The organism is Halomarina pelagica (assembly GCF_024228315.1).
In the GTDB taxonomy this organism is placed as follows: Archaea; Halobacteriota; Halobacteria; order Halobacteriales; family Haloarculaceae; genus Halomarina; species Halomarina pelagica.
Window position 1 is genome coordinate 1,549,458 of record NZ_CP100454.1, and the last position, 57,325, is coordinate 1,606,782.

At 70.4% G+C, this 57,325-nt stretch carries 53 protein-coding genes (2 of these 53 only partly in view); 29 read left to right on the plus strand and 24 right to left on the minus strand.

The window, feature by feature from the left end; translation table 11 throughout:
• The 3 genes in view from NKI68_RS08050 to NKI68_RS08060 are tightly spaced (each overlapping or abutting the next) and all read right to left on the minus strand, a layout consistent with a single transcriptional unit that may run on beyond the window.
• On the minus strand, positions 1–49 hold the 5' portion of the coding sequence (locus tag NKI68_RS08050; RefSeq protein WP_254546199.1) for a DUF58 domain-containing protein. It extends 1,226 nt beyond the left edge of the window; the window shows 49 of its 1,275 coding nt (coding positions 1–49); its start codon is at positions 47–49; the stop codon falls past the left edge of the window.
• On the minus strand, positions 50–607 hold the full coding sequence (locus NKI68_RS08055) for a DUF7269 family protein (RefSeq protein WP_254546200.1): 558 nt from the start codon (positions 605–607) through the stop codon (positions 50–52). It abuts the gene before it with no gap.
• Entirely contained in the window at positions 608–1,513 is a 906-nt protein-coding gene (locus NKI68_RS08060) for a DUF4129 domain-containing protein (RefSeq protein WP_254546201.1), read from the minus strand.
• 235 nt (positions 1,514–1,748) lie between these two features.
• Between NKI68_RS08060 and NKI68_RS08065 the strand changes: the two genes are divergently transcribed.
• Positions 1,749–2,414 (plus strand): metallophosphoesterase family protein, encoded by a 666-nt coding sequence (locus NKI68_RS08065; protein WP_254546202.1) that lies wholly within the window; start codon positions 1,749–1,751, stop codon positions 2,412–2,414.
• Between the two features lie 121 nt (positions 2,415–2,535).
• Here the strand turns inward: NKI68_RS08065 and NKI68_RS08070 are convergent, their stop codons facing one another.
• Positions 2,536–2,829, minus strand: coding sequence for a hypothetical protein (locus NKI68_RS08070; protein ID WP_254546203.1), 294 nt, complete (start codon positions 2,827–2,829; stop codon positions 2,536–2,538).
• A gap of 211 nt (positions 2,830–3,040) precedes the next feature.
• On the opposite strand from NKI68_RS08070, the gene NKI68_RS08075 reads away from it, so the two are divergent.
• Complete coding sequence (locus NKI68_RS08075) at positions 3,041–4,525, plus strand: helix-turn-helix transcriptional regulator (protein ID WP_254546204.1); 1,485 nt, start codon at positions 3,041–3,043, stop codon at positions 4,523–4,525.
• Positions 4,526–4,540: 15 nt separating this feature from the next.
• On the opposite strand, the gene NKI68_RS08080 is transcribed toward NKI68_RS08075, so the two are convergent.
• From NKI68_RS08080 to NKI68_RS08090, 3 genes are all read right to left on the minus strand, one after another.
• Positions 4,541–5,158 (minus strand): DedA family protein, encoded by a 618-nt coding sequence (locus tag NKI68_RS08080; protein WP_254546205.1) that lies wholly within the window; start codon positions 5,156–5,158, stop codon positions 4,541–4,543.
• A 61-nt stretch (positions 5,159–5,219) separates the two neighbouring features.
• Positions 5,220–6,005, minus strand: coding sequence for an ABC transporter permease subunit (locus NKI68_RS08085; RefSeq protein ID WP_254546206.1), 786 nt, complete (start codon positions 6,003–6,005; stop codon positions 5,220–5,222).
• Positions 6,002–6,910 (minus strand): ABC transporter ATP-binding protein, encoded by a 909-nt coding sequence (locus NKI68_RS08090; RefSeq protein ID WP_254546207.1) that lies wholly within the window; start codon positions 6,908–6,910, stop codon positions 6,002–6,004. The genes NKI68_RS08085 and NKI68_RS08090 overlap by 4 nt, the downstream gene beginning before the upstream one ends.
• A 346-nt stretch (positions 6,911–7,256) precedes the next feature.
• Between NKI68_RS08090 and acs the strand changes: the two genes are divergently transcribed.
• From acs to NKI68_RS08120, 6 genes are all read left to right on the plus strand, one after another.
• On the plus strand, positions 7,257–9,221 hold the full coding sequence (gene acs / locus NKI68_RS08095) for an acetate--CoA ligase (RefSeq protein WP_254546208.1): 1,965 nt from the start codon (positions 7,257–7,259) through the stop codon (positions 9,219–9,221).
• A 179-nt stretch (positions 9,222–9,400) separates the two neighbouring features.
• Entirely contained in the window at positions 9,401–11,122 is a 1,722-nt protein-coding gene (locus NKI68_RS08100) for a bacterio-opsin activator domain-containing protein (RefSeq protein WP_254546209.1), read from the plus strand.
• Positions 11,123–11,448: 326 nt separating this feature from the next.
• Positions 11,449–11,895, plus strand: coding sequence for a DUF4212 domain-containing protein (locus tag NKI68_RS08105; protein WP_254546210.1), 447 nt, complete (start codon positions 11,449–11,451; stop codon positions 11,893–11,895).
• Positions 11,892–13,577, plus strand: a complete 1,686-nt coding sequence (locus NKI68_RS08110) for a sodium:solute symporter family transporter (protein WP_254546211.1) — start codon at positions 11,892–11,894, stop codon at positions 13,575–13,577. The genes NKI68_RS08105 and NKI68_RS08110 overlap by 4 nt, the downstream gene beginning before the upstream one ends.
• A gap of 2 nt (positions 13,578–13,579) precedes the next feature.
• On the plus strand, positions 13,580–14,044 hold the full coding sequence (locus tag NKI68_RS08115) for a universal stress protein (RefSeq protein ID WP_254546212.1): 465 nt from the start codon (positions 13,580–13,582) through the stop codon (positions 14,042–14,044).
• A 22-nt stretch (positions 14,045–14,066) separates the two neighbouring features.
• Entirely contained in the window at positions 14,067–14,279 is a 213-nt protein-coding gene (locus NKI68_RS08120; RefSeq protein ID WP_254546213.1) for a DUF8119 family protein, read from the plus strand.
• Positions 14,280–14,341: 62 nt separating this feature from the next.
• Here NKI68_RS08120 and NKI68_RS08125 read toward each other — a convergent pair whose 3' ends face one another.
• Positions 14,342–14,986, minus strand: a complete 645-nt coding sequence (locus NKI68_RS08125) for a phosphoesterase (RefSeq protein ID WP_254546214.1) — start codon at positions 14,984–14,986, stop codon at positions 14,342–14,344.
• A 100-nt stretch (positions 14,987–15,086) separates the two neighbouring features.
• Here NKI68_RS08125 and NKI68_RS08130 point away from each other — a divergent pair, with 100 nt between their 5' ends.
• The 7 genes from NKI68_RS08130 to NKI68_RS08160 are packed head-to-tail and all read left to right on the plus strand — an operon-like array spanning position 15,087 to position 22,124.
• Positions 15,087–17,426: a type II/IV secretion system ATPase subunit gene (locus NKI68_RS08130; protein WP_254546215.1), complete on the plus strand. Its 2,340-nt coding sequence runs from the start codon at positions 15,087–15,089 to the stop codon at positions 17,424–17,426.
• On the plus strand, positions 17,413–19,293 hold the full coding sequence (locus NKI68_RS08135; protein WP_254546216.1) for a type II secretion system F family protein: 1,881 nt from the start codon (positions 17,413–17,415) through the stop codon (positions 19,291–19,293). The genes NKI68_RS08130 and NKI68_RS08135 overlap by 14 nt, the downstream gene beginning before the upstream one ends.
• On the plus strand, positions 19,290–20,036 hold the full coding sequence (locus NKI68_RS08140) for a DUF7289 family protein (RefSeq protein WP_254546217.1): 747 nt from the start codon (positions 19,290–19,292) through the stop codon (positions 20,034–20,036). Before NKI68_RS08135 ends, NKI68_RS08140 begins: the two co-directional genes overlap by 4 nt.
• A complete protein-coding gene (locus NKI68_RS08145; protein ID WP_254546218.1) occupies positions 20,029–20,526 on the plus strand; it encodes a DUF7266 family protein in 498 nt (165 codons plus the stop codon). The genes NKI68_RS08140 and NKI68_RS08145 overlap by 8 nt, the downstream gene beginning before the upstream one ends.
• A complete protein-coding gene (locus NKI68_RS08150) occupies positions 20,523–21,209 on the plus strand; it encodes a DUF7263 family protein (protein WP_254546219.1) in 687 nt (228 codons plus the stop codon). The genes NKI68_RS08145 and NKI68_RS08150 overlap by 4 nt, the downstream gene beginning before the upstream one ends.
• Positions 21,202–21,606, plus strand: coding sequence for a DUF7262 family protein (locus tag NKI68_RS08155; RefSeq protein WP_254546220.1), 405 nt, complete (start codon positions 21,202–21,204; stop codon positions 21,604–21,606). Before NKI68_RS08150 ends, NKI68_RS08155 begins: the two co-directional genes overlap by 8 nt.
• Positions 21,594–22,124, plus strand: a complete 531-nt coding sequence (locus NKI68_RS08160) for a DUF7261 family protein (RefSeq protein ID WP_254546221.1) — start codon at positions 21,594–21,596, stop codon at positions 22,122–22,124. Before NKI68_RS08155 ends, NKI68_RS08160 begins: the two co-directional genes overlap by 13 nt.
• A 91-nt stretch (positions 22,125–22,215) precedes the next feature.
• Here NKI68_RS08160 and NKI68_RS08165 read toward each other — a convergent pair whose 3' ends face one another.
• Both NKI68_RS08165 and NKI68_RS08170 read right to left on the minus strand, forming a co-directional pair.
• On the minus strand, positions 22,216–22,578 hold the full coding sequence (locus NKI68_RS08165; RefSeq protein ID WP_254546222.1) for a hypothetical protein: 363 nt from the start codon (positions 22,576–22,578) through the stop codon (positions 22,216–22,218).
• 323 nt (positions 22,579–22,901) lie between these two features.
• Positions 22,902–23,264 (minus strand): group I truncated hemoglobin, encoded by a 363-nt coding sequence (locus NKI68_RS08170; protein WP_254546223.1) that lies wholly within the window; start codon positions 23,262–23,264, stop codon positions 22,902–22,904.
• A gap of 229 nt (positions 23,265–23,493) precedes the next feature.
• On the opposite strand from NKI68_RS08170, the gene NKI68_RS08175 reads away from it, so the two are divergent.
• A complete protein-coding gene (locus NKI68_RS08175; RefSeq protein ID WP_254546224.1) occupies positions 23,494–24,657 on the plus strand; it encodes a hypothetical protein in 1,164 nt (387 codons plus the stop codon).
• Between the two features lie 63 nt (positions 24,658–24,720).
• Complete coding sequence (locus NKI68_RS08180) at positions 24,721–26,058, plus strand: hypothetical protein (RefSeq protein WP_254546225.1); 1,338 nt, start codon at positions 24,721–24,723, stop codon at positions 26,056–26,058.
• A gap of 63 nt (positions 26,059–26,121) precedes the next feature.
• Here the strand turns inward: NKI68_RS08180 and NKI68_RS08185 are convergent, their stop codons facing one another.
• The 4 genes from NKI68_RS08185 to NKI68_RS08200 form a co-directional block, all read right to left on the minus strand.
• Positions 26,122–27,363, minus strand: coding sequence for a cation:proton antiporter (locus NKI68_RS08185; protein ID WP_254546226.1), 1,242 nt, complete (start codon positions 27,361–27,363; stop codon positions 26,122–26,124).
• A 140-nt stretch (positions 27,364–27,503) separates the two neighbouring features.
• Complete coding sequence (locus NKI68_RS08190) at positions 27,504–29,753, minus strand: NADP-dependent malic enzyme (protein WP_254546227.1); 2,250 nt, start codon at positions 29,751–29,753, stop codon at positions 27,504–27,506.
• A gap of 116 nt (positions 29,754–29,869) precedes the next feature.
• Positions 29,870–30,316, minus strand: coding sequence for a universal stress protein (locus NKI68_RS08195; protein ID WP_254546228.1), 447 nt, complete (start codon positions 30,314–30,316; stop codon positions 29,870–29,872).
• A gap of 79 nt (positions 30,317–30,395) precedes the next feature.
• Entirely contained in the window at positions 30,396–31,205 is an 810-nt protein-coding gene (locus tag NKI68_RS08200; RefSeq protein WP_254546229.1) for a DUF8054 domain-containing protein, read from the minus strand.
• A gap of 117 nt (positions 31,206–31,322) precedes the next feature.
• Here NKI68_RS08200 and NKI68_RS08205 point away from each other — a divergent pair, with 117 nt between their 5' ends.
• The 8 genes from NKI68_RS08205 (at position 31,323) to NKI68_RS08240 (ending at position 39,484) form a co-directional block, all read left to right on the plus strand.
• Complete coding sequence (locus tag NKI68_RS08205) at positions 31,323–32,420, plus strand: TrmB family transcriptional regulator sugar-binding domain-containing protein (protein ID WP_254546230.1); 1,098 nt, start codon at positions 31,323–31,325, stop codon at positions 32,418–32,420.
• A gap of 96 nt (positions 32,421–32,516) precedes the next feature.
• Positions 32,517–33,983: an extracellular solute-binding protein gene (locus tag NKI68_RS08210; protein WP_254546231.1), complete on the plus strand. Its 1,467-nt coding sequence runs from the start codon at positions 32,517–32,519 to the stop codon at positions 33,981–33,983.
• 1 nt (position 33,984) lies between these two features.
• Positions 33,985–34,965 (plus strand): carbohydrate ABC transporter permease, encoded by a 981-nt coding sequence (locus NKI68_RS08215; protein ID WP_254546232.1) that lies wholly within the window; start codon positions 33,985–33,987, stop codon positions 34,963–34,965.
• A gap of 1 nt (position 34,966) precedes the next feature.
• Entirely contained in the window at positions 34,967–35,881 is a 915-nt protein-coding gene (locus tag NKI68_RS08220; protein ID WP_254546233.1) for a carbohydrate ABC transporter permease, read from the plus strand.
• 6 nt (positions 35,882–35,887) lie between these two features.
• On the plus strand, positions 35,888–37,030 hold the full coding sequence (locus NKI68_RS08225) for an ABC transporter ATP-binding protein (protein WP_254546234.1): 1,143 nt from the start codon (positions 35,888–35,890) through the stop codon (positions 37,028–37,030).
• Position 37,031: 1 nt separating this feature from the next.
• Entirely contained in the window at positions 37,032–37,226 is a 195-nt protein-coding gene (locus tag NKI68_RS08230; protein WP_254546235.1) for a DUF8005 family protein, read from the plus strand.
• Between the two features lie 65 nt (positions 37,227–37,291).
• Positions 37,292–38,404: a Gfo/Idh/MocA family protein gene (locus tag NKI68_RS08235; protein ID WP_254546236.1), complete on the plus strand. Its 1,113-nt coding sequence runs from the start codon at positions 37,292–37,294 to the stop codon at positions 38,402–38,404.
• Between the two features lie 111 nt (positions 38,405–38,515).
• Positions 38,516–39,484: a sugar phosphate isomerase/epimerase family protein gene (locus NKI68_RS08240; protein ID WP_254546237.1), complete on the plus strand. Its 969-nt coding sequence runs from the start codon at positions 38,516–38,518 to the stop codon at positions 39,482–39,484.
• A gap of 140 nt (positions 39,485–39,624) precedes the next feature.
• Here NKI68_RS08240 and NKI68_RS23785 read toward each other — a convergent pair whose 3' ends face one another.
• Positions 39,625–39,837: a hypothetical protein gene (locus NKI68_RS23785; RefSeq protein ID WP_368410939.1), complete on the minus strand. Its 213-nt coding sequence runs from the start codon at positions 39,835–39,837 to the stop codon at positions 39,625–39,627.
• Between the two features lie 99 nt (positions 39,838–39,936).
• On the opposite strand from NKI68_RS23785, the gene NKI68_RS08245 reads away from it, so the two are divergent.
• Genes NKI68_RS08245 through NKI68_RS08255 form a run of 3 tightly spaced genes read left to right on the plus strand, consistent with a single transcriptional unit; the run spans position 39,937 to position 42,483 of the window.
• Positions 39,937–40,248, plus strand: coding sequence for a hypothetical protein (locus NKI68_RS08245; protein WP_254546238.1), 312 nt, complete (start codon positions 39,937–39,939; stop codon positions 40,246–40,248).
• 4 nt (positions 40,249–40,252) lie between these two features.
• The gene (locus NKI68_RS08250; RefSeq protein ID WP_254546239.1) at positions 40,253–41,371 is read left to right on the plus strand and encodes a Gfo/Idh/MocA family protein; all 1,119 of its coding nucleotides are present in this window, start codon (positions 40,253–40,255) and stop codon (positions 41,369–41,371) included.
• Positions 41,368–42,483, plus strand: a complete 1,116-nt coding sequence (locus tag NKI68_RS08255) for a M24 family metallopeptidase (protein ID WP_254546240.1) — start codon at positions 41,368–41,370, stop codon at positions 42,481–42,483. Before NKI68_RS08250 ends, NKI68_RS08255 begins: the two co-directional genes overlap by 4 nt.
• Positions 42,484–42,509: 26 nt before the next feature.
• Here NKI68_RS08255 and NKI68_RS08260 read toward each other — a convergent pair whose 3' ends face one another.
• Positions 42,510–43,496 (minus strand): carbohydrate kinase family protein, encoded by a 987-nt coding sequence (locus tag NKI68_RS08260; protein WP_254546241.1) that lies wholly within the window; start codon positions 43,494–43,496, stop codon positions 42,510–42,512.
• Positions 43,497–43,639: 143 nt separating this feature from the next.
• Between NKI68_RS08260 and NKI68_RS08265 the strand changes: the two genes are divergently transcribed.
• A complete protein-coding gene (locus tag NKI68_RS08265; RefSeq protein ID WP_254546242.1) occupies positions 43,640–44,122 on the plus strand; it encodes a peroxiredoxin family protein in 483 nt (160 codons plus the stop codon).
• 25 nt (positions 44,123–44,147) lie between these two features.
• On the opposite strand, the gene thiM is transcribed toward NKI68_RS08265, so the two are convergent.
• From thiM to NKI68_RS08305, 8 genes are all read right to left on the minus strand, one after another.
• Positions 44,148–44,978 carry a hydroxyethylthiazole kinase gene (gene thiM, locus NKI68_RS08270; RefSeq protein ID WP_254546243.1) on the minus strand — a complete coding sequence of 277 codons (831 nt, stop codon included), beginning with the start codon at positions 44,976–44,978 and terminating at the stop codon, positions 44,148–44,150.
• Positions 44,975–45,628 carry a thiamine phosphate synthase gene (thiE, locus tag NKI68_RS08275; RefSeq protein ID WP_254546244.1) on the minus strand — a complete coding sequence of 218 codons (654 nt, stop codon included), beginning with the start codon at positions 45,626–45,628 and terminating at the stop codon, positions 44,975–44,977. The genes thiM and thiE overlap by 4 nt, the downstream gene beginning before the upstream one ends.
• Positions 45,629–45,731: 103 nt before the next feature.
• Complete coding sequence (locus tag NKI68_RS08280; RefSeq protein WP_254546245.1) at positions 45,732–47,429, minus strand: MBL fold metallo-hydrolase; 1,698 nt, start codon at positions 47,427–47,429, stop codon at positions 45,732–45,734.
• Positions 47,430–47,488: 59 nt separating this feature from the next.
• Positions 47,489–48,835, minus strand: a complete 1,347-nt coding sequence (locus NKI68_RS08285; RefSeq protein WP_254546246.1) for a hemolysin family protein — start codon at positions 48,833–48,835, stop codon at positions 47,489–47,491.
• A 268-nt stretch (positions 48,836–49,103) separates the two neighbouring features.
• A complete protein-coding gene (locus NKI68_RS08290) occupies positions 49,104–51,641 on the minus strand; it encodes a hypothetical protein (RefSeq protein ID WP_254546247.1) in 2,538 nt (845 codons plus the stop codon).
• A gap of 399 nt (positions 51,642–52,040) precedes the next feature.
• Positions 52,041–53,840 carry an SLC13 family permease gene (locus tag NKI68_RS08295; protein ID WP_254546505.1) on the minus strand — a complete coding sequence of 600 codons (1,800 nt, stop codon included), beginning with the start codon at positions 53,838–53,840 and terminating at the stop codon, positions 52,041–52,043.
• A gap of 213 nt (positions 53,841–54,053) precedes the next feature.
• Positions 54,054–55,112 (minus strand): DHH family phosphoesterase, encoded by a 1,059-nt coding sequence (locus tag NKI68_RS08300; protein WP_254546248.1) that lies wholly within the window; start codon positions 55,110–55,112, stop codon positions 54,054–54,056.
• A gap of 210 nt (positions 55,113–55,322) precedes the next feature.
• Positions 55,323–57,325: the 3' portion of an amino acid permease gene (locus tag NKI68_RS08305; RefSeq protein WP_254546249.1), read on the minus strand. Its footprint extends 391 nt past the window's final position; the window shows 2,003 of its 2,394 coding nt (coding positions 392–2,394); its start codon lies off the right edge, out of view — the gene reads right to left on this strand; the stop codon is at positions 55,323–55,325.

The window sequence follows — 57,325 nt, forward strand, 5'->3', positions numbered from 1 at the left end:
CGTTCAGCCCGCGCCAGTACTCCGTCCGGCGAGTGAGCGGGACGTCCATTCACCGCCCTCCCGCCGCCCGGCTATCGAGGGCGGCGACGGCGCGACGGGCCTGCCGGCGGAACGCCGGGTCGCTCGAGACGACGGCGCGGAGTCGCTCGCGGAGCGGCCGCCCGACGCGCCCCTCGTCGGCGAAGAACGCGGCCGCCAGCGGGTCGTCCGTCCACGAACCGGCCGCGAGTCGGGTGCGGGCCTCCTCGGGCGTGCAGCCGTCGTAGCGGGTGAGTACCTCGACGGCGGTCGCGTACAGGCGGTCGTACACCCGGTCGCGGTCGTGCATCGAACCGACGGTCGTGAAGGCGGTGACCGACGAGAGGTCGGCGTCGAACGATCCGCCGGGGACGGTCGCCGACCGCCGCCGTTCGGGGGCGGGGAGCGGCGGCGTCTCGGGCGTCCGCCGCCGCGCGCGGAGGCCGACGACGCCCGCGAGGACCGCGACCGCGCCGACGGCGAGGAGGAGCGCGTCGGGCGGCGAGAGACCGGCTCCGAACCGGGGGAGCGCGGCGACGACGAGACCGGCGAGGGCCAGGAGCGCCCCGAGGCGGGCGAGCGCGCGCATCTACCCGTCACCCCCGTAAGTGCGCTCGATGCGCCGGAGGGCGACGACGGCGCGCTCCTCGCGCGTCTCGTCGGCGTCGACGCCCCCGTACCGAACCGCCTCGAACAGGCCCGTCAGTTCGCGCACGTCCGCCGGATCCATCCCGGCGGCGACGGCCGCCGCCTCGAACTCCCCGGGCGTACTCGCGTCGGGGTTCGACACGTCGAGGTGATCGGTCATCTCCTTCCACGCCCGGAAGACGGCGTTCGAGAGGTCGGCGTCGGCGTCGATGCGATCCGCCGCGCGACCGGCCGCCGCGCCGACGGCCCGCACGTCCACGGGGTCGGACGGTTCGGGTTCCGCGGCGGGGTCGGGCGGCCCGCCGTCGCCGGTCGCCCGGACGACCACCGCGACGGCCCCGACGAGGACGACCGCGAGCAGGGCGAGCAGCGCCGGCGCGGGGCGGATCGCCGCGATCGGCAGCGAGGACTCGCCGCCCCCGTTCCCCCCGCCGGGGAACAGTCCCGGCCCGTTCCCGCCGAACAGACCGCTCCCGTTGCCCGCGTTCGACGCGTTCACCCCCGGGAGCGGCCCGCCGAACGGGAAGAGGGAGTAGACGACGAGGACGAGGAGCGCGACGACCGCCAGCGCGACGAGGGTCGTGACCACCGCCGACCGGCCCTCGCGGTAGAGCCAGCGGGCGACCGCGGCGAGTGCGACGACGACGAGCAGGCCGAGAAGGACCTCGAACAGGATCGACAGCTCCTCGGGCGGGGCCGGCGACGGCGTCGGCCGTGGGAGGCCCTGGCTGCTCCCGGAGCCGGCGACGGGACCCCTCCGAGCCGAGTCGAGCGTGGCGGCGGCCGCACCGAGGGCGAGAACGGCCAGCGACGCGAGGACCAGGGGCGTGGCGCGTTCGCGATTCACACCTCGCCTATCCGACCAGTAGAAATAAAGGTTCGCAGTCACGTAGCGGGATCGAGCGTCCGGCGGCGACCGCGGAGATCGGTCGCGGCGGCGACGAACCGTACCGGGATCGGCGTTCGGACACCGACGTGCCGATATCGACGTACGGACACCGACGTGCGGACACGACGTGCCGACACTGGCGCGCCAACACTGGTGCGCCAACACTGAAGGGACGCGCGGGCGCAGTCCGCGTATGGAGATCGGTGTCATCTCCGACGTTCACGCGAACGCTGTCGCGCTGGAGGCGGTGCTCTCCGACATGCCGGCGGTCGAGGCGGTGGTCTGCGTCGGCGACGTCGTGGGGTACGGGCCGCACCCGCGGGCGTGCGTCGAGCGCGTCCGGGAGACCGCGGCGCACGTCGTGCAGGGCAACCACGATCGGTCGGTCGCGACGCCGGCGGCGTACCGGCACAACGAGATGGCCTACGAGGGGTTGCGGTACGCCCGCGAACGGCTCGACGACGACCAGCGCGCGTGGCTCGCGGCGCTCCCCGAGGGGGCCACCTGCTGCGACGGGCGCGTGCGGCTGGTCCACGACCACCCGACGGAGCGCGATCGGTACGTCTACCCCGATGAGTTCGGGGCGCTCTCCCCCCACCTCGGCGACGAGCGCGCGCTGCTGCTCGGACACACGCACGTCCAGCACGACGAGTACGTCGACGGCACGCTCGTCGTCAACCCGGGGAGCGTCGGACAGCCCCGCGACGGCGACCCCCGGGCCGCCTACGCCGTCCTCGACGTCGACGGACCGTCGGTCGAGCAGCGGCGCGTCCCCTACGACGTGGAGCGCGTGCGGGCCGCCGTCGAGACTGCCGGGCTACCGGAGCGGACCGGCGCTCGGCTGGCGCTGGGGAAGTGAAAGGGTGGAACCGGCGGGAGTGACTCGATCGCGGCGTCACCGCGCGTGACGACGACGCTGTCGCTGTCGCTCACACCCGTGGTGTCCGATAAAGTGAATCGACGGTGGTTGAACGACCGAGTTACGCGCTCGAGTTGTTGCCCATGGTGGTGTTGTTCATCATGGACGTGTTGTTCGTCATGTTCGTGTCGTTCGTCATGTTACCGGTAGTGTTGTTCGTCATGTTACCGGTCATGTTCGTGTCGTTGGTGACGTTCGTGTCGTTGCCCGTCACGTTCGTGTCGTTGCCCGTCACGTTCGTGTCGTTCGTCGCGTTCGTCGTGTTGTTCCCGCCGCCGGGACCGGCGCAGCCGGCGATGACCAGCAGGCCGGCCACCAGCAGGGCGGCCAGAACCTTCCGCGTGTTCGACTTCATGTGCACTCTCCCCTGATGCCATCGGAGGGGATAAAGCGAGGGAGTCGTCCCATCGGTTTCGGGGTGAGACAGACATTGTTGCAGACTGTTTCGAGGCCACAACCGCCCGTTAGGTGGCTCGTACGCGACTTACGCTTCGTCTCACATTCACAAACGGAAACGAAAAAAGGCTATGTTACGCGGCGATAAGGGGTACATTACGGCGCACACAATGTCAAGTCCCCGGACCACTAGCGTAAGTCGCGTCGCGATCGCCCTCGCCGTTCTGCTCCTCTGCACGGCCGGCGCGGTGCCGATCGCGGCGCAGACGGCGAGCATCGCGAACGTCTCGTACGCGGGCGACGGCGTCGTCGCGACCGACGGCGACGTGACGTACCTCACCCAGTGGCAGTCCTACAGTCTCGACGCGGCGGTCTCGACGGGGTCCGGCGACTATCAGGTGTGCGTGGAGGCCGGGAGCGACGGGAGCTTCGACGAGTTGGCCTGCCAGCCCGTCTCGGGGAGCGGCAACCAGACCGTCTCCTTCAGCTTCGAGAGGTGGCCTCAGGAGGTTCGCGGCGAGCAGACGGTCCGCGTCGTCCTCACCGACGGCAACGGAACCCGCGTCGACCGCGCGAGCACGAAGGTGCACGTCCTCGCCGCCGGCGGCGACTTCGACGGCGACGGACTGACCAACAGAGCCGAGGTTCAGGGGGCCGCGAATCCCCTCGCCCGGGACACCGACGGCGACGGGCTGCCGGACGGAAACGAGGTGAACGTCCACAGCACGAACGTCACGAACGAGGACACGGACGGAGACGGCCTCTCCGACAGCGTCGAGGTGGCGAAGCCGCCGAACGGCTACGGGACGAACCCGAACAAGGTCGACTCCGACAGGGACGGCATCCCCGACGGCCAGGAGGTGACGAAATACGGGACGAGTCCCAGCAACCCGGACACGGACGGCGACGGACTCCCCGACGGCCAGGAGGTCGAGGACACCAAGACCGACCCGAACAAGGCCGACACCGACGGTGACGGGCTCCCCGACGGGAAGGAAGTGACCATCCACGGCACCGATCCGAACAAGGCCGACACCGACGGCGACGGACTGAACGACGGCGAGGAGAACGACCTCAACACGAACCCGAACAAGGCCGACACCGACGGCGACGACCTCTCCGACGGGGCCGAGGTGAACGAGCACGGCACGGACCCGAACAAGGCCGACACCGACGGCGACGGGACCAGCGACGGAGCCGAGATCAAGGCGGGGACGGATCCGAACCCGCCGACGGGGCTCCGTAGCCTCCTCAACCCGACCGACGAACAGCTCCCGCTGGTCGGTGCGGTCGCCGGCACGTACCTCCTCCTGGTCGCGGTCGGGATCCTGTGGGCGCGACGGAGAGGCGGTCGCGCCGGGGCGACGACCGCCCCCGAGGTCACCGACGGCGACGGCGGGGGACCGGAATCCGTCCCCGAGCCGCTGACCAACGAGGACCGTATCATGCGACTGCTCGACGAGAGCGGCGGCCGCCTGCGGCAGGCCGACATCGTCGACAACACCGACTGGTCGAAGTCGAAGGTCAGTCGCCTGCTCTCCCGGATGGAGGAGAACGGCGAGATCCGCAAGATCAGCATCGGGCGCGAGAACCTCATCGCCCGACCGGGCGACGAACCGGAGAGCGCCCGCTCGCCGTTCGACGAGACCGACTGATCGCGTCCCCGCGACTCATTCGACGTTTACGTACAGCCGCCACCCGGCGAGTCCGAGGGCGATCAGGGCGAGGAGACCGAGAAGCGTGAGGAGCGGCGCGTCCGCGGCGGTCCCGACGGCGACCGCGTAGATCGACCGCTCCTCGCCGGCGTAGACGAGTCCGGCGACCGCGGCGTTGAACGCGAACGCGCCGACGGCGGTGTAGAGACCGAAGCGCGCGGGGTTCATCTCCGCGACCCCGGCGGGGATCGAGACGACGGAGCGGAGGACGGGGAGGAGCCGCCCCCAGCAGACCGATCCCGAGCCGTACCGGCGGAACCACCGCTGACCGCGCCTGAGTTCGCCCTCCGAGAGGCGCAGGTAGCGACCGTACCGGTCGAGCGCCTCCTCGCCCGCGCGCCCGGCCCCGTAGGCGACGGCGCTCCCGCAGGTCGTTCCGAGGGTCGCCACCGCGACGAACAGCGCGAGGCTCGCGGGGTCGGTCACGAGCGCCGCGGCGGCCGCCGGGACGACCACCTCGCTCGGCAGCAGCGGGAAGAGCATCGACGACTCGAGGAACGTGAAGACGAAGACGGCGAGCAGCCCGTACTGCACGACGAGGGCGAGCGCCGTCTGCGTGATGCCACCGTCCACGAGAACCGATAGGCGCGGCGGGGTTATCCCCGTTCCCCTCGGCGGTCGGTCGGACCGGAGGTTACAGCGTCGCCCGATCGAAGCGAGCGAGACCGACCGCGAGCGCGGCCACAGTCCACGCGAGCAGGACGAGCGCGGCGAACCACGGCGTCTCGTGGATCGCGGTCGGGGTGACGGCTCTCACGCCCGTCGTCGCGTCGAAGATCACCTGGAAGGCACGGATCGGACTGAGCGACTCGAAGACGGGGGCCCAGTCGGGACGGGACATCGGACCGGTGAATCCCCGCCCGGCGTAGGCGACGGCGCGCGGAACCGTCCCCCAGAACAGTTGGACGAGCAGCCACAGGGCGACGTTGGCGGCGAACGCGCGCGTGGTGGTCGCCGAGGCCGCCGAGACGCCGACGACGATCCCGGTGTAACAGAGACAGAGCACGAGCACGGAGAACGCGGCGGCGACCGTCGGAGCGATCGCCGGAACGCCGCCGCGGACGGAGTACGCGAGGGTCGCGGCCAGGACGCCCACGCAGACGGCGGCGGCGAGCGACGCCGCGCGTCCGACGGCCGTGGCGAGGACGACCGCCCGGCGCGAGACCGGGAGCGCGAGCAGTCCCCGGAGACGGCCGGTCGCGCGGTCGCCCGCGACGGCGTCCGAGTAGCGCATCACTGCGAGAAGCGGGACGAGGTACGCGCCGATGCGGAGCGCCGACGCCAGGGGCGCACCCTCGATGCCGCCGTACTGGTACCCCGCGAGGCCGAAGACGAGGGCGAGCAGGCCCGCCGTGACGTGCAGTTCGGTCGAACGGTACGGGTCGAGCGCCCGGTAGCGCGCGAGGGCGCGGACGCTCACGCCGTCGCCCCCGCCGTGTACGTCGCGAACAGGTCGGAGAGCGAGGCGTCGCTCGTGTCGAGGTCGCGAACCGTCGCCCCGTCGGATCGGATCGCGTCGATGACCTCGACCTTCCGCTCGTCGGGACAGCTCACCGAGAGCGTCCGGCCCTCGACGCGCACCTCCCCCGTACCCTCGACCGCGCGGACCGCCGCCACCGCCCGCTCGGAGAGTTCGTCGACCGTCACCGTCAGGACGGTCGAGGAGCCGACGTCCGACTGAAGGCCGTCCAGCGTGTCGACGGCGACGAGTTTGCCGTCGTCGAGGATGCCGACGCGGTCGCAGACGGCTTCAACCTGCTCTAAGATGTGACTCGAGAAGAACACCGTCGCGCCCCGGGCGTTCTCCTCGCGGACGATGCGCTGCATCTCGCGCGCGCCGTTCGGGTCCAGTCCCGTCGAGGGCTCGTCGAGGATCAGCAGGTCCGGTTCGCCCACGAGCGCCATCGCGAGCAGGAGGCGCTGGCGCATTCCCTTCGAGAACCCCTCGACCCGCCGGTCGGCGACCGTGTGGAGGCTCACCCGACGGAGGAGCGCGATCGGGTCCTCGTCGACCGACTTCACGTCGGCGACGAGCGAGACGTGCTGGCGGGCGGTCAGGTGATCGAACAGCGCCATGTCGGGGAGCGCGCCGATCCGACGACGCGCCCGTTCGCCGTCGGCCTGCGCGTCGAGGCCGAACACCCGGGCCTCGCCGGCGGTGGGACGAACGTAATCGAGGAGGACGTCGATGGTCGTCGACTTCCCCGCCCCGTTCGGGCCGAGAAAGCCGAACACCTCCCCCTCGCGGACGGTGAGATCGACGTCGCGGAGGGCGACGACCCCGCCGAACTGTTTCCGCAGCGAGACCAGTTCGATTGCAGACACGTGCGGCGGTTGGACGAACACCGGCATAGGTCTTCGGCCGGGGACGAGACGTTCCGCTGCGGGTGGACTCGCGTCGGGGGCCCCAAAGGGAGGGGTGGAAGGACGGACGGCGGAGGCGGCCCGTCTCGGGCCGTCTGCGGTGCGCGCGGGCCACTGACAAGCCCGCGGACGCGCCGCGGTCGGGAACAGGATTCGGGGCGTATTATACTTTTCTTCGATTATTTCACAATTAGAATTTTTATGATTAAGTGGTATTTCAAACGGGTTCGGGGCGGGCGTCGGGCGACCGCGCCGTACCGGCGACCCGCGAACCCTTTACCCCCCGGGAACCGTAGCGCCGCCCGGGATGGAACACGACGCAGACGGGCGACTCCTCGACCGCGAGCCGATCGAGCCGCCGGCGTCGTTCGTCGCGCAGGCGAACGTGCGTGAGTCCGGGATCCGGCGGACGTTCGAGCGGGAGTGGCCGGACTGCTGGGAGCGGGCGGGCGACCTGCTGGACTGGGATCGTGGGTACGACGCCGTCCTCGCGGGCGGCGGGACCGAACCGCCGTTCCGCTGGTTCGCCGGCGGTCGGCTGAACGCGTCGTACAACTGCGTCGACAGACACCTCGACGAGCGGAAGAACCAGGTCGCGATCCAGTGGGAGGGACGGCTGGGCGAGACGGAGACGTACACCTACCTCGACCTCTACCGGGAGGTCAACGAGTTCGCGGTCGCCCTGCGGGCGCTCGGCGTCGAGGCCGACGACGTCGTCACGCTGTACATGCCGATGATCCCGGAGCTTCCGATCGCCATGCTGGCGTGCGCGCGACTCGGCGCGGTCCACAACGTCGTGTTCGCGGGGTTCTCCGCGTCGGCGCTGGCGAGCCGGATGGAGCGCGCCGAGTCGCGCTTTCTCGTCACCTGCGACGGGTACTACCGGCGGGGGGCCGCGACCAACCAGAAGAACAAGGCCGACAACGCCCGGATCAGCCTGGACCACGACGTCGAGGCGACGGTCGTCGTCTCCCGTCTCGGCGACGAGATGCACCTCGGCGAGCGACAGTACGGCTACGCCGACCTGCTGACGGCCCACGAGGGCGAGCGGGTGACGCCGGTCGCCCGCGACGCGACCGACCCCCTCTTTCTCATCTACACCTCGGGGACGACGGGCGCGCCGAAGGCCGTCACCCACACGACCGGCGGCTACCTCGCCCACGTCGCCTGGACCGCCCGCGCCGTCCTCGACGTCAAGCCCGAGGACACCTACTGGTGTTCGGCGGACATCGGGTGGATCACCGGCCACTCCTACGTCGTCTACGGCCCGCTCGCGCTCGGCACGACGACGGTCCTCTACGAGGGGACGCCCGACCACCCGGAGAAGGATCGCGTCTGGCGGATCATCGAGCGCAACGCCGTCGACGTGTTCTACACCGCACCCACCGCGATCCGCGCGTTCATGAAGTGGGGAGCCGAGTATCCCGCCCGGAACGACCTCTCCTCGCTGCGCCTGCTCGGGACGGTCGGCGAACCGATCAACCCGCGCGTCTGGGAGTGGTACTACGCGCACGTCGGCGGCGAGTCGTGTCCGATCGTGGATACGTGGTGGCAGACCGAGACGGGGGCGATCGTGATCTCGACGCTCCCCGGCGTGGACGCGATGAAGCCGGGGAGCGCGGGGAGGCCGCTGCCCGGGATCGGGGCCCGCGTCGTCGACGGCGACGGCGAACCGACGGCGGTCGGCGAGACGGGACACCTCGTGCTCGATCGGCCGTGGCCCGGCATGCCCGCCGCGCTCGCGACCGGCGAGGGGTGGGCGAGCGGCGGGTACCCGCGGCGGTCCGCCGACGGGTGGCGGTACGCCGCGGGCGACGAGGCGACCGTCGACGCGGATGGCTACGTCACGGTCCTCGGCCGGATCGACGACGTCGTGAACGTCGCCGGGCGGCGGTTCAGCACGATGGAACTGGAGAGCCGCATCGTCGAGGTCGAGGGCGTCGCGGAGGCCGCGGTCATCGGCGGCGACGACCGCGACACCGGCCGGGCCGTCTACGCCTACGTGAGCCTCGAGCGGGACTACCCCGGCGACGACTGCCTCCGGGCGCGTATCGAGGAACGCGTCCGCGAGGGGATCGGCCCCATGGCGATCCCGGAGGCGATCGTGTTCACGCCGGATCTCCCGAAGACGCGCTCCGGCAAGATCATGCGCCGACTGCTCGAGGACATCGCCAACGGCGAGGCGCTCGGCGACACCAGCGCGCTACGCAACCCAGAGATCCTCGGCGAGATCGAGTCCGTCGTGCGCCGGGATCCGGCCGACGAGGAGTGACCCCCGACCGTCGTTTCGCGAATACGTAGCGTATCGAAACGCCGCTGTCGTCAGCAGGCACAGATCAGCGCCTCACCGCCCGTCACTCGTCCCCATTCGTTCGATACTCGCCGAGATCTCGAGTGATACCCCCGCCACTCCCCCAACCTTGATTTCGGAGTAATCCATTAGGCCGAAACATGTTCGGGGACGCGGGGGACCGCGGCGGGGGCGACGCGCTCGACGCGGCCGGCTACGAGCGATTGCGCCGGGCGACCGAGACGCACCGCGAGGACGTCGTCGTTCGGTTGTGCGGCGAGGTGGGGTTGCACCCCGAGGAGGTGACGCGCGTGCGCCTCGTCGACGTGCTCCCCCACGGGGATCACTTCTTCCTGCGCGTCCCCGGTGAGGAGTCGGATGCGCGCGAGGCGTACCTCCCGCCCGACGTGGAGCACGACCTGCGAAAGTACGCCGACGGGGCGGGGATCGCGCCCGACGAGCCGCTGGTGGGGGTGTCGCCGAGACGGGTGCAGATGCTCGTCTCCGAGGTGGCCGCGCGCGCGGCGGCGGCGACCGGCGACGCGGTCTTCGAGGGGCTCTCGACCCGGGACCTCCGGGGTTACTTCGCCCGGCGATTGCTCGTCGAGCGCGGCCTCGATCCGCGGGTCGTGCTCGCCGTCGGACGGTACGATCGCCCGGAACAGCTCGCCCCGTACCTCGAACCGGCCGATCGGGGGGCGGTCGTCCGGGCGTTCGAACGACGGGGCGGGGGCGGCCCCGGACGGTTCGACCGGGGGAGCGCGGGGCGGCTTCGAACCGTCGCGCGACTGCTCCGGGAGGCGAGCGGGGCGCTGACGGACGCGACGACCGAGGACGCCGTCGAGACGATCGCCTGCGAGCGGCTGACGGGGACGGCCGCCTACCGGACGGCGACCGTGTTCGACCCGACGGCCGGGACGGAGCCGACGGGCGGCGCGGCGGACGCGCTCGCGGCGGCGCTCGAGGCCGACGACTCCGCCCGGGCGGTCGTTCGGGCGGCCGTCGAGGAGGGAACGATCAGGGCGACCGCCGTCGAGGAGAGGACGGAACGGACGACGGTGATCGTCGTCCCGCTGACGCACGGACGGCAGACCCGGGGGGCGCTGTGCGCCGTCCCCACCGCGCCGGTCGCCGAGGCCGAACGCGACCTGCTCGCGATCTACGGGGCGCACGTCGCGGCGGCGCTCGCGGGCGTCGAACACCGGCGGCTGCTGCTCGCCGACACCGCGACGGAACTCACCCTCGAGTCGACCTCGGGTTCCTTCCTCGCGACCGCCTCGAGCGCGCTCGACTGCACGTTCCGACTGGAGGGGATCGCCCCGGCCGAGGCCGGGGCGTTCCTGTACTACGTCACCGTACGGGGCGCGTCGCCGGACGCGGCGCTCGAACGGGCGGCCGACGCCCCGGCGATCGAGGACGCGCGACTCGTCAGCGGGCGGGCGGACGGCGCGCTGCTCGAACTCGTCGTCACCGACTCGCCCGTCGGCGCGCTCGTCGAGTGCGGCGGGACCGTCCGCGACCTCGTCGTCGAGCGCGGGGTGGTCACGCTGGTCGGCGAGGTCGCGAGCGACGTCGACGTCCGGGAGGTGGTCGAGACCGTCCGCGCGGCGTACCCCCGGACGCGGCTGGTCGCGAAGCGGGAGGTCGAGCGGCCCGTCCGGTCCGGCGGGGCGTTCCCCGAGCGACTCGACGAGGTCCTCACCGACAGACAGCTGTCCGTCCTCCGCGCCGCCTACTACGCCGGCTACTTCGAGTGGCCGCGCGAATCGACGGCGGAGGAACTCGCCGACTCCGTCGGCGTCTCCTCGCCGACGCTCCACAACCACCTCAGGCGCGCCCAGCAGAAGCTCCTGACCGCCGTCATCGAGCGGGACCGACGCTAGCTGTCTAGGGGTCGCTGATCGCCCGCCCGACGGCGACCGTTCGACGGAGGCGAGCGCGAACCGACCCGACGGCGGTCCAGGGAGTCGAATCCGGCGATCGGCCGATCCGCGGGACGGTCGTACAGACTCTTTTAATGCAATTAGGCACGTCACTTATTCCATTGGTGGTACACGGTCCCAACCGTCATGATAGTACATGGGGTAGAACAGGGGGTACGGTCGTCGGTTCGAACGCCGCGTCCGCCGAGCCGGGGGGCTCGAACCGGCGCACGCGCGCGCTCGCCGGCCGCGCGACACCGACCGCCCGCGACGGAACGGGGGGATCGATGAACGAGCGAGACGCGGCGGGGAGGGGAGCGAACGGCGCGGATGAGACGGCCGCGAGCGGCGACGGGCCGACGGCGGCGGCGGACGGCGGGCACGCGACGGGACGGGCGACGGCCACGGGTGCGGCGGAACCGACGAACTACCTCGACGCCGAGGTGAACCTGCTGTCGCCGAGTACGCCGTACATGCGCGATCACCTGCGGATCATCTGGACCGGGTTCGCCGTCTGGTTCGTCGCGGTCTTCGGCCCGGTGACGCTGACGGCCATCGCGCCGGACCTCATGACGACGCAGATGCCCGTCATCGGGTTCCCGCTGCACTACTTCCTGATGGCGATCGGCGCTCCGACCACCGGCCTGCTCCTCTCGTACTGGTACGTCCGCAAGCGCGACCGGCTCGACGAGAAGTACGGCATCAGACACGGCGTCGGGGGTGAGACCGAATGACTGCGAGCGTCCCGCTCCAGAGCGGGGGGTTGCTCCCGGAGGGGCTGAACATCTCGTTCAAGTTCCTGCCGGCCGTCCTCGTGCTGTCGATGCTGGGGCTGTTCCTCGCGATCGGGTTCGTCTTCCGCGTGGCCGACGCAGAGGACATGTGGGTCGCCGGCCGCTCGATCGGCAACCTCGAGAACGGTGCCGCGATCGGCGCGAACTGGATGTCTGCGGCCTCCTACCTCGGCATGGCGGGGCTGATCGCGCTGTCCGGGGTCTACGGGCTGGCGTTCGTCGTCGGCTGGACGACGGCGTTCTTCATCGTGCTGATCTTCATGGCCGCCCAGATGCGCCGGTTCGGGAAGTACACGGCCCCGGACTTCGTCGGCGACCGCTTCAACTCCGACGCCGCCCGCGCCATCGCGGCCGTCACGACGTTCCTGATCGGGTTCGTCTACGCCATCGGACAGGCTCGCGGCATGGCGCTGGTCGGCCTGTACGTGTTCGGCGACATCGGCCTGTTCGGCCTGACCGGCTACCAGTCGATGGTCGTCTTCATGATGGCCATCACCGTCGGCTACCTGACGCTGTCCGGGATGCTCGGCGCGACGAAGAACCAGGCCGTCCAGTACACCATCCTCATCGCCGCGTTCCTCGCCGGGCTGTACGCCGTCGGCTTCACGCAGGGGTACTCGACGGTACTCCCGCAGATCCAGTACGGCCAGCTCATCAGCGAACTCGGCAGCGAGTTCTCGGAGCCGTTCGTGAGCGGGAGCTACTACCTGTGGATCGCGACGTGCTTCTCGCTGATCGTCGGGACCGCGGGGCTGCCCCACGTCCTCGTGCGGTTCTACACGGTCGAGAACGAGCGGACCGCCCGCTGGTCGACCGTGTGGGGGCTGTTCTTCATCTGCCTGCTGTACTGGAGCGCCCCCGCGTTCGCCGCGTTCGGGACCGACCTCTACGCGGAGCAGGTCGGCCCGGTGTACGGCGCGAGCGGCATGGAGAGCGCGGCCGCCGACGTCATCGTCGTGCTGGCGACGCAACTGGCCGGCCTGCCCGGCTGGTTCGTCGGCTTCGTCGCGGCGGGCGGCATCGCCGCCGCCATCGCGACGGTCGCCGGCCTGTTCATCGCCGGCTCGTCGGCCATCTCCCACGACATCTACACCAACATCATCAACCCCGACGCGACCCAGCGCCAGCAGGTGCTCGTCGGCCGCCTGAGCATCATCCTGCTGGGCGTCATCACGACGCTGGCCGCGCTGGATCCCGCCGCGCCCATCGCGGCGCTCGTCGCGTACGCCTTCTCGCTGGCCGGGTCGGTGCTGTTCCCGATGTTCTTCCTCGGGCTCTGGTGGGAGAACGCGAACCGCAAGGGCGCGCTCAGCGGCATGACCACCGGGCTCGTCCTCTGGTCGATCCCGATGATCAACGAGGTCGTCCCGAACTACGTGGGCGGCGTCGAGGCCCCGCTCGTCCCGGCGCTGGCCCAGTGGATGCCCGCGATCGGGTCGGCGCTGATCGCCACGCCCGTCGTGTTCGCGGTCACCATCGGCGTCTCGCTCGCCACCGAGGAGCCGGACCTGCGGACCAAGCGGCTCGTCCGGCAGTGTCACAGCCCCGAACCCATGCGGGAGACGACGGCCGCCGAGGCGGTCGCCGCCAAGAGCGGGGGCGAGACCCCCGCGGACGACTGACGATGTACGACCGCATCCTCGTCCCGACCGACGGGAGCGACGTCGCCGAGACCGCGGTCGGCCACGCGCTCGACCTCGCCGAACGGTACGGCGCGACCGTCGACGCGCTGTACGTCGTCGACATCGACGCGGTGGAGGTGGGCCTCGGCACCGAGCAGATCGACCGGCTCCGCGCGGGCAGGTTCCACGAGATGGACGAGTTGCGGGAGCGCGCGGAGGCCGCGACCGGCTACGTCGCCGACGCGGGCGCGGAGCGCGGCGTCGAGGTCGTCGAACACGTCCGGGCGGGCGTTCCCCACCGGGTCATCGCGGACTACGTCGAGGACCACGACGTCGACCTCGTCGTGATGGGCAGCCACGGACGCTCCGGCGTCAGGCGCGCGCTCCTCGGGAGCGTGACCGAGCGCGTCCTCCGATCGACCAAGCGGCCCGTCCTGGTCGTCGACGCGCGCGCGGACGGCGACTGACCGTGGGGGGTCGACCGCGCCCGTGAGCCTCCCCGACCGACTCCGCGAGCACGTCGACGAACACCGGTCGGGGATGGTCGCCGACCTGGCGTTCGCCGTCGTCTGGGTGACGGGCGTCAGCCTGCTGTTCGAGGTCGTCGACGGCCCGCGGTGGGCGTACTACCTGTTCATGCTCGCCGGCGTGGCCGCGTACTTCGCCTTCTTCTGGTCGCTGAAGGCGGCCAGCGAGCAATAGCGGGATCAGCGGGATCAGGCGCTCGACCGCGGACGACCGCTCCTAGACGCTCCTCGTGGCGCTCAGGCGTACGCCTCACAGTCGAGGACCGTTCTGCGGGCGACGGCGATGACGGCGACGGCGAACGCCACCCCCGCGACCGATTGCAACCAGGTGTGCGCTCCCAGCAGCGGGCGGTTCACGACCATCACGGCCGGCACGACGAGGAGCGGTCCGAACCGGCGATCGACGAGGAGCAGGAACAGGGTCGGCACGGTCGTGAACGTCACGTGCCCGGAGAGGTCCCAGAACGGCGCGATCGCCGCGTACGGGAGCAGGGCGAGCAGCAGGAGCGCGGCCGCGTCGGGGACGATCCGCCCCCACCCGTTGGCGGTCCAGAGCGCCCACAGCAGTCCGGCACCCGCGGCCACCCCGAGCGCGGTCGCGAGATCCAGCCGCCAGCTCGGATCGACGAGCGCGGTGGAGATCCCCGTCGGCGTCACCAGCAGGTAGGCGGCGGCGGGCGTCACCGCCGCCGCGAGCGCCGTCGCGTACGCCCCGAACCGGTACCCGAGGCCACGCCAGCCGTCGTCCTCGCGTCGCCACTCGACGACGATCGCGACCAGCCCCACCGCGGCGACGTACGGCAGGGGGTGGAAGACGCGCTCGTAGAGGCGCATGAACGCGAACAACGGCTCCGAGATCCCGGGGTCGAGGAGCGAACTCACCACACGCCGTCGGGTCGGGAGCGACAAAAGGTCGGGGACGCGCCTGCCGACGGGCCGCCGAAGACAATGTTTAAATACCGAAAGGTATCGAATCGTGACTATGTCAGAATCGGATACGTCCGTGGGCGTTCCCCCGCCGCGACCGCCGGACGCGCCCGACGCGTGGTACGCGCCGGACGTGCTGCGACAGGAGGAGATCCACCCCGGCGTCGTCGTGACGGTCCGTCGCGCGGGTGACGAGTTCCGCTACACGACGCGGGAGCCGTCGCTGTCGACGAACGCCGAGCGGGCGCTCGGTCGGGTCCGCGAGTACTTCTCGGCGGCGAGCGCGACGCCCCCGCTGACGCGCGAGGGCGCGGTCGAGCGCATGGCCGCCGGCGTCGGGCCGAAGTACGAGCGCGCCGTCGATCGGTTGACCGACCTCTCCGCGGCGATGGAGGCTCGGCTCACCTACCACGTCCTCGCCGAGGTGCGCTGTCTCGGGTCGCTGACGCCGCACGCGCTCGACGACGCCATCGAAGTCGCCGACGAGCGCGACGGCGAGGTGATCGTTCACACGGCCGACTACGCGCCGGTCCGAACGGGGATCGCGGAGACGGATCACCTCGAACGCTTCGCCAGCGAGCGCCTCTCGCGCTACTCGGTGTCGTTTCTCGACTTCGAGATCCCCGTCGTCGTCTACCGCGAGAACGTCCTCGGGAACGACCCGTTCACGACCAAGTACGCGATCAGGGAACCGGACCTCCTGCCGGGCGACCGCGCGCTCGTCGAGGAGTGCAAGGAGCGCATCTGGGAGGCCACCGTCGACGGCGTCTTCCTGCGGGACGACGGGACCGCGGACGACGACGCCACCGCGTTCGTCCGCGAACGAGCCGAGGCGGTCCTCTCGCGACGGCTCACCGCCGAGGACGCGCGGACGTGGCTCGAGGCGCTCCGCTATCGCCTCCGGACGGCGCTCGCCGCGTACGACCTCGCCCTCCCGCCGGTCGACGAGCGGTTCGCCCCCGACCGGCTCTCCGATCTCGTCTACTACGTCCTCCGGGACTACGTCGGCTACGGTCACCTCACGATCCCCATCAGGGACGGTCGGCTCGAGGACATCGAGGCCAACCGCGTCGGCGAGCGGGTGAAGGTCGTCCCCCGCGGACTCGACGAGCGCGTCCCGACGAACCTGGCCTTCGAGCGCGAGGCGGAGTTCGTCAACGTCGTCACGCAACTCGCCGCGAGCGACGGCGTCGAGGTGAACGCGAGCACGCCCAGCGCGAAGGTGAACCTGCGGCCGCCGGGGTCGGACGAGACGATCCGGTGCGCCGTCGCGCTCCCCACGATCAGCGAGGGCGGGCCGCACATCTCGATCCGCAAGCAAGCGCCGGAGCCCCTCACGCCCGTCGACCTCGTCGAGGCGGGGAGCCTCCCGACCGAACTCGTCGCCCTGCTCTGGTTGCTCTACGAGCACCACGGCGTCGTCCTGTTCGCGGGGCCGACCGGGGTAGGCAAGACGACGCTCATGAACGCCCACGTTCCGTTCATTCCCTTCGACGACCGCCCGGTGAGCATCGACGAGGGCTCCCGGGAGGTGTGGCTCCCCCACGAGACGGGCGTCTCGCTCACCACGCGCGACCACGAGCGCGAGTACAAGCGCGTGACGATGGCCGATCTGATGACCGAGACGAACTACCTCAATCCGGACGTGGAGATCATCGCCGAGATCAACACGCCCGAGAGCTTCGCCTCCTTCGCGCAGATCGTCTCGACCGGCCACGGCGTCCTCGGCACGACCCACGCCGAGGACGTCGAGCGGCTGGTCAACCGCGCCGTCGAGCAGGGGTTGCCGGCCTACCTGCTCGCGGAACTCGATCTCGTCGTCTTCCCGAAACGCGTCGGCGGCGAGCGGTACGTCGGCCGGGTCGTCGAGTTCCTCGACGGCCCGGCGACCGGCTCCGGCGGTGGCGTCGTCGAGCGCGGCGGAACGACGATCCACTACGACACGGTCTGCGAGCGCACCGTCGACGGCGGGTTCGCGTTCGCGTACGACCACCCCGCGCTCGGCGACGACGCGCGCGACTGCCGGACGGCGGTGTTCGACCGCATCGCGGATCGGACCGACCGCCCCGTCGAGGCCGTCGAGCGCGAGTTCCTCCGCAAGCACCGGTACGTCGAGTACCTCGTGAACGAGGGCGTCAGCGACGCCGACGAGCTGTTCGGCTTCCTCGCGGACCTCCGCGCGAACGAGGCGGCGACGGTCGAGCGCGTCGCGCACGCGCGCCGGCGCGAACGGGGAGAGGACGGCGGGGGGGAGATCGACGAGGGAAGGGTCCGTGACGACGGAACCGACGGCGAGGGGGTCGACGCGCGTCTCGACGGGGGGCGCGTCGACGGTGGAGGAACCGAAGACGACGGTGGAAACGGCGTCGGCGGGGGGCGCGATGGCCACGCGTAACGCGACCGGCGTGCTCGGACGCGGCCTCTACGCGCTGTTCTCGCGTCACGCCGATCGGCGGCGACACGAACGCGACCGGCGGCGCTACCGCGGGGCGGCGATCGGGGCGAGCTTCGACCGATACATCTCGCGGGTGTACGGCCTCTCCTGGGCGGCGTTCCTCCTCGTCGCGACGGGGGCGACCGCGCTCGCGCTGGCGGTCCCCGCGGACCTCCTCGACGGCGTCTCGGCGTTCCTGCAGGCGGGACTCCCCGTGCTGAACCGCGTCGACGCGCCAGCGCTTCCGCGCGAACCCGTCGCCGCCGGGGCGGGCCTCGCCCTCGGGGCGCTCTGCAAGCGGACGGTGGTCTGGGGCGGCGGACAGTACCTGCGCTGGGTCGCGTCGGCCCGCCGGGCGAACATCGAGCGGACGCTCCCCGGCGCGGTGCGCTACCTGCGGACGCTCGCCGCGGGGGCGGACGACCACCGGACGATGCTCCGCAAGGTGGCCGAACAGGACGCCTACGGCGAGACGGCCGCCTCGGCCCGGGCCGTCCTCAACCGGGCGGCGCTCGCGGGGAGCCTCGACGCCGGCCTCCGGATGGTCGCCAGGGACACCCCCTCGCGGGATCTCCTGTCGCCGTTCCTGCTGAAGTTCCGCGAACACGCCGCCCAGGGCGAGGACGCGCTCGCGGGCTACCTCCGCCTGGAGTCGCGGATGCTCTCGCACCGACAGGCCCGCTCGCGACAGCAGGCGACGGACTTCCTCGAACTGCTCGCGGAGCTGTTCATCGTCCTGCTCGTCCTGCCCGCGCTGTTCGTCATCATCCTCACGGTGATGGCGGTGCTCGCGCCCGGCCTCTCCGCGCCGGTCGCGACCCCGGTCGGGACGGCCACGGTCCGGACGCTCGTCGTCGTCGGGAACGTCGTCTTCGTCCTCGCGGTGGGCGCGACGACGGCGTGGCTGATCGCCGCGCTCCGCCCGCCCGACCAGGCACCGCCGACGTACGCGCCCGCCGAGACGGTTCGGGGCGTCCTCGCCGGCGCGAGAGAGAACCCGTCCGACGCGGTACTCGTCTGCGCTCCGCTCGCGGTCGCCGTGACCGCCTACTGCCTGACGCTCGGCTACCACCCCGTGAACGCGGGGCTGTTCGGCTACGTCGCCTTCGGCCTCCCGGTCGGCGGCGTGGCGGTCCGCCGGGCGCGCCTCGACGACGCCAAGGACCGCGAGATCAAGGACTTCGTCCACGCCGTCGCGGGGCACGTCAGCCTGGGGCGACCGTTCGGCGAGGCCGTTGCCCGCGTCGCCCGCGAGGTGGACCTGGGCGCGTTGCAGTCGGACGTCGACGCGCTCGCGTTTAACCTCTCGCTGATGACCGCCGCGGACGGCGACGTCCGCTCGGCCGCGCTCGATCGATTCGTCGAGCGCGTGGGGACGCCGCTGGCCGCCCAGACCATGGGCCTCGTGACGGGCGCGCTCGACGTGGGGAGCGACGCGGAGGAGGTGTTCGAGACGCTCCAGACAGAGGTCGGGCGGCTCTATCACGAGCGCAAGGCGCTCCGGTCGTCGATGCTCGTCTACGTCGCCGTCGGGTGGACCACCGCCCTGCTCGTCGTGGGCATCGTGGTCGCCGTCAACGGCTACGTCCTCGACGGGTTCGCACAGCTGTCGAGCGTCTCGGGGACGGCCGCGGGCGTCGCGCTCGACCCCGACGCCGTCGACCTCGAACGCGACCGCTTCCTGTTCTACGTCGTCACGCAGGCGACGATGCTCGCCTGCGGCTGGTTCGCCGGGATGGCGAGCCGCGGGCGCTACGAGGCGCTGCTGCACTCGGGCGCGCTCGTCGCGGTCACGTACGTCGTCTTCGCGGGGGCGAGGATGCTATGATCGGTCCCCCGAACGCCCGCGGCCGGGGGCAGTCGCACGTCGTCGGCGTCGCGCTCCTGCTCGGCGTCGCCGTGATCTCGATGGGCGCGCTGACCGCCAGCATAGGGGCCATCGTCGAGGAGAACGCCGCCGAGGCCGACGCCGCTCGCGTCGCCTCGGACGTCGACCGCGCGCTCCGCCCCGTCGAGGTCACGGGCGCGCACCGCGGCCGACTCTCGTTCGCGCGGGGGGAGTTACGGACGGTCGAGCGCGACCTCCGACTGCTCGACGCGAGAGGGGGAGTGGTCGAGACGGTCGCGGTCGGCGGGCTCGTCTTCGAGTCGGGCGACCGCCGCGTCGCGTTCGTCGCGGGTGCGATCGTCCGCGGACGACCCGGTCGAGCGCGCCTGCAGGTCGAACCGCCGATCACCGCCTCGCGGGGCGACGGCGGCGTCCTCGTCGTCGGCGCGCCGCGACTGAACGCGAGCGAGGGAGTGTCGATCTCGGGCCGCGGCGGCGTCACGGTCGCGCTCGAGACGCACGTCCGTCACCGTCGGGTGCGCGTCGGGAACGGGACGTACCGCCTCGCGGTGGAGACGCGGACGCCCGAGCCGTGGGCGGACTACCTCCGCGAGCGCGGCGCGACCGTCGACCGCCTCGACGTCGACGGCGACGGAGTCGAGAGCGTCGTCGCCGCGTTCCGGGGGGAGCGAACGACCTACCTGGTCGTTCACGACCTGAACCTGGAGGTGGGCGGTGGATAGCCGCGGCGTGACGCCCGTCGTCGGGAAGGTGCTCGAGGCCGGGATCGTCGTCCTCTACATCGGGCTCCTGACGACGACGCTGTACGGCGGCGTCGTCCCGGGCTACCGCTCGACCGCGGGCGACGCGGTCGGCGACCGGACGCTCGCGGCGGCCGCCGAACGGATCCAGCAGGCGGTCCCGCCCGAGGCCGAGGCGGTCGACGTCCGCGTCCGGGTCGACCTGCCGCCGACGATCCGCGGCGAGCGATACCGGATCCGGGCGGACGGAGAGACGCTCGTGCTCGATCACCCGCACCCCGCGGTCGGCGGGCGCGTCCGACTCGCGCTCCCGCCGCAGGTCGCCCGCGTCGAGGGATCGTGGACGAGCGACGAGCCCGCCGTGGTGCGCGTCCGCGGAGCCGACGGGGGCGTCGTCGTCCGGCTTAAGGAACGGGAGGGCACGCCGGGCGAGCGCGAGAACGGGAGGGGAGACGGGGAGGGAGACGGATGAGGGATACCGGATGGACTGGCCGGGGGCAGGCGAACCTCCCGGCGCTCGCCGTCGCGCTGCTCGTGCTCACGACGACGGCGAGCCTCGGGCTGCTGGTCGCTGACGGCGCGTTCGCGGGGGCGACGCGCGATCCGGCGGAGCGACGCGCGGCGGTCGCGCTCGCGGAGCGCCTCGTCTCGGCCGAGTCGCCGCTGACGGCGCGGCCGAACGTCCTCCGCGCCGGGGACCTGGGCGCGTTCGACGCTACGCGCCTGGACGAGGCGTTTCCGGTCGCGCGTGGGTGGGACGTCCGCCTCCGCGTCGGCGGCGAGACGGTCGTCGAGCGCGGCGATCCCACCGGGGGAACGACGACGCGTCGGATCGTGCTCGTCCAGCGCCGCCAGTCGGTGACGCTCCCGGCGGTAGCGGGCGACGCGGTGACGCTGCCCCGTCGGAGCCCGCGCGCGACGATCGAACTGCGGCCGCCGGACGGGACGACAGTGCGGACGGTGCGCGCGAACGACCGGATCGTCCTCCACGACCCGTCGGGGCTGAACGGGACCTTCGAGGTCGCGCTCTCGCGCTTCGAGACGACTCGCCTGCGGTTCGACGGCGACGGTCCGCTCCCGCGCGGGAGCGTCCGCGTCACCTACTACCCCGCCCGGACGACGAAGGCTGAGCTGGCGGTGACCGTCGATGGCTAGGGGACAGCTCTCGCTGTCGGTCGTCGAGGCGGGCGTCGGCGCGGTGCTCGTCCTCGTGGTGACGATGGGGTTCGTCCTCGGCGTTCCGACGGCGGACACGCGAGAGGCGCAACTCGACGCCTACGCGAGCGACGCCGCCACCGTGCTGGCGAACGAACCGCCCCGCCACCGGGGGACGACGCGGCTGGCGGAGGTCGCCCGCTCCCCCGACGCGTTCGATCGAGAGCGCGCGGCCCTGGGACGGCGCGTCGAGCGACTCCTGCCGGACAACCTCATGTATCGGGTCGAGACGCCCCACGGCGCGGTCGGATACCGAAAGCCGGCCGGCGTCGCGGTCGGCGCGGCGCGGGTGACGACCGCCCACGGCGACGTGACGATACGGGTGTGGTACGCGTGAGTCGCGACCGCGCGCAGCTCGTCCTGACCGCCGCCGCGGTGATCGCCGTCGCGCTCGCCCCGGCCGTCCTCGCGTACCTGCAACTGGGGTACCACCCCGACGTGCGGGCGAGCGCCGAGTACGACGATCCGCTGGGAAACGCGAATCGGCTGCTCGAGCGGGCCGTCCACGACGCCGGGGCGAACGCGACGGGCGAGTACCGATGGGGGCGGCGACGGGCGGCGACGGCGGCGGTACGCGATCGGCTCCGACCCCGCGTCGAGGCGCTCGAAGCGTCGCGCGTCGCCGCCGGAACCGCCTACGAGGTGCGGTACAACGGGAGCGCCGCGCGGGCGTGGGCGACCGAGGAGTGCCCGCGCGGACCGGGTCGCCGCTTCGGCGCGTGTCGAGCGATCGACGGCGTCGTCGTTCAGGACCGCGCGGGCGAGACGCACGTCCTCGGCGTCGCGGTGGACGTGCGCGCGACGACCGAGCGCGGACGCTACGAGGCGACGTACCGCGTGCCCGTGATCGGGTGACGGCCCCGCACCCTACGCTCCTCGGAAGGCGGACGGGTCGCCCGTCGAAAACTGCGATAACTCGCCGCTCGGTTCCCCGGGACGGACGGGGTCAGTTCGATCCGGAGGCGTCGCTGATGGAGACGTTCTCCACCTGGAGCCCCACGTTGTCGACGGTCACCGAGATGGCCCCGATTCGGTAGGAGGTGTCCTGGTACACGACGACGAAGCCGTCCGTGGATACCGTCGCGTCGTCGACCGTGTAGGAGGCCCGGTCGATCGAGCGGTCGGGCAGGCCCGTCCCCTCCACGTGTACGTCGGCGACGGTCACGGTGAGGTCACGGAGTTCGAAGTTCTGGGGTCCGACCGCGACGGATCGATCGTCGCGCGCGTCGTCGGTCCCAGCCAGCGCGTTCGCGGGTGCGCTGCTCGCGATCAGGAGCAACGCGAGCAGTACGAGTACAGCGCGTCTCATGGCTTTACCACGGGGACTGCTATGTCCTCCGTGGTACATAATCAACGCTGTCGTTGCGAACAGTTGTGGACAGTTTCACCGAGAACGAGGTGACGGGACCGTCGGGGGACGGATCGCGAGCGCAGCGGGAGGACCGCGCCGCCGTCCCTCGAGCGACGTCGCGATCGCGAGACGGTGGCCGGTTATGTACCGACTAGTCGAGCGTCACGCGGCGACGGACGACCGGCGGCGCGGGTGACCGGCGGTGTAGGCGACCGCCCGTCGCGGTCGACTCGCGTCCGCCGACCCGATTCCGGACGTGGGTCGGTCGCCGACTCGGGTGCCTATCGACCGAGCACGGGCGCTTTGAGCGCGGCGACCTCCTCGAGGACGGCGCGCCGGTCGCGGTCGTCGACGTCGTGCTCGCGCAGTGCCGCGTCCAGGTGATCCGCGACGGCGTCGAAGTGTGGCTCGGAGATGTTCAGGTGGTCGTGCGCCTCGCGCATGTCGTCGCCGTCGTACTCGACCGGACCGCCCGCGACGGCGCTGATGAACTGTACCTGGTGGGCGCGGAGGTCGTTCATGTCCATTCCCTCGAAATACCCGCGCAGGCGGTCGTCGCTCAGCACGCGGTCGTAGAACTCGTCGACGATCGCTTCGACGGCGTCGCGGCCGCCGATCCGATCGTACATCGACTGGTCGTTCATCGTGACGATCGGAGGATCGACCCGACGGACCCTGAAACCCGGGGCCGACATGTTCGGTCGGCCGTCGACGCCCTCAAATCCGACAGACGCCTTTATCCGACTGTAGACGCGCTGTGATTATATTTTCCAAAACAATCTACCGATCGTTAAAGGGTTATTTTCCGAAATATACAAGACAATAACTAATTATTATTCACTCGACTGTGGTTTTGCCGAATCGGAGAAGTCAATGAAACGAAGAAACGAACCACAACGAGAGACTACCGACGACGGACTGACGGTGACGCGGCGGGCGGCGCTCGGTGGACTCGCCGGACTCGTCGGGATGAGCGCGTTCGGCGACGTAGAAGCCCAGGCGTCCGACGCCGAAACGGATGACGAGACCGCCGAGGGGGTCGACGACCCCCTCGACGATCTCGGTGGACGACCGCTCGAACCGACCGACCGCGACCTGTTCGTCCCGTCGGTCTACCCCGGGACGCCGGCGCTCGCACCCGCCGAGGAGTACTACTGGTCGGAGCGCGACTTCGAGACGTTCCTCGCGGCGCTCATCTCGCGCCGCGCCGACGGGAACCCGAACGGTCTAGACGAGGCCGCCGAGGCGCTCGATGACGCGGCGCTCGCCGACACGATCCCCGACGTTCGGTTGCGAGCGGCGGTCGTCGCGATGCGGAGGACCGCCGTCGAAGAGGCGTTCGACGTCTACCGGACGCCGGCCATCGAGCGCGTCGAGTTCTCGACGTTGCCCACGGACGCGGTCGCGACGGTCGTCCCGGGCGACGACCGAACCGGCGCACGGGTCTACGTCAACTACGCGTACGAGTACGAGGACGTCAGACACTTCGTCCCGGCGCTCCTGAACGCGGCGCTCTGCCACGCTCCGCCGCTGTCCGGGCGAAAGCGCCTCGTCGCTCACGCCCTCAAGACGCTCGTCTACGGCGAGATCGTCGTTGAGTCGCCGGAGCTGGCGTGGACGGGGACCGAACTCGCGCGACGGCAGAACACCGAACTGCTCGCCCGGGTGAACACCCGCGACGAGGACGGCGACCTGCGTCTGCTCGAATCTGGGGCGAACGTCTACCCCCACGGGGTACCGATGACGTCGTTCGCCGCTCCTTTCTCCTGGCAGGACTCGCCTTCGAGCCCCGGCAACGACTGCCTCCGGGCACTCCTCACGCACGTGACCGGCCGTCCCTGGTCGGAGACGACGTTCGACACCGTGACGGTCGGGTGGCTCGACTACCAGCAACGGTATCTGAGTTCCCCGGAGGTCCGCTTGCTCGCGAAGGCGCTCCGGCTGACGCCGCCGGAGGAGCCCATCCCCGAACCCGAGGGCGACGCCCCCCCGCCGGACGCGCTCGACTGGCCGACGATCTCGATGAGGACGTACTGATGGCGGCGCGTAGCGACACCAGCACGAACGTGAATACGAACACACCCACGACGGAACGAAACGATGGTCACGGAACACAACATCACCTTCGATAGAACGCTGAACGCCGTCGACGACCTCGGCTGGGATCCGACGGGAAGCGAGCCGATCGAACTGGAACCGTACGTCGAGACGGGGACGCTCATCGAGGTTCCACCCGGACAGTATACCGTCCCAACGACTCAGGACATCGTCGCACAGAAGGACGGCGTCGAGCGGTTCGGGATCCGCGGGACAGCTGCTGATCGCCGGGACGTCGAATTTCGACCGGAGGGAGACGGGTCGACGTACCTCCTCTGGTTGACGGGAGGGAGAGACATCCTCCTCAAGAATTACAGGATATGGTATGGTACCGAGGATCAACCCGCCGCTATCGGTCACGTACTGCTACCGAACGACGGGCTGTACGTCCAGAAGTTACAGAAGAACGGTTTCACCCCCTCGAACGCGAACGGCGACCGCTGGTTCCTCTTCCTTGCGATCCAGGACACGACTGGGATCGGGTACGTCGAGGACGTGCATTTCTGGGGCCCCGCCAACATTACGGGACACGGTGCCTCTCGCGGATTCGGCGGTGCATTTCAGAACCACGCCGGGACGCTCTACTGGCGGGAGTTGAACATCTTCAACAATCCGGGTGACGGCGCTCCATACGTTGGTACCCATGGGACGAACCGCTTCGAAAACTGTCTCTGGGTCAACTGCGCGATGGCGGCTGCCCGCAATGGTGGTAGTGACTCTTATGTCAAGAACTGCGAGATCCGCATCGACCTGAACGACCAGAACCCCCGGAACATCGGGACCTACGAGTCGATCAACGGCATCTACTGGGACCCCCAGACCTCCGAGGAGGCGGGGGGCCGGATCGAGAACTGCGAGATCCGCATCGAGGAGCCGACGAACCCCAACGGGGCGGGCTACAGCGGGGACTTCCTCCCCGGCTGGGGGATCGTGGTCGACTCCTCGGGCGGTGACGTGGCCGTCGAGCGCAACGACATCACGATCAACGCCGATCGGGTCCCCGCCCTGATGGCGCACGCGCCCGAGAAGCGCTGGGACCGTGCCCCGGCCGACGTGAGCGACTGGGGGATCCTGGTGAACGACAACGAGATCAGGGGCGGGGGCGTCCTCCGCGCGGACGACTCGCTGCGGAACGCGGCGATCGTCCTCGAACGCCGACCGGGATCCGCCGTGACCGACACGCTCGTCGACTGGCCCGACGCCGCCTACGCCGTCGGACTGATCCCGTGGCAGGACGACCAGACCCAGGCGACCATCGACGACCTCCGGTACGACGTCCGCGTCGAACCCATCTACGATCCCGCGAACAACGCCGACGTCGGCGACCTGACGCAGCTGTGAACGCGGTCGAGGGTACCGGCGAGCGTTACCCCGGTACCGTACCCGGCTCGCCGGCGGCGATACTCAGCTCTTCGCGCCGTCGCCGCGGTCGTCCCGACTCGACGAGGAGGCACCGTCGCCGCCGGAACCGTCCGACTTCGTCGCCTCCGCTCGTTCGACGGCGCGCTTCAGCAGCGACGGGGTCAGCAACACCGAGACGACGAACACGACGAGGTACGCGACGAAGATCCGGTCGCCGACGATCCCCTGCGCGACGCCGAGCGCCACGATGGCGATCCCCGATTCGGATCGCGGGAGCAGCGCGAACCCGACGATCAGCGAGTTCTCCCGTCGACCGCCGGCGAGCAGGTTCCCGACGTAGCCCGCCACGAAGTTAGAGAGGAGACCGAAGACGGCGAACGCCAGGACGAACGCGTTGAGCCGCAGCGATCCGAGGTTCATCCGCGCGCCGATGGCGACGAAGTAGAGCGGGATGAACACGCCGTAGGCGATGCCGTACACGTTCGACTGGACGTCCTTCCCCTCGAACCGTGCGTTCGTCGAGAGGATCAGCCCGATGGCGAGCGCGCCGATGAAGTACGAGAGGTTCACCGCGTCCGACGCGTACCCGAACAGGAAGAGCAGCCCCAGGATCGCGATGAAGTCCGCCTGCCCGACCCGTGACCTCGCGAGGAGCGCGGAGATCTCGTCGACGAAGAACCGATAGAAGACGGCCGTGCCGACGAAGAAGAGAACCGCCAGCCCGAGCGCGGAGACGGTCGCTTCCGTCCCGCCGCCGACGAAGAACAGCGGGAGGATCGAGATGCCGAGCAGGCCGACGACGTCGTCGACGACCGACGCGCCGAGGATCCACCGGCCGTACTGCGTGTCGAGCCTGTCGAGCGACAGGAGCGTCCGGACGACCACCGAGACCGACGTCACCGAGAGGACGAGACCGAGATAGAGGCTGGATTCGAAGCCGAAGCCGAACCCGCTCCCCAGCCCGAACCCGACGAGGAAGGGGACGATCACGCCCGAGAGCCCGACGATCAGGACCGGCCTGAGGGCGGCGAGGAGCCGGTCGAGGTCGATCTGCTGGTACCCCACGTCGAAGAACAGCAGCAGCCCGCCGATGGTCGAGATCAGGATGAACGGGTTCGTCGGCCGGACGTTACCGATGAGCGCTAGGACGGAGGGACCGAGGACGACGCCCGCGAGGATCTCCCCGAGGAAGCCGGGCTCGCCGAGGCGCTCGACCACTTCGCTCAGGACGAGCGAGAGCAACAGGCTCACGCCGATCACCAGGAAGATCTCGAGCGAGGCCATCTACGGCGACCGCCCCGCGACGACCCCGCTCTCCCCCTCACGTCCCATACTGGGACGGCGATCGGTGCCCGACGACATAATTATGCGGCGCGAACGCGCGGTTAATACGTGGTTTCCGCCCGACGTCGCCGCGTCCGCCGTCACTGAGCGTCGACGACCGCGACCGTGGCGAGGTTGACGATGTCCTTGACTTCGTCGCCGCGCTGGAGGACGTGGACGGGCCGGTCCATCCCCACCAGCATCGGCCCGATCGCCTCCGCCCCGCCGAGGTTGTGCAACAGTTTGTAGGCGATGTTGCCGGCCTCCAGATTCGGGAAGACGAGGACGTTGGCGGGTTCGTCGAGGTCGGAGAAGCTGTAGGTGCCGGTGAGCATCTCCTCGACGACCGCCGTGTCCGCCTGCATCTCCCCGTCCACCGGAAAGTCGACCGTCGGATCCGACCGCAACGCGCGGACGGCACGCCGGGGCTTGGCGGTGCCCTCGTTTCTGACGGAGCCGAAGTCGGAGTACGAGAGGAAGGCGACGCGGGGATCGACGTTGAACCGGCGGGCGAGTTCCGCAGTGTGGCTCGCGATCTCCGCTAGCACCTCCTCGTCGGGGTCCTGGTTGACGGTGGTGTCGGCGCAGAAGACGACGCGGTTCTTGAAGGTGAGCATGTAGACGCCGGCGGCGTAGTTGGCGTTCGCGGCGGTGCCGATCACCTGCAGCGGCGCGCGGAGGGCCGTCGGGTAGTGGTGGGTGATCCCCGTGAGCATCGCGTCGGCGTCGCCCATCTCCACCAGCACGCTCCCCAGGTAGTCGCCGTCGCGCTCGATGAGTTCTCCGGCCTCGCGGCGCGTGACGCCCTTGCGCCGGCGCAGTTCGTGGAGCCGATCGGCGTACGGCGCGAGCGACTCCTCCTCCGGGTCGACGATCTCCGGCTCGAAGTCCAGCCCGAGCGACGCAGACAGCTCCCAGATACGGTGACGATCCCCGATCAGGACCGGTTCCGCGATCCCCTGCTCGAGTAACTGGTAGGCCGCGCGGACGATCTTCGGGTGGTCGCCCTCCGCGAGGACGACGCGCTTCGGGGCGCTCTGGGCCTTCGAGACGACGATCTGCATCATCTCGCGGGACGTGCCGAGGCGCGCTTCGAGTTCCCGGCGGTACGTCTCTTCGTCGACCTCGGCGCGGGCCACGCCGCTGTCCATCGCGGCTTTCGCGACCGCGGCGGACACCTCGAAGAGGACGCGGGGGTCGAGGGGTTTGGGGATGATGTACTCGGGGCCGTACTGCAAGGGCTGATCGCCGTAGGCCTTCACCACCGCGTCCGGCACGTCCCGCTTCGCCAGGTCGGCCAGCGCGCGGGCCGCGGCGACTTTCATGGCTTCGTTGATTTCGGTGGCGCGGACGTCGAGCGCGCCGCGGAAGATGAAGGGGAACCCGAGGACGTTGTTGACCTGGTTCGGGTAGTCAGAGCGCCCCGTCGCCATGATCACCGTGTCATCGCGGGCGCTCTTCGCCGTCTCGTAGTCGATCTCCGGTTCGGGGTTGGCCATGGCGAAGACGACGGGGTCGTCGGCCATCGAGCGGACCATCTCCGCGTCGACGATCCCGCCGACGGAGAGACCGACGAACACGTCCGCGCCCGCCATCGCGTCGCCCACGTCGCCGGGCGGCACGTCCCGCGCGAACGGTTCGTTGTGGGGGTTGAGGTCGCCCGCCTCGGCGCGCTCCGCCGTGAGGATGCCGTCGATGTCGACCATCGTGACGTTCTCACGCCGGACGCCGAGCGAGACGTAGAAGCGGGCGGTCGCGGTCGCGGCGGCCCCGGCCCCGGAGAAGACGATGTCGAGGTCGTCGAGGGATTTGCCGGCGATGTCGGCGGCGTTGAGCAGCGCTGCCCCGGAGATGATGGCGGTGCCGTGCTGATCGTCGTGGAAGACCGGGATGGACATCTCCTCGCGGAGGCGTTCTTCGATCTCGAAGCACTCCGGTGCCTTGATGTCCTCTAAGTTGATCCCCCCGAACGTCGGCTCCATCGCGGCGACGGACGCCACGACCGCATCCGGGTCGTCGTGGTCCAGTTCGACGTCGAAGACGTCGATGTCGGCGAAGCGCTTGAACAGCACGCCCTTGCCCTCCATCACCGGCTTCGACGCCTGCGCCCCGATGTCGCCCAATCCGAGCACCGCAGAGCCGTTCGAGACGACGCCCACCAGATTGCCCTTGGCGGTGTAGGCGTACGCCTCGTCGGGATCGTCGGCGATTTCGAGACAGGGGGTGGCGACGCCCGGCGAGTACGCAAGCGAGAGGTCGCGTTGCGTGTTCGTCGGCTTCGTCGTCGAAATCTCGATCTTCCCGGGAGGGGATTCGCGGTGGTAGTCGAGTGAGTCCTCCTCGATGCCCATGGTGCTCCATGTGCGGGGACGGTAAAAACAGGGGTCATCCGAGGGACAGTCGGTCCGCGAGGGACGGTAGATTCGACGGTCCGTGACGGTCCGTGACGGTCCGTGACGGTTCGTTGCTACGACCGGACGAACGTCACCGGACACGGCGCGTTGAGCATCACGTCCTGGGCCGTGCTCCCGAAGACGGCCTTGCCGGTGGGCGAGCGCTTGCGCCCGCCGACGACGATGAGGTCGGCGTCGACGCCCGTCGCCAGCGAGACGATGCGCTCGCCGTGCGGTCCGACGGCCCCGCGGATGCTGTACTCGACGCCCGCGTCGTCGAACGCGGACGTGATCCCCCGGACGGTGGCGTGCCGGGAGGCGACCTCGTCGGGGTCGGTCGGCCCGTCGGGATCGTAATCTAACTGGTCGACGACGGAGTCGAACTCCGACTCGGTGAACACGTGCGCGATCGTGACGGTCGCCCCGGCGGGGCCGGCGATGTCGGCGACGGTTCGTGCGAGCGCGTCGATACGGTCTGCGTCTCCCTGCCCGACCGCGAGCAGGACTGATTCGAGCGGCATGTCGATAGCGAACGCGGCACGGACAAACATACTTTCGGAATCTGACACCGAACAAGCAGGTTCGAAGGGGTGCGGTGAGTCAGAGCGTCAGCAGGTGCGCATCGCACGCCTCGCAGGCGAGAACGGACTGCGGTCCCTCCCGTGGGTCCACGCCGCCGCCGCAGCAGGACGCGGACGACGTCTCGACGATCGGCCCGTCGCAGTCGGGGCAGGAGTCGAGAAACAGCCGGAACGCCCGTGCCGCGGAGAGCCGCGTCCCGCCGTCGAGGTCGGTGAGGGGTGAGAGCGCACGGACGGCGGCGAGGTCGGCGATCGCGGCGGGGCGAGGTACCCACGCCCCCTGCTCCGCCGCGGCGGCCCGCGCGTGGACAGCGACGTATCGACGGCCGTCGGCCGAGATGGGCGCGGCGGTCCGGCCCTCGTCGAGGACCGCGTCGGCCGCGGACGCGAGCGACCCGTCGTCGAGATCGGCGAGCGCCGCCATCTCGCGCTCCCAGCGGTCGCGTACCGCCGGCGAGAGCGCGAGATCGTCGCCGTCGACGACGACCGCGCCGGCGGCGATCAGCGCATCGAGTACCCGTTCGCCGTCCCGCCCCTCGGGTGCGAGCGACTCGGCGAGCGGTCGCTCCGCCGGCGTCCGTCCGAGCGCCGATCGGACGCGCCGGACCAGCGCGGGTGCGAACCGCGGCGTGTACGGGACGAGATACCCACGGAGCGCGATGGCCGCGCCCCCGGCGACGCCGGCGGTCGCGGCCAGGAGCGGCCGACCGGCCAGCGCGAGCGCGAGGCACGCCGCCGCGAGCAGGCCGCCGTTCGCGACCGTGCAGGGCCAGCAGCGCCGCTCGCCGGTGTACTCCGGGCGTTCGAGGGCGGTGAGCGGCGAGCGCATACGTACCCGTTGCCGCGGAGGGTACTTCAACGTCCCTCGATGGCGTCCGCCCGACGAGGGCGAGAGGGACGCGGAAACGGGAAGGGTTTACCCCGTCTCCGACGACTAGTACGTTCCATGGAGACGGCAACCCTCGTCGAGACGTTTCGCGAGGCGGGACTCTCACCGTACCAGGCGAGGACGTACGTCGCCCTCCTCGATCTCGGCGCGGCGGCGGCGACCGAACTGGCCGCCGCCGCCGACGTCCCGTCGGCGCGGATCTACGACGTCCTGCGCGATCTGGAGACCCGCGGCTACGTCGAGACGTACGAGCGAGAACACCTCTGCGTGCGGGCGCACAGTCCGGCGGAGGTCCTGGAGGACCTCCGCTCGCGCGCGAGGGAACTCGAGGCGGCGGCGAACGAGGTCGAGACGCGCTGGGAACAGCCGGACCTCAGGGGCGCGCGGGCGAGCCTCGTGCGACGGTTCGACACCGTCATCGATCAGGCACAGGCGTTCGTCGAGACCGCGAACCACCAGATCCAGCTCTCGGTGACGCTCGACGAGTACGAGATGCTCCGACCGGCGCTCCGGGCGGCCCACGAACGGGGCGTCTCCGTTCGCGTCGCCATCCACACGTCGCTCGACGCGTCGCCGCCGTCCGAATCCCGCTTCGCGGGCGTCTGTACCGAGATCCGCCACCGCCGACTCCCCGGCCCGTTCGTCGCGCTCATCGACCGCCACCAGACCTGTTTCGCCCACCACGCCGACTCCGTCGATCGCTACGGCGTCCTCGTCGACGATCGCGCGCACACCTACGTCTTCAACTGGTACTTCCAGACCTGCCTGTGGGACCCGTGGCCGCTCGTCTACTCCGACCGCCCGAGCGACCCCCCGATGGAGTACGTCGACCTCCGCCAGTGCATCCGGGACATCGCCCCCCTGGTGGCCGACGGGGCGACCGTCCGCGTCGACGTCACGGGGCGCGACCTCGAAACCGGGGAGTCGCGGTCGCTGCACGGCGTCGTGGTCGACCTCCTGGTCGCGGAGGGCATCCCCGAGGGGGACGTCCCGATGCGGGAACTCGTCGGCCAGGCGGCCATCGTCGTCGAGGGGACGGAGCACGGCGACCGGGCGGGCGACCGACGGCGGTACACCGTCGGCGGATGGGGCGCGATACTCGAGGAGATCGAAGCGGAGAACGTGACAGTCACCGAGATAGATCACGGCGGGTAGGGGCGATTCAGTCCCTGATACCTCGAATAGTAGAACAACTACGGCCGTTGTAGTACAGTAATTATATTGAGGCAAGGGGGTGATTGCAGAGTGGCAATGTCACGAGGTAGCAGTAGGGAGCGGCAGAACGACGGGGTCTCCCGCCGTCGCTTCATCGCGGCGGCGGGAGCGTCCGGAGTCGCCGCCGGCCTCGCTGGATGCAGCACGATCGGTGCGAATCCGGAGGGGAAGCGGGTTCAGATGATAGCCGACAGCAACGCGGCTGGCAACGCCGACGCGATCAGGGAGGCGCTCTGGAACGCCGGACTGAACCGGGACGTCTTCGTCGAGATCATCGCCGGCCCGAGCAACTCGACCTCCCGCCAGTCGCAGTACACGCGGTGGCTGTCGGCGAACCTCGCCGAACCCGATCTCCTGTTGATGGACAGCGGGTGGACGATCCCGTTCATCGTCCGTCAGCAGATTCTCAACTTCACGAAGAGTGAGGTCATTCCCGATAGTCTGGTCAGTCTGATCGAGAACGACTACTTCGACGCCAGCGTGAGCACGGCCAAGCACCCCACGACCGACGACCTCTACGGGATGCCGCTGTTCCCCGACTTCCCGACGATGCTGTACCGTCGGGACCTGGCGGAGAAGGCCGGCTACAACCCCAAACAGGAGAAGTGGGGGACCGAGTCGATGCACTGGAAGCGGTTCTCGAAGATCACCAAGGATATCAAGAAACAGAACGAGCTATCGTACGGCTTCACGTTCCAGGCCGACATCTACGAGGGGCTCTCGTGCTGTGACTTCAACGAGTTCATGACGAGCTGGGGGGGCGCGTACTTCGGCGGACGCGACAACCTGTTCGGCCCGATCGGCGATCGACCGGTGACGGTGGACGAGAAACCGGTCGTCGACGCGATCCGGATGCTCAGATCGTTCATCTCGGGACCGAACGACCCGCACGCGCTGCCCGGGTACGAGAAGATCTCGCCGCGGGCGGTGCTCTCCTGGACCGAGAACCCGTCGCTCGCGCCGTTCAGCAACGGTAACGCGTTCGCGAATCGAAACTGGCCGTACGCGATCGTGCAGACGGGCGCAGAGGAGGTCTTCGGGGAGGACCTCGGCGTGATGCCGATCCCGTACGCCGTACCGGACTCGAAGTCGAAGTACGAGAACATCGGCGGCCCGGTCGCCGCGCTGGGCGGCTGGCACATGACGGTCAACCCGAACTCGCGGAACATGGACCTCGCCGTCCAGGTCCTCGAGGCGATGGCGAAGGACAGCTTCAAGTTCAAGCTGTTCGAGATCATCGGCTGGATCCCGCCCGAGCCGAACCTGCTCAGCTCGAAACGGGCGAAGGAGGTGCCGATCGTCGGCCGCTACGTCGAGCAACTGCGCGTGGCCGGCGAGAACGCGATCCCGCGGCCGGTGACCGTCGTCTGGCCCCAGGAGTCGGGGAAGATCGCCCAGCAGGTCCACGCCGGGATGTCCGGCGCGGCGTCGCCCGAGGGGGCGATGAAGAAGCTCCAGTCGCAGCTCAAGGCCATCGAGAAGTTCAACGATCAGGGGAAGTAACATGGCATCAGAGACACAAGTCAAGGGTGGAGCACAGCAACGATCGGGAGCGTACGCCGGCCTCGTCCAGTGGCTAGAGACGCTGAACGACGCCCAGTTCGCCTATCTGCTGCTGGCGCCGGTGTTCATCCTGCTCGGGATCATCGCGTTCTGGCCGCTCGCCAGCACGTTCGTCATCTCGCTGCACGCAGACAGCCTCCGGAGCGCCGCGCAGGTCGGCGAGTTCGTCGGATTCCGTAACTACGTGGCGCTGCTGACGGGACAGCTCGCCACGGTGGCGCTGCCACAGCCGTTCTTCGATCTGAGTCGACCGTTCCAGAGCGCGCTGATCGTGACGGCGATCTTCACCGTCGTCAGCGTCTTCTTCGAGACGATCATCGGGTTCGGGCAGGCGCTCGTACTCGATCAGGACTTCCGGGGACGGCGGTGGGTCCGCGTCGCGATCATCCTGCCGTGGGCGGTGCCGCTCGTCATCCAGGGGATGATCTTCTACCTCCTGTTCCAGCCCGGTCTCGGGGTCGGCGCCGACCTCCTCAACAGCTACGGGTTCTCCCAGACGCCGCTGGTCAACAGCTCGGAGGCGCTGGCGCTCGTCATCGTGGCCGACGTCTGGAAGACGACGGCGTTCATGGCGCTGCTGATCCTGGCCGGCCTCCAGAGCATCGACCGCAACCTCTACGACGTCGCGCGGGTCGCGGGGGCGTCGAAGTGGCAGCAGTTCAAGATGATCACCTTCCCGCTCGTGCTCCCCACCGTGCTGGTGGCGCTGCTCTTCCGGACGCTCGCGGCGGCGAAGGTCTACGGCCTCATCGAGACGATGACCGGGTGTACGACGGTCCCGTCGCTGTCCTGTCTCGTCGTGACGACGTTCAGTTCGCGGCGGTACGGCACCGCGGCCGCGGTGGCATTCGTGACCGCGATCATCATCGGGGCCATCGTGTCCATCTACGCGGTCAAGTACTACCGCGGGGAGGTGTCGTGAGATGGCGAGCGAGACGAACGACGCCGGTCCGTTCACCCGGTGGGTGCAGGGTTCGATTAAGGACCCCCAGAAGACCTATCGAGCGATGTTCTACGTCGCGATGGTCTTCTTCCTGGTCACGACGCTCTTTCCGTTCTACTGGCTGCTCGTCGTGGCGCTGACGCCGGAGAGCATGCTGTTCGACATCGGGCTCACCCCGAACGGGTTCAACCCCGAGGCGTTCGTGACGGTGTTCCAGCGGGTGCCGTTCCACGTCTACATGTTCAACAGCTTCGTGATCGCCATCTCGACGACGATCATGGTGCTGGCGCTCGCCAGCATCGCGGGGTACGTCTTCGGACGGCTCGAGTTCCGCGGCCGCGGCGCGCTGATGCTCGCCGTCCTCGTGATCTCGTACTTCCCGCCGGCGACGTTCCTGCTGCCGCTGTTCCGCCTGTTCACCGGGAACATCGAGATCCTCGGGGTGAACAGCCCGATGCTGTTCAACACCCCCTTCGCGATCATGCTCCCGACCGGGGCGCTCTACATGCCACTCTCGATCTTCATCCTGACGACGTTCTACAGTCAGATCCCCGACGGGCTGGAGGACGCCGCCCGCGTCGAGGGATCGACTCGGCTCGGCGCGCTGTTCCGCGTCATCATCCCGCTGTCGGCACCGGGCGTGGCGACGGCCGGCGTGTTGACGTTCATCTACGTCTACAACGAGTTCTTCTTCTCGTTCCTGATGACGAACGGACAGGCCGGGAACTGGGCACCGCTCGTCTGGGGGATCCTGAGCTACCAGACGCAGTACACCGCGTCGTACAACCTGATGGCGGCGGCGAGCATCATCGGCGTGCTGCCGGTCGCCATCCTCGTCGTCGTCGCACAGGAGAAGATCGTCAGCGGCCTCACGGCCGGGGCACTCAAGGAGTGATACATCATGGCAACAGTCACACTCAACGAAGTCACGAAACGCTACCAGGACGTCGTCGCGGTCGACGACATGAACCTCGACATCCGGGACGGCGAGTTCCTCACGCTCGTCGGTCCCTCCGGGTGCGGGAAGTCGACCACGATGGAGATGATCGCCGGCCTCACCATCCCCAGCGGTGGCGAGGTGCACATCGGCGACCGGGAGGTGACGAACCTCCCGCCGAAGGATCGCGGGGTCGCGATGGTGTTCCAGAACATCGCGCTGTTCCCCCACATGAACGTCTACGAGAACATCAGCTTCGGGCTCCGCCTGCGCGACTACGACAAGGAGGAGATCGACCGCCGGGTCAACCGGGCCGTCGAGACCGTCCAACTCGAGGGGATGCTCGAACGGATGCCCGACGAGCTGTCGGGCGGCCAGCGCCAGCGCGTCGCCATCGCCCGCGCCATCGTGCGTAACCCCGACGCGTTCCTGATGGACGAGCCGCTCGCGAACCTCGACGCGAAGCTGCGCGTCCACATGCGGACCGAACTCCAGCGCCTCCACCGGGAACTGGAGACGACCACCATCTACGTCACCCACGACCAGGCGGAGGCGATGACGATGTCCGACCGCATCGCCGTCATCGACGGGGGGCAGCTCCAGCAGCTCGCCCCGCCGCTCACCTGCTACAACGAGCCGGCGAACCTGTTCGTCGCGGGCTTCATCGGCTCGCCCTCGATGAACTTCGTCGAGGGCGTCTTCGAGGGCGATCGCTTCGCCTCGTCGACGCTCTCCGTGGCCGTCGACAGTACCGTCGAGGTACCCGAGGGGACGTCGGTCACCCTCGGCGTCCGCCCGGAGGACGTCTACCGGGTCGAGCAGGCGGACGACGTCGACTCGCCCTCCGACGTCGTTCAGGCGCGGACGGACGTGCTCGAACCGATGGGCGATGAGATATTCGTCACGCTTATCGTAGAGGGCGAGGGCGAAGAGGGTACGGAGCTACTCATGAGCGTCTCACCCGACAGCGATCTCACCGAGGGTCAGCAGATCGACGTCGTCCTCGACCGGTCGAAGGTCCACCTCTTCGACACCGAGAGCGGCGAGGCGCTCGTCCACGGCGTCACCCGCTCGCCCGAGGTGGCCGCGGACGGAGGTGACGACTGACGTGGACCCAGCGTTGTACGTCGGGGGCGTGACGCTCCTGTTCTTCTTCTGGGTCTACGGCATCGTCGCGTTCGTCCGCGACGTTCGGGGGCGGTGGCTCCCGGCCGCGCGGCAGTACTGGCGCGGCCGTCGGGCGCTCCGCGAGCAGGCGAAACAGGAACGCGAACGCGAAGAACGGGAGCGGCAACTGTACTAGCCCTCGCGCTCATCCCGGCAGGAGTATTGTACTCTAGAACGTAGATACTACGCGACGATCACCGCATGAACACGAGCACGAACACAGAACCACACGTACCGCCCAGAATTGGCCTCATCGGCCTCGGAAGCATCGGTCACATCCACGCGGAGCACCTGCAAACGCTCGCCAGTGAGGGGGTCGTCGAACTGGTAGGGGGTATGGACATTGCCTCGGAGGCGTGCGAGCGCTTCGAGAACCGCTTCGGCGTCCGAGCCTACGAGAACCCGGACGACCTCTACGAGACCGTCGACGCCGTCATCATCGCGACGCCGAACCGCTTCCACGAGGAGTACGCCGTCAGCGCGTTCGAGTCGGGGCTGGACGTCTTCCTCGAGAAACCCCTGGCGCACAACCTCCGGAGCGCCGAGCGCATCGCGAAGGCCGCGGAGAAGGCCGACGGGATCGGGATGGTCGGCTTCCTCAACCGGTTCAACGACGCGGTCCGCGTCTTCAAGCACTACCAGCGACAGGGCCGATTCGGCGAGGTGACCCACGTCGAGGCCAACTACGTCCGACGGCGCGGCGTCCCCGGTCGCGGCTCCTGGTTCACCAACAAGGAGATCTCGGGCGGCGGCGCGCTCGTCGACATCGGCGTCCACGCGATCGACCTCGCGCTCTATCTGCTCTCCTTCCCCGAGGTCGACGAGTTGACCGGCGTGACCCGCTCGCAGTTCGGCGGCCACGAGGACTACACCTACCTAGAGATGTGGGGCGAGGACGGCGAGGGGGTGTTCGACGTGGACGACTCCGCGAGCGCGTTCATCCGCTGTGCCGACGACCGGACGGTGTCGCTCGAGGTCGCGTGGGCGACCAACCGCCCGCCGACGACCGAGTTCGTCGTCCAGGGGACGGAAGGCGGGGCGACGCTCGACCTCGACGGCAACATCACCATCTACGAGGCGAGCAACGGCGGCGCGCCCCACTTCGCCGACTCCGAGATCGCCACGCGCAGGCTCCCCGCGATGCGCTCTGAACTCCGGGCCTTCCTCAGCGCCGTCGCCCACGACGAACCCCCCAAGCTCAACACCGTCGAGGAGGCGCTCGTCGTCCAGCGGGTACTCGACGGGATCTACCGCTCCTCCGAGGGCGGCGGGGCCGTCTCCCTTCGGGAGAACCCCATCTCGGCCAGCGACTGATCGCGCGACTGATCCGAGCGACCCGGTCCGATCATCGCGGCGGGTCGACCGCCGGCGCACCGACGCCCGAACGACTACGTACACTACCCACGATAGACGACGATACGAACCATGGACATCGGCGTACTCACCGTTCCGCTCGGCGACGAATCGCTCGACGACGCGCTCGCGTACCTCTCGGACATCGGGGTCGGCGCGGTCGAACTCGGCTGCGGCGGCTTCCCCGGCCAGGACCACGTCGACCGGGAGGCGCTGCTCGACGACGACGACGCGCAGGCCGCCCTCCGCGAGACGCTCGACGAACACGACCTCCGCGTGAGCGCGCTCGCGACGCACAACAACCCGCTCCACCCCGACGAGGAGCGCGCGGAGCGCGCTGACGCCGAACTGCGCGAGGCGATCCGCCTCGCCGACCAGCTCGACGTGGAGGCGGTCACGTGCTTCTCGGGGCTACCCGCGGGCGGCCCGAACGACGAGGTGCCCAACTGGGTCACCGCGCCCTGGCCGGGCGAACACGCCGACGCCCACGACTACCAGTGGGAGGTCGCCACCGACTACTGGTCGGACCTCGCTCCCCACGCCGCCGACCACGACGTGCACGTCGCCATCGAGATGCACCCGAACATGCTCGTCTACGAGCCGACGGGGCTGCTGCGCCTGCGCGAGGCGACCAACGAGCACGTGGGCGCGAACTTCGATCCCTCGCACCTCTACTGGCAGGGCATCGACGTGCTCGCGGCCATCCGCCTGCTCGGCGAGCGCGACGCCATCCACCACGTCCACGCCAAGGACACCCGCGTCTACGACTCCGTCTCGCGAGAGAAGGGCGTCCTCGACACGACGCCCTACACCGAGGAGGCCGACCGCTCGTGGCTGTTCCGGACGGTGGGCTACGGCCACGGCGAGGCCCACTGGAAAGACGTCGTCTCCACCCTCCGCATGGTCGGCTACGACGGCGCGCTCTCCATCGAACACGAGGACTCGCTCACCTCCTCGCGCGAGGGTCTCGAGAAGGCCGTCGAACTGTTACAGCGCGCCGTCTTCGAGACCACCCCCGGCGACGCCTACTGGGCCGAGTAGGACGGGGCGTCCGTTTTTGCCCTTTCTGACGCGCACGACAGCCCCCCGAGCGAGTGCATCACTCGCCGTTCTCGATCCCCGACGCGAGGGACTCCACGTAGTCGACGAATCGGTCGACGTCATCGGCGAGTCGGAGCACGTCAACGTCCGGCTCGCCACCGCCGTAATCCGCCTCGCGTCGATAATCGTAGAGGGTGCTCGGGGGTCGCCTCCTCGCGGGAGGCGTCGCCGTTCAGAACGACGCGCTGTCCGAACTGTCGCCGGACGTGACCGTGCGACGACGGGTTCTCGCCCCGGGCATAGAGAACCGCCTGCGCTGCGTGGAACGCGGCGTAGTACGACCGGTTCACCACACCCGCTTCGTCCCACCGCCGCCGATGAGCATCCGTGCGTCGTCCAGCGCGTCCCGTGCCAGTTCCACCTCGCGTCGCGACTCGTCGGCCGGGTCATCCGTGGAGGACCCGCCCCCGGCGACGACTGGGGGAACGGTGTACGCCAGGCTCGACGGCCGGGCTGACAGTTCGTCGCTCGACCTCGCCACCGTCGAGAGCGACTGCGTCAGAGTCAAAGTCGTCGTCCCGGAGGCCGAGCGGGCGGCGACCGTCTACTACGCGGCGGACCGCGTCGGCCGACCGGGTGTCCGGCCGCAGGGATCGATGGGCCCGACGCAGGCCGCGCCGCGGGAGCACGAATCCGGCCGCGGAAGCGGGGTGGGCCGTTCGAACATCCCGAATCGCTTTCTGCCCCCCGTGCGAGGAGAGTAGCGAGATGACGCTCCGAATCGGAATGCTGGGGTACCGCTTCATGGGGAAGGCGCACAGTAACGCGCTGGCGCGTCTGCCGATGTTCTTCCCGGACGCGCCGGAGACCGAGCGCGCGGTGCTGATCGGGCGCGACGAGGAGGCCCTGTCCGCGGCCGCGGATCGCCTCGGGTTCGCGGACACGGCGACCGACTGGGAGCAGGCGGTAGAGGAGGTGGACGTGCTCTACAACCTCGGGCCGAACTACCTGCACCCGGAGCCGTCGATCGCGGCGCTGTCGAAGGGCGTCCACGTCCTCTGTGAGAAGCCGCTCGCGCCGACGCTCGAGGGGGCGGAGGCGATGGCCGCCGCCGCGCGCGACGACGGCGTCGTCGCCGGCTGCGCGTTCAACTACCGCTACGTCCCCGCGATTCGCTACGCCCGGCGGCTGATCGAGGCGGGCGACCTGGGCGAGATCCGCCACGTCCGCGGGCGCTACCTCCAGGACTGGCTGGTCGACCCGGACGCGCCGTGGTCGTGGCGCAACGACGAGGAACTCGCGGGTAGCGGGGCGCTCGGCGACCTCGGGGCGCACTCGATCGACCTCGCGCGCTTCCTCGTCGGCGACCGCGTCGGGGAGGTCGAGCGCGTCAGCGGCCACCTGCGGACGTTCGTGGAGGAGCGCCCCGTCGAGGGCGAAGACGAGAGCAGGCCGGTCACCGTCGACGACGCCTACTCCGCGCAGGTCGCCTACGAGTCCGGCGCGATGGGCACCTTCGAGGCGACCCGCGCCGGGACGGGCCACAAGAACGACCACGCGATCGAGGTCGAGGGCACCGACGGCGCGATCCGCTTCTCGCTCGAACGGCTGAACGAACTCGAGGTGCTCCGGGGCGACGACCGGGGCTTCGAGACCGTGCTCGTCACCGACGCGGACGACCCGTACGTCGAGCACTGGTGGCCGCCGGGGCACGTCATCGGGTGGGAGCACACCTTCGTCCACGAGAACTACGAGTTCCTCCGCGCGGCCGCCGGCGAGACGGAGTTCCACGCGAACTTCGAGGACGCCCTGGCGGTCCAGCGCGTCCTCGACGCCGTCGAGCGCAGCGACGAGGCCGGCGAGTGGGTCGACGTCGAGCGACCATGAGTCCGGATGCCGGCGTCGACTGGCGCAAGCGGACGGACCGCCTCGACGCCTACCTCGACGCGCACGGCCTCGAAGCGGTCTGGTTCGCCCGCCCGAACGGGTTCGCGTGGCTCACCGGCGGCGACAACGTCGTGGACCGCGCGGGCGACGTCGGCGTCGCGGCCGCGGGCTACGACGGCGACGGCCTGACCGTCGTGACGGACACGATCGAGGCCCCGCGCCTGCGGGACGAGGAACTCCCTGCCGACGCCGAGGTCGTCGCGTTCGACTGGTACGCCGACGACCTCGCGGGGGCGGTCGCGGACGCGAGTCCGACGCCCGCCGCCGCCGACTTCCCCGTCCCCGACTCCGGCTTCGAGACGGTCGACGCGAGCGCGCTCCGGCAACCGCTCGCGGCCGCGGACGTCGAGCGCTACCGGGCGCTCGGTCGCGACGCGGCCGAGGTCGTCGAGGCGGTCTGCCGGGCGTGCGAACCGGACGACACCGAGCGCGCCGTCGCGGCCCGCCTCCGGGGGGACCTCGCCGCGCGTGGGATCGACTCGCCCGTCGCGCTCGTCGGCGGGGCGGAGCGCGCGGGGAGGTACCGCCACTACACGCCGAAGCCCGTCGAACTGGGCGGCTACGCGCTCGTCTCGGTCACCGCCGAGCGCGGCGGCCTGTTCGCCAGTTGCACCCGGACGGTCGCGTTCGACCCGCCCGCGTGGCTGTCCGAGCGCCACCGCGCCGCGATGCGCGTCGAGGCGTCCGCGCTCGCGACGACCCGGCGCGTCGGGCGCGAGGGCGGCACCGCGGGCGACGTCTTCGCCGCCGTGCGGCGCGCCTACGACGAGGTCGGGTTCGACGGCGAGTGGAAACGCCACCACCAGGGCGGGGCCGCCGGCTTCGCGGGCCGGGAGTGGATCGCCACGCCCGACAGCAGGGCGACCGTCGAGCTACCGATGGCCTACGCCTGGAACCCGACGGTGCAGGGCGCGAAGAGCGAGGACACGACGCTCGTGACGGCCGACGGCTTCGAGGTGCTCACCCGGACCGGCGACTGGCCGAACGAGGCGGTCGAGTCCGTCGGGGGCGACGCGACGATCGAACGACACCTGCCGCTCGAGCGCTCCTGACCGGTCGTTCCTGACCCGACCGCGAGTCAGTCCCGCTCCTCGCGCTCCCCGTGCTCCCCGCGCTCGCGGAACGCCTCGACCGCCTCACGGTCGGGGAGGGCGGTCATCGCGCCCGATCCCGTCGTCGTCCGCGCGGCGACCGCGTTGGCGAACCCGAGCACCTCCTCGAGCGACCGCCCCTCGGCGAGCGCGGCGACCGTCCCCGCGAGGAAGGCGTCGCCCGCACCGGTGGTGTCGACGACGTCGACCGCGTACCCGGGGTGTGCGCGCTCCGCGGGACCCCACGGTGCGCCGTCGGCAGCGATCGCGAGCGAGCCGTCGCCGCCGAGCGTGAGGAAGGTCGTGTGCGGGCCGCGCTCGCAGACCGCGCGGGCGAGCGCCTCCGGCTCGACGCCGGCGTCGAACCCGGCCAGTTCGAGGTCGTCCGGGCTGGCCTTCACCACGTCCACGAGGGGGAGCACCTCGTCGATGGTCCGCTCGAACGCCCCCTCGTCCCACAGCTCCGGGCGGGCGTTCGGGTCGAAGACGACGGTGCAGTCGCGCTCGCGGGCGCGGCGGACGAGGTCGAGCAGCGCCCGCCGCCCCGCGTCCGTCGAGAGGACGACGCCGCCGAAGACGACCCAGTCGACGGCGTCGAGCGCGTCGTCCGGGACGGTGCCCGTCTCGAACCGGGCGTCGGGTCCCTCCGCACGGTAGAAGGAGAAGGTGGGGACGGCGGCCTCGTCGTGCGTGACGAGCGCGAGCGTCGTCCTCGCGTCGGCGTCGCGCTCGACGAACCGCTCGGGAAGCCCCTCGGCGTCGAGCGTCCGCCCGAGGAAGTCGCCGAGCGGATCCGTCGCGAGGCGCGTCCAGAACCACGGCACCTCGTCCAGTCGGGCGAGCGCCACGGCCACGTTCGCCGGCGCGCCGCCGGGGCGACGGACGAACCGCTCGACCCGGTCGAGCGGCCCGCTGCGCTCGGGCAGGAGGTCGATCAGCGTCTCGCCCGCGACGAGGACGCGAGGGGGTGACATGGGTTCGAATCTCACCGGGGGCGAAAAAAGCTCACGCTTCCTCCCGCCGGATGCTTCCCCCGCCACATGAGCGTTTTCCCGGTGTGTGCCCGACGGTCCCGACCGCCCCGACGGCTATGTCCCCACCGCCCCTCGGTCCGGGTATGTCACTCGAAGGAGAGCAGGCACCGGAGTTCACCCTGGAGAGCACCGCCGGCGGCGAGGTATCGCTCTCTTCCACGCTCGAGTCGGGTCCGACGGTCGTCCTCGTCAACCGCGGCCACTGGTGTAGCTTCTGCGCCGAACAGCTCCAGACGTTCAGCGAGGTGTCCTACGACCTGTGGTTCAACGAGGGCGTGGACGTTCTGCCGGTGGTGACGAGCCCGGCCCCGAAGCTGGTCGAGATGCGCGACCGCTTCGACCTCGACGTCCAGTTGCTCGCGGACCCCGACGGCGAGGTCGCCGACGCGTACAGCGGCACCGAGGAGACGAGCCACGGCGTGACGGGTATCGCCGGGACGTACGTGATCGACGCGGACGGCGTGGTGCGCTACGAACAGGTCGCGGACCACCCCGCCGACCGCACCTACGGCAACTGGGTGCGCTACTTCGTCCGCAACGACTTCGAGGACCCGTTCGGGGAGTGAGCGCCGGGTAGCCGTAGGTCCCTCCTCACGCCCGTTCGATCCGCCCCGCGAGCGACGCGTCGTCGATCGACCCCGGCTCCGCGGCGAGGCCGGCGACCGCGTCGAGGAAGGCGACCTTGTAGCTCGCGGGGCCGCCGTACTCGGATTCGGCGGCGCGCTCGCCCGCCAGCCCGTAGGCGAGGACGCCCTCGATGGCGGCCCGCACTGAATCGTCGACGGCCCCGCGAAAGGCCGCGAGCGTGACCCCGAGCATGCACCCGGTGCCGACGACCCGGCCCATCATGGGGTGGCCGCCGTCGACGGCGTAGGCGTCGTCGCCGGTCGCCACCACGTCGGTCTCCCCGGAGGCGACGACCACGGCGTCCGTCTCGGCGGCGCAGGCTCGCGCGGTGGCCGCGATGTCGGCGTACTCGCCGACCGACTCGACACCGCGCACCGCCGACTCGGCACCCGCGAGCGCGCTGACCTCGCCGTAGTTTCCCTTCACGACCGCGAGGTCGAGGTCGGCGGCGAGTCGCGTCGCGACCGCCGTCCGCGTCGGCGTCGCCCCCACGCCGACGGGGTCGAGGACGACCGGGACGCCGCGCTCGTTGGCCGCCCGACCCGCCGTCAGCATCGTCCGCTCGCCGCGCTCGCTCACGTCGCCCGCGTTCAACAGGAGCGCGTCCGCCGCGGCGACCATCTCCGCGACCTCCCGCTCGTCGTCGGCCATCACGGGCAGACCGCCCCAGTGGAGCGTGACGTTCGCCACGTCGTTGACCGTCACGGCGTTCGTGATCGACTGGACGAGCGGCCGGGCGGCCGCGAGCGCGGCGAGCGAGTCCGCGAGCGCCGGCGTCGGGGGACGGTCGCTCACGGCCCGCCACCCCCGCTCCCGACCGCGTCGGCGAGCGCCCGCGTCGCCTCGCGCACGTCGTCCGCGCCCGTGATGGCGCTGATGACGGCCACGCCGTCCGCGCCCGCCGCGATCACGTCCGCCGCGTTCTCGGCCGTCACCCCGCCGATCCCGACGAGCGGGAGGTCCACCGCCTCGGCGATCGCCCGGACCCGTTCGAGCCCGATCTCGGCGTCCCCGGGGGCGACGTCCTTCGAGCCGGTGGCGAACACCGCCCCGACGCCGAGGTAGTCCGCCCCCGCCTCGCGGGCGGCGCGGGCACCCTCGACCGAGGAGGCCGACCGGCCGACGATCGCTTCGGGGCCGAGCAGGTCCCGGGCGACCGACACCGGCAGGTCCTCGTCCCCGAGGTGGACGCCGTCGGCGTCGAGCGCGAGCGCGAGGTCGACGCGGTCGTTGACGACGAACGGGACGCCCGCCTCCGCGGTCAGTTCGCGGACGCGCAGGCCCACCTCGTACCGTTCCCTGGCCGGGCGGTCCTTCTCCCGCAGTTGAACGAACGTCGCGCCGCCGTCGAGCGCCGCCGCGACCACCGCAGGCGTCGTCCGCCCCGCCGAGAGGCGCTCCTGCGTGACGAGGTAGACGCGCAGGTCGTCGGGTTCGAGATTCATGAGTGGTATCTGTCGGTGATTCCGGGGGCGGCGCGATGAGGCTTGCGGTCGGAGGGTCCGATGCCGTCGAGGGGGTCAGTATCGTCGGGGGTCGTCCGACCGATCAGTCCGTCCGGTCCGCCGGCTCCCGGAGCAGCACGTCGAGTCGGTCGCCGTGTTCGAGCCAGTCGGGCGGGGCGTCGAGGCGGAGGAGGAACACGCCGTCCCCGGCGTCGACGGCGCGCGCCGGGTGGCTCTGTCCGGTCACCGCCGCCTCGATGCGGTCGAGGCGGGCCGTCAGGGCGGACACCGTCGCCTCGTCCGCGAGCGCGCCCGCGCCGTCGGCCGCCTCCGCGGTCCGCTCGCCGTCCGCGCTCGATGCGGCGGATCCGTCGGAGACGGAAGTCGACCCGTCGGAGGCGGGGGTCGACCCGTCGGAGCCGGTCTCGGGTCCCTCCCGCGTCGGCAGTCGGTCGCGGAGCGCCGTCAGGTCGAGCCCCTCCGCGGCGAGGTCGACGTCGTCCCCGCGCGTCACCGAGGGGAGCGGGATGTCGCCGTCGGCCAGCGCGGTGTGCAACTGCCGACCGTCCATCTCGCGGCGGGCGCGGATCCGCCGCTCGGTCGCCTCGGTGACCCACGGCGGGGGGGTCCACCCGGACTCGTCGAGGAGGGTGTAGACGTCCGTGTCGTCGGTCACCCACACGAAGCTGTCGTAGCAGTCCTTGTACCGGTCCGCGGCCCGACCGCGCTGGTGGGTGACGACGACGTGGACGGGCGACAGTCGCTCGACGACGTCGTCGACGGTCTCGCGCGAGGGGTGGTTGCTGAGCGCGAAGTCGCGGACCGTACAGCCGGCCCCGCAGACCGGGTCTGTCCCCCCGTTCACGACCTGGAGGAGCGTCGCGGCGGGGTCGTCCTCGATCGCGGCGAAGAGCCGTTCGGCGCTCCCGCCGACGGGGACCTCGGGACCGGCGATCGTCACGCCCCCCGGACGGAGCACCGACGCCGGGTCCGCGAAGTCGGGGACCGCCGTCACGTTCGGGACGTCGTAGTCGAGTCGCTCGTGGAGCGTCGCGACGTGCCCGACCAGCGTCACGGGCACCGGATCGTCGCGCGCGGCGGCGAGGTGTCCGAGGAGGTACCCGAGGTGGACGCCGGTCAGCCCGCTCGCGGTCGCGAGCACGGTCGAGCCGGCGGTGACCCGCTCGTAGGCGGTGGCGACGGCGTCGGTGAGCGTCGCCTCGAACGTTTCGTTCGTGGCCCCCGTCAGCACGAGGACGTCGACGCCGACCGGGAGGTCGGGGTCGAACCCCGGGTACCCGGCGGCCCGACGCGCCGTGAAATCGCCGGTGACGAGGACGGTACGCCGGGCGTCGCCGTCCTCCACCTCGAACAGGAATCCGGCCGCCCCGGGGGCGTGGCCGGCGGGGACCGGGCGGACGCGCACCCCCGCGACGATCGTCGTCCAGTCGTCGACGGGGTCGAGTCGGTCGAGGACGGCGTCGGTGTCCCCGAGGTCGTAGTGGTCCGCCCCGGCGTCGAACGCGTCGCCGAGGATGGCCGCCGTGTCGGGCGTCGCGTACACTGGCGCGCCGTCGCGGAGGTTCGCGCCGAGCGAGCGGTAGTGATCGAGGTGCGCGTGCGTGAGACAGATCGCGGCGAGGTGTTCGCCCTCCTCGGGGTCGAGCGACTCGCTCACGTCCACGCCCGCCCCGGCGTCGACGAGCACGCACACGACTTGCTCCCGAAGCACGCCCTCGAACCGCAGGATCAGCGACTCCCGCCCCCGACGCGGGTTGGCGTGCTGGAATCGGAGTTTCATCGTCGCTGGTGCGTTCGATCCCCCGGTACATAGGGTCGGCGGGATCGGTCCGGGGGGCCTCAGTCGACCGGTTCCGTCGGCGCGTCCGCCTCCGTTCCCGCCTCCCGGAGGACGACGCGGGAGACGCGCGCCCCGTCGACCTCGGCGACGCGGGCGGCGTAGCCGTCCAGTTCCACGCGGTCGCCGACCGCCGGCGCGCGCCCCAGCCGACTCAGCACGAGGCCGCCGATGGTCTCGAAGTCCTCGCTCTCGAACTCGGCGTCCAGTACCTCGTTCACCGCCGGGAGGGGGACGTGACCGTCGACGGCGTAGCTACCGTCAGAGAGCGCGTCGATCGACGGCTCCTGCGCCGCCGCGTCGAACTCGTCGCGGATCTCGCCGACGATCTCCTCGATGACGTCCTCCACCGTCACGATCCCCTCGAACGTCCCCCACTCGTCGATCACCACGGCCATCTGCACCTCGCGGCGCTGGAACTCGGCCAGGATGTCGTCGATGCGGCGGTCCTCGGGGACGACGATCACCTCGCGGGCGAGGTCGCGGGCGGTCGGCTCACCCGCGTCGCGGCCGGCCTCCACGGCGCGGAGCACGTCCTTGACGTGCACGAACCCGACGGGGTCGCCGTCCTCGCCGTCGAGGACCAGATAGCGCGTGTAGTTCCCCGCCGCGGCGATCGGGCGGAGTTCGTCGAGGGGCAGTGCGGCCGGGACGGTCTCGACGTCCGGCCGGGGGACCATGATCTCGCGAGCGACGGTGTCGCCGAGTTCGAAGACGCCCTCGATCATCTCCGCCTCGTCGACGTCGACGTGGCCGTGTTCGCTCGACTGCGCGATGATCATCTGGATGTCCTCGCGCGTGTGGGCCTCCTCGGACTCCGAGGCCGGCGAGACGCCGATCAGTCGCGTGAAGAAGCTCGCGGTACCGTTGAAGACGACGATGCCGGGGACGAAGACGTAGTAGAAGAACTTCATCGGCGCGGCGACCGCGAGCGAGATGCGCTCTGCCTCCTGGATCGCGAGGGTCTTCGGCGCGAGTTCGCCGAACACGACGTGCAGGAACGTGATGAGGCCGAACCCGAGCGCGAAGGCCACGGCGTGGATGGCCCCCTCGGGCAGCATCGACCCGAGTACGGGTTCGATGAGCGACGCCACCGCCGGTTCGCCGATCCACCCCAGCCCGAGCGACGAGAGCGTGATCCCGAGCTGACAGACGGCGAGGTAGTCGTCCAGGTTCTCGACGGCCTCCTTCACCAGCCCCGCGGACGGTTTTCCCTGCTCGACGAGCGCCTCCACCCTCGTCGAGCGGATCCGGACGAACGCGAACTCCGCGGCCACGAAGAGCCCGTTCATGAACACCAGGAAGAACGCCAGGGCGATCCCGAGCGCGGAGAGCACGAGATTGACCATCGTCAGGGCCGTCGAACGACGCCGTCGCGTCCGTCCGGTCGAGGGGGCGGAACGGCGCGGGATGGGTCGTCGAACGGGGAGGAGACGCGACGAGCGGACGGAACGACCACCCCCGTTCGGCGAGCGCGGTCAGCGGCGGGATCGGCCGGGCGACACATTACCGATCGCTAGCCCAGATGAAGATAAAACGGTGCCGGCGACCGCGGCGTCCCTCCCTCCCCGACCGCGACGGACGCGTCCGCGGTCGCCGGAAGGGCGTCTCGAGGCCCTACGAGCGCGTCTCGACGGCGAGCACGTGCTCGCCGCCCGCGTCCTCCCCTTCGATCGAGACGAGCACCTCGCGCCCGCGGTGGGTCTCGCGGACCCGGTGAGGGGCGGGTCGACCGTCGAGGGCGACCGAGTCGACCCGCGCGTCCTCCGGGAGAGTGTGACCGATCACGAGTTCGTCCAGGTCGACCGCGGCGCGGACGGTCGTCCGGTAGGCGTCGCCGTCGGCGGTCGCCTCGACCGCGACCTCGCCGTCCCCGAGGCGGACGTTCTCGCCCGCCACGCGGGGCTCGTCGGGCGGGACCTGCGGGACCACCGACAGCCGACCGCGGCCCAGGTCGGGGCGCACGCCGAGTTGCTGGTGGACGACCGGCCAGACGGTCCCGTAGTGGCCCCACGCCTGCAGCACCATCGCCCGCTCGGTGAACGGCTTGTCGATCGACCGCCCGTACTTCGGCGACGGCGCGATCTCGGGGAGCGCGCCGGGCTGCTCGTCGGGCCACAGCTGGAGCCGGGCGTTGGCGTCCGTGTACCGGCGCTGGTGACCCGCGCCCAGCCGCCCGTAGTTCCCCTCGCCGACGGCCATAATCGCCGTGTTGAGCGTGAAGATCGACAGCTCCGGCGGGCGGTCGGACTCGGCGGGATCGCAGCCGGCCTTCCCGGTGTGGTACAGCCCGAACTCGCCGGTGTAGCAGTCGGTCTCGCGGAGGTCGAGCGCGGCGTTCCCGTGCGCCTCGGTCGTCAGCCCCGGCGACGGGGAGCCGTCGGGACGGGTGTGGAGTTCCGCCTCCATCGGCGTGACGCCGATCCAGTGGCGCTGGTAGACCGGCTCCTCGTCGGGATTCGTCAGCGAATCTGCGTGCTGGGGGACCGCCGGTAGCCACCACGCCTCCTCGAACGTCCGGTGGAGGCGGCGGGCGTGGCGGTGCGCCCAGGCGAACGTCCGCCCGTCGCGCTTGCTCCGCGCCATGTCCGCGAGGTCGTACAGCCCGCGAATCGTGTAGACCGCGACGTCGAGCTTCTCCTCCCCCATGCCCGGCCGTTCGACGTTGCCCGCCCCCTCGGGCCAGCCGTCGCCGTCGTCGTCCAGTTCGTCGAGCACGTAGCGCATGCCGTCGACCGCGAAGTCGTAGAGGTCGTCGCGGAAGTCGTCGTCGCCGGTCCACCGCCAGAGCAGGGCGAGCGCGCTCGGGAACTTCGCCGTCTCGTCGGTGTTGCCGCCGTCGCCGAGCGTGCCGAAGTAGACCGACCCGTCGGTGACGACCTCGTGGACGACCTTCCCGGTGTCCCCGGTGAGGATCCGACTCACGTCCCGCAGCGCCCGGAGGTGGTCCTTGATCGGCTCGAACTGCCCGACCGCGACGCTGGCGAACGCCGTGTACTCGCCGTCGGTGGCGAACAGCCACGGGTAATCCGGGAAGCCCGCCCCGAGGAAGCGCACCGCCTCCACGGTCCCCGCGGGTTCGGGGTAGGCCGCCCCCTCCTCGACGTCGCGCACCCGCAGGTCGCGGGCGACCTGGACGCAGTCGGCGAGGTTCTGCTTCCCCCAGTCGATCGCGCGTTCGAGGTCGCGGTTACCCGGCAGGTCGAGGCAGGTGCGCGCGCACAGGTCGAGGCGCTCCTCGACCTTCGCTTCGAGGGCGGCGTCGGGATCGTCGAGCAGGGCGTCGTGCTCCTCGAGCGCCGCGTCGAGCCCCTCGTCGGATCCGGCGACCGCCACCCAGACGGTGCGCTCCTCGCCGGCCGGGATCGTCAGTTCGTACTCCAGGCGACCGCTCGCGCCGCTCCCGTTCCCGTTCTCGTCGGGGTCGGGTCCCCCGACCCCCCCGCCAGTCTCGCCGCTCGCGGGGTCGAGCGCCGCCCCGACGACCGCCGCCCAGTCGCGCGGCGACGCACCTTCGACCGGCGCGGGGCCGCGCTCGCGGAACGCGAGTCGGCCGCCCTCGACGGCGGCCGCGTCCTCGCGCTCGAACTCGGCGGACGACGGGTCGGTCCACTCCCAGGGGTAGGCGGGGAGGAGCGACGACCGCGCCTCCACGGCCAGCGTGACGGTCTCCTCGGCGTCGCCGGCGGCGAGGTCGAGGCCGAAGAGCGCCCCCCGCCGCCCGTCGGGGACGAAGTCGGTCCGGCGAACAGAGAGCCCCCCGCGGTCGGGGAACGTCAGCACGGCGTGGCCGTAGCCGCTCTCGAAGCGCTCGGCGTCGTCGAGCCACTCGCCGTCGAGGGCGAACCAGACGCCGTCGAGGAGCTTGAGCGGCGGGCTCCAGATCCCGCCCATCTCGCCCTCGATGTGCCACCCCATCGGCGGGAAGCGCCCCGCCTGCGTCCCCACGACGTAGGCGCGCGAGCCGGAGACGACGTACCGCCGGTCCGCGAGGCGGTCGGTCGTCGCCAGCGTCGGGGAGCCGGCGACCGACCGGCCCGGTTCGGGATCGGCGGCGGCGCTCGCCGTGGACGGTACGAGCAACCCGGTCGCGGCGGTACTCGCCAGAAATCGACGTCGGGACAGCGTCGGATGGAAACGGTCTCGTTCGGTCATGCGTACCAATGAACACACAGTGTCGGCAGTTAATAAATTAACTTAGATCAGAAAAATTATAACCGAATATATACGTTAACAGACCTAGACATACTTTGCCACGATACTAACCCCCATAACCGTCCGGTACCAAGCTCCGGGCGGTTCCAAGTTACCGTCTGTCATTCCACTGCGGAACGGGAACCAACGGCACCGAGGGCGCTCGAGCGCTCCTGTCGTCTGCCGTCATGTATCCACACGGACGCTGGTGGGCGCTCCCTCCACCACGCGTTTCGGGACGTACCGACGTACCGCGAGCCTGCGGTGTGGGCCGGTCGCCCCTCGAAACGATCCGGACGAGCGTCGCTCTCGCCCTCACCTTCGCGCGACCGACGCGTGACCGGGACGGTCGGAACCCGCCTACGTGAGCCCCCAGAAGGCGGCGATCCCCAGGACGGTGACCACCGAGAGGACGAGCTGGAGCGGCGCGCCGACGCGGAAGTAATCGGAGAAGCGGTAACCGCCGGGGCCGTAGACGAACAGGTTCGTCTGGTAGCCGATCGGCGTGAGGAAGGCCGTGGAGGCGGCGAAGGTGACGGCGAGGACGAACGCGAACGGGTTCGCGCCGATCTCCGTGGCCGCCTTGGCGGCGACGGGGATCATCAGGACGACGCTCGCGTTGTTGCTGATGACGTTTGTCAGGATCGCCGTCGCGAGGTAGAACACCCAGAGGACGGCGAGCAGGGGGAGCGCGCTGGCCGTCGACGCCACGAGCGCGCCGAGGAGGTCGGCCGCGCCAGTCTGCTGGAGGGCGTTCCCCAGCGGGATGACGCCCGCGAGCAGGAAGATGACGTTCCACTCGACGGACTCGTACAGCTCGTTCGGCTGGAGCACGCCCGTCGCCACCATCGCCACGACGCCCGCCAGCGCGCTGACGAGGATCGGGACCAGCCCCAGGCCGGCCGCGGCGACGACGCCCGCGATGATCGCGAGCGCCGGGAGGATCTTGTCCGTCCGGTACTCCGGGCGGTCGGGCTCGCGGGCGACGATGAAGTCGGGGTTCTGCGCGAGGCGGTCGAGGGTATCCGAGGTCGTCTGCACGAGCAGCGTGTCCCCGACCTGGATCACGATGTCCTCGAGGCGGTTCCGGAGGAGTTCCCCCCGACTGCGGAAGGCGAGGACGTTCGCGTCGTACCGCTGGCGGAACCCCGAGGTCGCGAGCGTCTCGCCCACGAGGAACGACCCGCGCGGGACGACGATCTCGACGAGCATGGGATCGTCCTCCTCGGGCACGAGGTCGGACTCCGTCTCGGGCCCGCCGCGCAGACTGAGTCCGTCGGCGCGCATGAGCCGACGGAGGGTCCCGCGGTCGGTCCGGATGCGGAGCGTGTCGCCCGCGCGGATCTCCTTCTTTCCGAGCGGCTCCGCGAACCGCTCGCCGTCGCGTTCGAGCTGGAGGATGTCGGCGTCGAACGACGCGTGGTCGATCGCCGCCTCGACGGTCGTGCCGACGATCGGCGAGCGCTCGCCCACGACCACGTCGGTGAGGTAGCCCTCGATCTCGTACTCCTCGACGAAGTCCTCCTCGGGCGGGATGCGCTCGGGGATGAGCCGCGGCGCGACGAGCAGGAGGTAGACCGAGCCGACGACGAGGACGATCGCCCCGAGGTGCGTGAACTCGAACACGTCGAAGGCGTGGAGCCGGGGGTAGGTGTCCGAGAGTTCGGCCGCGATCTCGCTCGCGAGGATGTTGGTGGAGGTGCCGATGAGGGTGAGCATCCCGCCGAGCATCGAGGCGTACGACAGCGGGATGAGCAGCGTCGAGGGGGAGGTCTTCCCCTTGTGCGCGAGATCCGAGATGACCGGCACGAGGATGGCGACGACGGGCGTGTTGTTGATGAACCCCGACGGGACGCCGGTGACGCCGACGGTCGCGGCGAGCTGCTTGCGCCGGTCGGTCCCCGCGAAGGCGGCCATCCGCCGGCCGAGGATCTGGACCACGCCCGAGCGGCTGATGCCGGCGCTGAGGATGAGCATCGCGAGCACCGTGATCGTGGCCGGGTTGGCGAACCCCGCGATGCCCTCCGCGGGGGAGATCTGCGTCCACGGCTCGAGGAGCATGAGCAGCACCATCACGACGATGGCCGTCACGTCCACCGGAACCAGTTCGCTGGCGAAGAGCGCGAGCGCGAGGAGGATGATCCCGAACACGACCACCATATCGACGGTGAGCGGCGGGACCTGCGCGCCGCCGCTCTGTAGGATCACTCCCCACATACGTACCGATAACGTATCCGCAACGAATCTTAAACGCTCGGATAATTCATCGGTCGTCGTATCCGCGCGGCGGACGCTCGTCGAGGATCCGACGGCGGGGGAGGAGCGGCGGGAGACGAGTCGCGCGACGGGCGGGGGGCGCGGTCGCGGTCGCGGTCAGCCGAGCGCGTCGAAGATCCGGTCGGTGATCGTCTCGCCGACGAGCGCGCAGAGTTCGTCGCTCTCGGCGGCGAGGACGCTGAAGAGGCCGAGCGGGAGCGTCCCGCCGGCCATGTCCTTGTGACCGCCGGCGCTCCCCACGTCGTCGAAGGTGCGCCGGAGGACGTCCCCGATGTGGACCCGGGGGTCGCGGGAGCGCGCGCTGACGTGGACGGTGTCGTCGACGACGCCGAAGACCACGGTCGTCGTGACGCCCTCGAGGTTGAGGAGGTGGTCCGCCGCCTGGGGCAGCGCGTCGCGCTCCGCGGTCCGCCCGACGTTCGAGACGAGCGCGGAGCCGCGGACGACGCGGTTGTGCGTCGCCTCGGCGATCGAGTCGAGCGTCGCGGGCGTGAACAGCGAGTCCGACAGCTGTCGCAGCAGGTCGAGGTCCGCCCGGGGGTGGAGGAACTCGGCGGCGTCGTACTCGGTCTCGGTGACGCCGCGCATGAAGCCGAGGGTCTCCCGGCGGATGCCGAACAGCAGCCCGGTGGCGATCTGCGCGTCCACGTCCGCGTCGATCGCCTCGAGGTACTGCGCGAGGATCGACGCCGTCGCGCCGACTTCCTCGCGGTGATCCACGAACGTCCCCGCGACGCCGTCGACCGGGTGGTGATCGATGACGATGTCCGGGACGTACTCGGGAGGGACGGCGTTGTTGACGCCGGGAACCGAGTGGTCGACGAACGCGACGAGGTCGGCCGTCGCCAGCCGATCGTGGCTGTACGCCGTCGCGTCGATGTCGAGGAGGTTCACCATCGCGCGGTTCTGCTGGTGGGTGATCTCGCCCGCATAGAGGATAGTGACCCGATCGACGTCGGCGGTCTCGGCGATCGCCTCCAGGGCGAGGGCGCTACCGAGACAGTCGGGGTCGGGGTTGTTGTGACAGACGATGGTGAGCGAGTCGTGACGCTCGAACAGATCGAGGAGCGCGCCGACGGCGCTCGACGGGACGCCGGTTCGGTCGGTCGCGCCGGCCTCGCGCACCGCCGTCTCTGGATGTGAGGATTCGGTCATGCCGACCTCGGTAGTTAGGGGCCACGGGCCGACGCACTAAAGCACTGCTGGTCTCGATTCCGACTGGTTTTAGATCGGACACGTCCCGAATCAGACTGCAGTCTGCCGGTTCTTCCGGAATATAATTCATCATATACCAGTCGAAATTCAATACTGTGGTGGGCGACAGAAGTCCGACGGCGGCCGACCGACGGGGTGCGACTCCGCCGCTCACCGCGACTCGTTCGCGGAGGGCTCGCCGCGGCGCTCGCCGAGCCACTTCTCGAGCCACCGCCTGAGGAACGATCGGATCGGCTGGTGTCGTTTCACCAGCAACACCTCCCCGTCGAAGCGCTCGCCGACCGCCTCGGGGACGTCGCCGAACAGCGCCCGGGTCAGCCACCCCTCGCGGGTCGCGCCGACGACGACGGTGTCGACCGCGTGCTCGTCGGCGTACGCGAGGATGCCACCGGCTACGTCGGCGCTCTCGACGACGGCGACGTCGACCGGGACGCCGGTCGCGGCGAGCGCGGTGCGACGGTCGTCGAGGTACGACTCGGCCGCCTCGGGGTCCGGGGAGACGGTCAGCAGGGTGAGGCGACCGTCAGTCGTCTCTGCGAGCGCCGCCGCGAACGACTCGGCGCGCTCGGCGTGCGGGCCCCCGTCGGTCGGCAGGAGGACGTTCGTCGGCGTCTGCGTTCCGCCGAGTTTCGCCACGACCACGTCACAGGGCGACTCCTCGACCACCACGTCGATGGTCGAGCCGAGGACGACGTCGCGTCTGCGGCGACGACCGCGCCACCCCACCAGGACGAGGTCGGTGTCGTAGCGGTAGGCCATGCTGACGATGCTGCGGCCGGGCGTCCGCCCGACGGTGACGACGCGGTGAGCGGGCACGTCCTCGGGGACGTACCGCATCGCCCCCTCCAGCAGGTCGCGCTCGTCGCCGACGTACTGATCGCCCTCCTCGATGGGGGTCTGGACCGGCACCGTCACGACCGTGGTGAGCAGGAGTTCGCCGCCGTTGCGGCGGGCGATGGCGCTCGCGAGGCGGACGAGGCGGGGCGCGCTCTCGGGGTTCGCGAGCGGGACGAGTAGCTTGAACGAACGCTCCGCGGCGCTGCGTTCCTCCGAGAGGACGCGCACCTCCCGGGCGAGTTCGGTCCGCAGGATGCGCCCCCGGGAGTAGAGGAGGAAGACGACGAGTCCGGCGAGTATCCAGCCGACCGCGATGAGCCACGCGAGCGGGCTGTAGTTGAAGAAGTAGACCGCGAGAAAGAGCTTGGTCAGGATGCCGACGATGGGGACGTACGGGAAGTACGGCGAGAGGTAGCCGTAGTCGAGTTCGTCGCCGTACTCGTTGCGGATGCGGATCATCGAGTAGTTCACCTGCAGGAACAGGAGGAGGAACATGAGGTCGGTCGCGGCGGCCACCTGCGCGAGCGGGAGCGAGACGGCCATCACCGCGATGAACGCGCCGCTGAGGAGGATCGAGACGTGCGGCGTTCGGTGCTCGGGGTGGATGCGCTCGAAGGCGTCGGGAAAGACCCTGTCGCGCCCCATCGCGTAGCCGACGCGCGAACTGGAGAAGGTAGTCGCGTTGAGCGCCGCGAGCGACGAGAGGATCCCCGTGAGGAGGACGACGAGCGTCCCGAACGGGAGGAACTGCCCGGCCGCCTGCGCCAGGCCGAACTCCCCGAGGTGGCCGAGCACCTGCCACACGGCCGGGTCGGGCGGGAGGTCCTCGACCGTGCTCCCCCCGATGCTGTCGGTCGTCCGCGCGGTCTCGAGGAGCGCCGGGGTGATCTCCACCCCGCCGATGAGCACGACTCCGACGAGGATGTAGACGGTCACGACGAGGATCATGGAGTAGAACACCGCCTTCGGGATGTTCTCGCGGGGGTTCACCACCTCCCGGCCCGACTGGACGATGATCTCGTAGCCCTCGAACGCGATGAAGGTGAGCCCCATGGCGAGGAAGACGCCGCCGAAGCCGTTCGGGAAGAACGGCTCGAAGTTCGCCGACGACGTTTCCGGTCGGCCGACCATCGTCGCCAGCCCCGCCACGACGAACACGCCGATGATGAGCAACTGGAGGACGGTGACGAGGTTCTCCGCGCGGCTCGTCTCCTTCGCCCCGCGGACGTTGACGTAGGTGAACACCGCCGCCGCGAGCACCGCGAAGGCCTGCTGTAGCAGCTCCGGCGGGAGGCCGAACGAGAGGTCGAAGTACT

Excerpts from the sequence above, each read along its gene's own strand:
- NKI68_RS08055 (WP_254546200.1), bottom strand. The coding sequence starts at position 607 with ATGCGCGCGCTCGCCCGCCTCGGGGCGCTCCTGGCCCTCGCCGGTCTC.
- NKI68_RS08065 (WP_254546202.1), top strand. The coding sequence starts at position 1,749 with ATGGAGATCGGTGTCATCTCCGACGTTCACGCGAACGCTGTCGCGCTG.
- NKI68_RS08070 (WP_254546203.1), bottom strand. The coding sequence starts at position 2,829 with ATGAAGTCGAACACGCGGAAGGTTCTGGCCGCCCTGCTGGTGGCCGGC.
- NKI68_RS08075 (WP_254546204.1), top strand. The coding sequence starts at position 3,041 with ATGTCAAGTCCCCGGACCACTAGCGTAAGTCGCGTCGCGATCGCCCTC.
- acs (WP_254546208.1), top strand. The coding sequence starts at position 7,257 with ATGGAACACGACGCAGACGGGCGACTCCTCGACCGCGAGCCGATCGAG.
- NKI68_RS08100 (WP_254546209.1), top strand. The coding sequence starts at position 9,401 with ATGTTCGGGGACGCGGGGGACCGCGGCGGGGGCGACGCGCTCGACGCG.
- NKI68_RS08105 (WP_254546210.1), top strand. The coding sequence starts at position 11,449 with ATGAACGAGCGAGACGCGGCGGGGAGGGGAGCGAACGGCGCGGATGAG.
- NKI68_RS08110 (WP_254546211.1), top strand. The coding sequence starts at position 11,892 with ATGACTGCGAGCGTCCCGCTCCAGAGCGGGGGGTTGCTCCCGGAGGGG.
- NKI68_RS08115 (WP_254546212.1), top strand. The coding sequence starts at position 13,580 with ATGTACGACCGCATCCTCGTCCCGACCGACGGGAGCGACGTCGCCGAG.
- NKI68_RS08130 (WP_254546215.1), top strand. The coding sequence starts at position 15,087 with ATGTCAGAATCGGATACGTCCGTGGGCGTTCCCCCGCCGCGACCGCCG.
- NKI68_RS08135 (WP_254546216.1), top strand. The coding sequence starts at position 17,413 with ATGGCCACGCGTAACGCGACCGGCGTGCTCGGACGCGGCCTCTACGCG.
- NKI68_RS08140 (WP_254546217.1), top strand. The coding sequence starts at position 19,290 with ATGATCGGTCCCCCGAACGCCCGCGGCCGGGGGCAGTCGCACGTCGTC.
- NKI68_RS08150 (WP_254546219.1), top strand. The coding sequence starts at position 20,523 with ATGAGGGATACCGGATGGACTGGCCGGGGGCAGGCGAACCTCCCGGCG.
- NKI68_RS08155 (WP_254546220.1), top strand. The coding sequence starts at position 21,202 with ATGGCTAGGGGACAGCTCTCGCTGTCGGTCGTCGAGGCGGGCGTCGGC.
- NKI68_RS08165 (WP_254546222.1), bottom strand. The coding sequence starts at position 22,578 with ATGAGACGCGCTGTACTCGTACTGCTCGCGTTGCTCCTGATCGCGAGC.
- NKI68_RS08170 (WP_254546223.1), bottom strand. The coding sequence starts at position 23,264 with ATGAACGACCAGTCGATGTACGATCGGATCGGCGGCCGCGACGCCGTC.
- NKI68_RS08175 (WP_254546224.1), top strand. The coding sequence starts at position 23,494 with ATGAAACGAAGAAACGAACCACAACGAGAGACTACCGACGACGGACTG.
- NKI68_RS08180 (WP_254546225.1), top strand. The coding sequence starts at position 24,721 with ATGGTCACGGAACACAACATCACCTTCGATAGAACGCTGAACGCCGTC.
- NKI68_RS08185 (WP_254546226.1), bottom strand. The coding sequence starts at position 27,363 with ATGGCCTCGCTCGAGATCTTCCTGGTGATCGGCGTGAGCCTGTTGCTC.
- NKI68_RS08190 (WP_254546227.1), bottom strand. The coding sequence starts at position 29,753 with ATGGGCATCGAGGAGGACTCACTCGACTACCACCGCGAATCCCCTCCC.
- NKI68_RS08195 (WP_254546228.1), bottom strand. The coding sequence starts at position 30,316 with ATGCCGCTCGAATCAGTCCTGCTCGCGGTCGGGCAGGGAGACGCAGAC.
- NKI68_RS08200 (WP_254546229.1), bottom strand. The coding sequence starts at position 31,205 with ATGCGCTCGCCGCTCACCGCCCTCGAACGCCCGGAGTACACCGGCGAG.
- NKI68_RS08205 (WP_254546230.1), top strand. The coding sequence starts at position 31,323 with ATGGAGACGGCAACCCTCGTCGAGACGTTTCGCGAGGCGGGACTCTCA.
- NKI68_RS08210 (WP_254546231.1), top strand. The coding sequence starts at position 32,517 with ATGTCACGAGGTAGCAGTAGGGAGCGGCAGAACGACGGGGTCTCCCGC.
- NKI68_RS08215 (WP_254546232.1), top strand. The coding sequence starts at position 33,985 with ATGGCATCAGAGACACAAGTCAAGGGTGGAGCACAGCAACGATCGGGA.
- NKI68_RS08220 (WP_254546233.1), top strand. The coding sequence starts at position 34,967 with ATGGCGAGCGAGACGAACGACGCCGGTCCGTTCACCCGGTGGGTGCAG.
- NKI68_RS08225 (WP_254546234.1), top strand. The coding sequence starts at position 35,888 with ATGGCAACAGTCACACTCAACGAAGTCACGAAACGCTACCAGGACGTC.
- NKI68_RS08235 (WP_254546236.1), top strand. The coding sequence starts at position 37,292 with ATGAACACGAGCACGAACACAGAACCACACGTACCGCCCAGAATTGGC.
- NKI68_RS08240 (WP_254546237.1), top strand. The coding sequence starts at position 38,516 with ATGGACATCGGCGTACTCACCGTTCCGCTCGGCGACGAATCGCTCGAC.
- NKI68_RS08250 (WP_254546239.1), top strand. The coding sequence starts at position 40,253 with ATGACGCTCCGAATCGGAATGCTGGGGTACCGCTTCATGGGGAAGGCG.
- NKI68_RS08255 (WP_254546240.1), top strand. The coding sequence starts at position 41,368 with ATGAGTCCGGATGCCGGCGTCGACTGGCGCAAGCGGACGGACCGCCTC.
- NKI68_RS08260 (WP_254546241.1), bottom strand. The coding sequence starts at position 43,496 with ATGTCACCCCCTCGCGTCCTCGTCGCGGGCGAGACGCTGATCGACCTC.
- NKI68_RS08265 (WP_254546242.1), top strand. The coding sequence starts at position 43,640 with ATGTCACTCGAAGGAGAGCAGGCACCGGAGTTCACCCTGGAGAGCACC.
- thiE (WP_254546244.1), bottom strand. The coding sequence starts at position 45,628 with ATGAATCTCGAACCCGACGACCTGCGCGTCTACCTCGTCACGCAGGAG.
- NKI68_RS08280 (WP_254546245.1), bottom strand. The coding sequence starts at position 47,429 with ATGAAACTCCGATTCCAGCACGCCAACCCGCGTCGGGGGCGGGAGTCG.
- NKI68_RS08285 (WP_254546246.1), bottom strand. The coding sequence starts at position 48,835 with ATGGTCAATCTCGTGCTCTCCGCGCTCGGGATCGCCCTGGCGTTCTTC.
- NKI68_RS08290 (WP_254546247.1), bottom strand. The coding sequence starts at position 51,641 with ATGACCGAACGAGACCGTTTCCATCCGACGCTGTCCCGACGTCGATTT.
- NKI68_RS08295 (WP_254546505.1), bottom strand. The coding sequence starts at position 53,840 with ATGGTGGTCGTGTTCGGGATCATCCTCCTCGCGCTCGCGCTCTTCGCC.
- NKI68_RS08300 (WP_254546248.1), bottom strand. The coding sequence starts at position 55,112 with ATGACCGAATCCTCACATCCAGAGACGGCGGTGCGCGAGGCCGGCGCG.